We start from the raw sequence: 55,722 nt of genomic DNA on the forward strand, positions 1-55,722 counted from the left end.
ATTAAGATTGATAAAAATGGCGTTCAAGATCTTGATTGGTATGGCTATATTCATTCAGCTAAACGAATGAAATCTCCACCAGCTTTTGACGCACTGGATCTTAGTTCTGGTGAGAATAATTTATTTGGTACAGAAACCATTAATAACCAACATTTTACTGAATATTCTCAGCAACATTCTAAAGTGCAAGGTAGCTTAGCAAATAAAGAAACCATCAAATTAATGAATGTGATGAACTACATTAATAACCCTAAATCAGCACAACATTGGCGTATTCGTGTCGGCACCGCAGATAGAGATACCTCACATGCAATTAGTGCAATTTTAGCCATTAAATTAAGCATGTCAGGTAAAAATGTAGATTATGCAATGCCTTGGGCCGTTCCTCATTCTGGTGATTATGATCTAGATGAATTATTTGAATGGATTGATAACCTTACAAAAAATTAGGACGTGTATGCTAATTTCATTTATTCTGATCGCCCTATGCGCTGGTGTCGCCCTTGCCACGCAAGCCGCCATTAACAGCCAACTGGCAGGTTCATTAATGGGGCAGCCTGTTGTCGCTGCTTTAATTTCCTTCGCAACAGGCACATTGCTGCTCTTTTTCATCTGCTGGTGGAAAGCCGATCTCTTCACCGCCTTACAACAAGTGCCAAAACAACCCTTGTGGAAACTGATCGGCGGCCCACTGGGCGCGCTCGTGGTTTTCACCACCATTTTCCTTGCGCCGAAAATGGGCGTAACCAATATGCTCTTTTTCATTATTGTCGGCCAACTCATCGCCGCCGCCATCATCGATCATTTCGGCTTAATCGGAATGACCGCCCGCCCAATCCAAATCTGGCAACTCATCGGCTTTGTATTTATGGGATTAGGCCTCGTACTGTTTTTCTTTGGGAAAAGGTTGTTTGGGTAATCTGCGACCAGATTTTGATCGCCTTTGCGCCAAAAGTACACCAAGGCAACCAATCTGTTAAGATTTCGCCTGATTGCACACGCGCACGGCACAATCCACTTCGGCAACCACGCCATAGCGGATCAGGTTTTCAATTTTGCGGTTATTTTCTGCGGACATAGCACTATTGATAGGTGTTAAATAGGGCTATTGTTGGGGATTTGATAAGGATTGGATAGCGGTTTGCGATGTGGATTGGGGGATAACAAAAAAGCAAGTTAAATAACCTGCTCATTTTTTAAACAGAAATGATGAAATACGCTGTTTTATCGCTTTTAATTTGCTTTTGTTGTATTTTTCTTGAAAAGTGCCAAATAATTCATCGTGGTCGGCAAACATTCTTATTACGAGAGTATCGCCAGCAAAGGTTAGAATTAATAACGGGTCATTATCATCTGGCAATACACGAGAATGAAACACACCAATATAATAAGGCGAAGAACCATCAGTAGAATTTGTATCTTTTATTCTGCCATAAGCATAATCTGTATTATCTTGATAAATTTCAACGCATTTGGCTAATTTCCAAGTTCGGATAAGCTGTCCAATTTCTTGCTGATAATCAAGAATAATATCTGCGGTATAACCAATTTGTTCACTAAGCTGATAAAAGTCGTGGCTGATGATGACGTCGTTTATTTTTCTTTGGGTGATCATTATTTAACTTGCCTGCTAAGTGTTGAATGGCCAAAGACTGAAGCACTGCTTGAGCGTCATTTTCAAAAACAGAAACGCCTTCCACCCCTTGAGCATCGCTTTCTTTCAACATTTCTTCAATATGTGGGCTTATTTTCATAGGGCTGTCCTTATGACTTGTTGTTTTAAGATAGCTCGAATATTCACCTTTAATTTGGGCCGTGCAATTAATAATTTCACGAATGAAAGGTGCATTTTTATTCATTGCTAACCTCCTTTCTTGCGATCCTAACACCTTTTCTATTTATCAACAACAAAAAAGGGCTTTCGTTCTTAATATCTATCGCATAATACGTTCTTGTTGATTTCGTGGCTATAGCCTGATCCCCTGCATTTTTGAGCTATGTTATTTTTTCGAGATAAGTCTCACGGATAATAAAAATCACGCAGCCATCAACTGTAAAGGCAAGAAGGGCAACTTTTACAATGTCTTCAAGAATTTTTACTAATGCATATAAAATTTCGGTTTCTATGGAGTGCTTTAACAGATTAAATAAAACAAAGACAAAACCACCGCACTTTTATCTTTTCCAATAAAAAAGCGGTAAAAACTTGAAAAATTTTTACCGCTCTTTGTCTTTATAATACCTAAAAATTCCCATAAAAAAACAGCATCTAAAGAGATGCTGTTTTTATTTCTATGTAGTTTAAGGGGTTAGATTACCATTGGTATCCCACGCCCACGCTACCACTTAGGTCGCCACGGCTATTGCTGCTACCTGTAAGTTTCAAGATAACTTTACCGTTATCAGAGATGCGAGATGCACCCACTGCGATAGCGTTTTCGCCACGGTATGTACCACCTGCTACGGCAACCATACTCTTACCTGGAATGTAAGCTTGTGGTAAGCCAGCAGTTGCTACTGCACCTGCAACACCTGCGCGAAGTTTACGATCAACGTGGTTAATTCGGTTACCTAATTCGTTACCCATATTAGTTACCGCATTTTCCAATCTATTGATGTTTTTGTGTGTATCATACAATTGGCTACCGTTCACTGCGTCTGTACTTGTTGCAGAGATTACACCTGCTGCCACATTTTGGATTTGACGCGTTTCGTTTTCGTTACCAACTGAAACTACACCAACTACATTGTCCACGCCAGCTACATTAGCATTATTTCTGCCTTGATAGCTTACGTTACCGGTATTCACGCCAGCTGATGCTGCTTTGTTACCAAGGAACACTGAGTTTGCCACGGTTTGCTTGATGTTGCTACCTAAAGCATAAGTGTTTGCAGTATTAACTTCGTTGTTAGCACCAATTGCCACACTGTTTTCAGCATCTTTACCCACTTTAGAATTGTAACCTACCGCAGTTGAGTATTTACCCGCCGCGCTAGAATCCTTAGTTTCTGCAGTACCGCTAGCCACTTGACCATCATTGGTGTGGAAGTATTTAATACCATTTTCGTTCATATTTTTGATCGCAGAGATCACATTTTCATTCTTAGTTACTGTTTGACCTGCAGTATCATAAGTTTTTAATGCATCTTTACCTGCATCATTTAATGAACCGTCTTGATTTACAAAATCTTCACCAATGGTTTTGTTGAAGTTATTTGTAATGCTACTCATATCACCTTGAAGAGTCTCTTGAACTGCCAGTAAATCAGCAACATTTGCTACATTGTTACGCTCTGGTGCATTTGCGTCATTCTTAATATCATCAAGTGTTTTACCATTTAAACCACTTGCAACATTAGAAATTGCATTACCACCGTTATTTAATCCTGTCTCGGTTAAAGAAACCGCTTTCTTAGGATCGGTATTACTGATAGTTACACCTGCATTGTTTACTGTTGTATTGCCTGCAGTTACGCTGGTTACATTTAAAGTATCTGACATTGACACTTCATAAGTTGGCGCACCATCAGTGTCAGCAACTTTTTCCACTTTAATGTTAGTTTGATCAGCTTTTGCTTTTACTACAGTCTTTTTACCTGCAGCAGCAGTTGCTGAATCTGCAATATTTTTAACTGCAGCGATCGCATCATTAATGTTATTTGCATTAGTGCCACCAATATTTTGAGCAGAAATTGAACCATCATCATTTACAGTTGTAGAATCACCTAAAATATTTTTGATATCAAATAACTGATCACCATTGATTGCATCAGTGCTACCTTTTGCTACAGAACCCGCTTTAACATTGGTTAAAGTAACTGGAGCGTCTTCTTTACCAACTAATTTAACTGTGTTAGTTGCTGTATTTGGCTTACCATCAGTTTCAGTCTTGCCGTCAGTACCTACATACGCAAGTGGTGTATCAATACGAATATCGCTTGATGAACCATCTTCGTTAGGTGTAACGGTTACAGTTGCACCATTACCATTTACAAAGTTAACAGTATCATAAGGACGAACGAAGTCTTTTGCTTCACCATTAGCTTGTAAGTTCCAACCTGCATTTAACACATCATTGATGTTTGCTGCGTTGTTACCAATATCACCTGCATTGGCTGGTTTTGTGCCTGATGTTGCATTCGCATCCGCTGGTGCTGTTAAATTATCTTTAATGTTAGTTAACGTTGCACCATCTGTACCATTTGTTGGATCTTTTAATGCAGTTTTAACATCTTTTGGCTCTACTGCTGTTGTATTAGCTTTCGGTGTACCATCTGAATTTAAGTCTGATGGTTTATACCAGTTTCCATCTTTATCTTGAACAACTTTTTCACCTGCTGCATTTACATACTCAATCGGTGATTTATCTAATACACTTTGAGTATCTACATCAACTGTGATTGTACGAACACCATCTTCTGCTGTTGCACCTGTTACTTTCGCACCATTTGCGCCAACAAATTTCACTTCATTCGCGTTTTTCACTGCTGCGCTGTAATCATCTCCAGCACTCACTACCCAACCCATATTACGTAAATCGCCTACGGTTGCAGCGGTGTTGTCTGATACAGCTGGAGCTGCTCCATCAGTTGGTTTGCTTAAGTCTACAAGACCGTCTGCTTTCCCACCCTCTGTTGTGCCTAAACCACTGGTTACATTTGTTAATGTACCTGGGTTAGTTGTTGAACCACTTGGATCTTTTAATGCTGTTGTAACATCTGCAGCATCTACTGGACTAACACCATCTTTTGGTTGACCATTTTCTAAATCTGATTTCTTATACCAGTTATCACCAACTTTAACTACTTCATTCCCTTCAGGATCAACAGTTGTTAATGGAGATGCTGCTGCCGCTTCATTAATTACGCGAGCAACTTCTGCTGCGGTTGCAAAAGTATCTGTTGCATCAGCAGGTACACCATCTGCATTCTTAGCTGTTACACCATTTGCACCTGTTTCAAAGGTAGCAGTTTTAACGTTAAATTTGATTTCTGAACTTGTGCCATCTTCACCTGTTACAACATTCGCTGTTGTACCTGTGCCATCAGCAAAAACAATAGTGTCGTAAGGTTTAACAAAGTCTTTATCAGTTGTAGTACCAGCTGTTTTCTCTTTCAAGTTCCAACCCGCATTTAACACATCATTGATGTTTGCTGCGTTGTTACCGATATTTGATACATCTGGTTTTGTATTAGCTGTTGCATTTGGTGTTGGTAAGTTATCTGCAACGTTGGTTAATGTTGAACCACCTTTACCATCTGGATCTTTTAATGCAGTTTTAACATCTGATGGGCTAACTTCAGTTTTTACTGGCTGACCATCATCACCTGTTGTTACAGTGTAGTAGTTATCACCTTCTTTGATGACCTTATCACCATTCGCATTTACATACTCAATTGGTGATTTATCCAACGCTTCATTGGTAATAGCTTGTGTATCAACATCCACTGTGATTGTACGAACATCACCTTCAGTTTCGCCTGAAACTTTCGCTGCGCCTGTACCCACAAATTTCACTTCATTTGCGTTTTTCACTGTTGCACTGTAATCATCTCCAGCACTCACTACCCAACCCATATTACGTAAATCGCCTACGGTTGCGGCGGTGTTGTCTGATACAGCTGGAGCTGTTCCATCAGTTGGTTTGCTTAAGTCTACAAGATCATTACTATCTTTAGTTAACTTGCTTTCGATACCAGTCAAACCATCTTTGGTTAAGGTTACTGTTTTACCATCATTTGTAATGGTTACACCGTCTTTATTGATCGTTGTTGTATTAGGAGCCTCACCAAAAGTCGCAGAAGTTAACCCTGTTAATGCTTTCGCCAATTTAACTGTTACTTTACCAGTAGAAGAATCTGCAACAGTTCCAATATTATTATCAGAGAGTGTCGTCGCCCCACCAGCAATTGTTAATTTTTCTGTTGATGAACGGGTAATATTGTTAGCAGAATCAGTAGAATTATCCGCACCATATAATGATGAAGAATTGCTATTTGCTTTGGCATCTGCAACGGCTGCATTAATTGCTTTTGCTACATCACCAGCGGTAGCAATTTTGTTTTCACCACCGTTAGCTACGGTTACATTACCATCATTTAAGGTAATATTATTAGAAGCGTCTTCAGCAAATTTAGTCGTATTAAGACTATAAGTGATTGTATTGTCAGCTGAAGATTCCACTGCAAGTGGGCCATTCGCTGCAAAAGTAACATTTTTCTCTTTGTCTAATGTCCAAGTAAATGCATCTGCTGGATCAGCTGAATCTTGCTTAGTTTTAAAGTTAAATACAGTTTGTGTCGCTAAATCATTCACATATTTTGCCACGGCGAAAAGCTGTGAACCGTTTACCGCATCAGTAGAAGTGTTTGTGATTTGACCTGCTGCAATATCTTGAAGTTGACGACCATTAAAAGCAACTACTCGAGAAAACTCGCCTGCCTTCTCAGGATTTTCAATTCTTGTAGCCCCTCCATTTGCATATTGGTAAGTCTGACTAACATTATTTACTGATAACGAACCACCAAAAGCTTCTTGAAGGCTTGTATTATTAGTTGTCCCACCTAGTTTTGCTACAGAACCGCCACCTATTGCAACAGAACCATAAAGCCCAGCATTTGCGTTTTGACCAATTGCAACACCATAGTCAAAAGCATTTGCATTTTGCCCTAGCGCTATTGCTCCTTTTTGTGATACTGCTTCGTTACCAATTGCAATAGCGTTATTTGGTTTGACACCGGTTTCACCATGAGCATTTGCAGCGATACCTATTGCTACAGAGCCTCTCCCTTGAGCCTTTGTGCCATAGCCAATTGCTGTACCTCCATAACTTGCCTGACCACCGCTAATTGCAATCCCCGAATTCTCCACAGTTGTTGGATCATCGAAGTTTCCATTTACTTGGCCCGCACCTGCAGTAAGAAAAGCACTTGCCGTAGTTGGTAGGGCCGCTAACACCGCTAAGCTAACCGCTGAGTAGGCTGTTTTTAAAACAGAAGCGCGTTGGCTGCCTACTTTGCTTTCCGAGGTTTTTGTGGCTTTACCTTCACCACGGGATAATTCTGAAGTTACCACTAATTGATTTAGAGCTTTGCTCCAAATGATTTTGAAAATTTTATTCATATATTATTTATGCCTTAATAAGCTTATATTATGTTGAACATTCTTGTTAAAAACCGTCAATCCTTTGAATAATTATTGAGCAGAGGTATAACCTCTCCCCAAAAGGATAAATGGCAACGCATTATCACTCAATAGCACATAAATTGCAAAACCGTTTCACTGGAAGATGTGTAAAGTTTTGTAAAAATGAAAAGGTGTTTTGTAAATCATATACTCATTATGGAGTAGATCTACCTATTTAGGCATATACATCATCATTTCCCTTAACACAAAAAAACGCAACGAACGCCATTTAGCACAAAGAAAAAGTGTAATTTTTCTCCTTTGAATAAAAAAAAGCCAATTTAATCAACTCATTATGAAGGAAAGCAAGCCCTAAAAGAGCGGTCAAAAATTTTTGATTTTTTCGTATCGTTTGCTTTATTTTTCAACAAAGCAATCGGTTTCTTTTACAGTTTTTTCCAAATCTTTCCTATCTTCTCGTTGATAAAGGAGATTTCTTGGAACATTATTCACAAATTTCTTTCTTAACGATATTGTTTGCATTTTTATGTGCATAGGTAGGGTGCGGCTTCAGCCCACCGTTCAACGCAATTTCCCTTTGATGGGCTAAAGCCCATTCTACGTTTTTTGTGGACATATCTTTCAGGCGGACACATAGCTCCGCCACTTGTATATTAAAATTAATATAAAATAGCAACAAAACCCCGTTATCTGCATCTCGAGTCCGCCCCAGGCAACAAACCGAGTTGTAGCAATGAGAGCAGATAACATTTCACCAAAAAACCGAACAGTTGCCAGACTTAAACCCGAATGCAAGGCAGGTTAATGATGAATGAACAAACTTATTGTGGTATTGATGTTGCTAAACGTCATTTCGTTATTGGGCTTTCTAACCAAAAACGAACAAAGACCGAAACCAACAACCCGAAAGGGATTGCGCATACCATTGAGTATTTACGTCGTTTCAGTGTGGACTTAATTGTCCTTGAAAGCACCGGTGGGCTTGAACTTCCATTAGCTAAAGCACTCCACCGCGCAGGCTTTCGTGTGGTGATTGCCAACCCGCGACAAACCAATCAGTTTGCGATGTCGCAGTCACTAGCAAAAACCGACAATAAAGACGCCAAAATGTTGGCTTTTTACGCCCAGATGCTCGCAATGCGTGATAATGTAGCGCAACAGCTTTACATACCACCGACTCCCGAGCAAGAACAGCTTGAAGCCCTTGTTTCACGCCGTAATCAGCTTGTTGAAATGCGTTCCGCGGAGAAAAACCGCCTTGAACAAGTCCATTCCACACAACGACTCAGTGTTGAGCAGCATATCGACTATCTCTGTCTGCGTATTGATGAGCTGGATAGTGAAATCGAACAGCATCTCAAACATTTTGACGATACAATAAAAAAGTTTAAAGACATCAAAGGGTTAGGCACACAAACGATAGCCGTTTTGATGTCAATGTTGCCTGAGTTAGGTCAATATACACATAAACAAATTGCTTCGCTTGTTGGCGTTGCGCCACATCCGAAAGAAAGCGGTGACACCAAATGGAAAAGCCGCTGTTCAGGTGGTCGCAAAGCCGTGCGAAATGCACTGTATATGGCCACATTTGTTTGCGTGCGTTTTGAGCCTAAACTCAAACAATTTTACGAACGTTTACGCGCTAATGGTAAGGCGTTCAAAGTGGCGATTAACGCCTGTATGCGTAAGCTTCTAACCATTTTAAATGCGATTGTCCGCGATGGCTCGCAATGGGACGCTCACGCGCTTTAATTAACGAATTTGTATTTTTGCTTTTTAGCGGAATACAGTTGCTACATTTTTTCGCGATGAGAAAATTCGATGAAGTAAAAAAGTGCGGTGGTTTTTTCTAGGTTTTTGGCTTGGTTATTTTTTACGTGAGATCTTAAACACGCTTCGATCCAGTCCCCCTCTTTCGTAAAGAGGGGTTAGGGGAGATTTGAAATTAGTGTAAATTAACAACATTTGTTTTTGTGTGTATGCTTGTGTATAATCATTCCCGATTAAGACGACAAGGAGGAAGCATGCACTCACGCGACTTAATCAAGGAACTTAAAAATGCTGGTTGCACATTTGTTCGGCAGGGTAAAGGCGATCACCAAATCTGGCAGTCGCCCATTACAGGAAAAATATTTTCTGTACCACCCCCCAAGCAACACATTGCAATTGGAACATTAAGATCCATCAAAAAATCGGCAGGGCTTTTATAGCTCTGCCGAGCTAACCTACAAGGAGCGACTATGTTATTTACTATCGGCATTGAAACCCCTGATAACGAAAATGAGGCTTACGGCATTGCTGTGCCAGTGTTATTTACAGATAAATACGCTTGTATTAGCGCAGCTGATACCCTTGAAGAAATCCCTGTTCAAGCTACAGACGCCATTCATTCTATCTTAGAAATGATGTTTGAAGACGGCACAAATATCAGTGATCTTCAAGACAAAGGCTATAAACACTACCAAAGCTTGGAAGACTTTAATTATTGCGATACTTGGCTATTGCTTGATGTGGATATTTCTGCTTATCAAGGCAAACGCCATCGTATTAATATCAGCTTGCCTGAATATCTCATCAAACGCATTGATAGCCGTGTGGCAAGCAACCCAATTTATAAAGATCGTAGCCATTTTTTAGCCATTGCTTCACAAAAAGAACTACGAGAATAATGACGTAATTAAAACTAAAAGTGCGGTGGTTTTTGTATTCGTTTTTCCAAATATCCCCCTACCCTTTCTTTACTAAAGGGGATTGCTTGGGGCATCACTCACAAATTTCTTAACGATATTGTTTGCATTTTTATGTGCATAGGTAGGGTGCGGCTTCAGCCCACCGTTCAACGAAATTTCCCCTTTAATGGGCTAAAGCCCATTCTACGTTTTGTTGTTGTAGATATATCTTTCAGGCGGACACATAGCTCCGCCACTACATTTTTTCGCGATGATAAAATTCGATGGTACAAAAAAGTGCGGTGGTTTTTTCTAGTTTTTTTGGTTTTGTTATTTTTTACTTGAGATCTTTAACACGCTTCGATCCAGTCCCCCTCTTTTGTAAAGAGGGGTTAGGGGAGATTTGAAATTAGGGGAGATTTGAAAAATGGACTGAAAAATCAGTCCATTTTTATTAGCGCGAGCCATAAACCACAATGGTTTTTCCTCTGGCGGAGATGAGATGTTGTTCTTCGAGCATTTTTAGAATGCGGCCAACCGTTTCTCGTGAGCAGCCAACCATTTGGCCAATTTCTTGGCGGGTGATTTTGATCTGCATTCCTTCAGGGTGGGTCATTGCGTCTGGCATTTTGGTTAAATTAAGTAGGGTTTGGGCAATGCGTCCTGTTACGTCTAAGAAAGCAAGATTGCGAACTTGTTTGGAAGTGTTTTGTAGGCGATCTGCCAGTTGGGCGGTGAGATACATTAACACTTCAGGATTCACTTGGATAAGTTGGCGGAATTTTTTGTAGGAAATTTCAGCCACTTCGCAAGCGGTTTTGGTTTTGATCCACGCCGAGCGTAATTGCCCTTCGTGAAATAACCCTGCTTCGCCAAAAAAATCCCCTTGTCCAAGATAACTTAGGATCATTTCTTTGCCTTCATCATCTTTCACTAATACGGCAACCGAGCCTTTAATTAAATAGTAGAGCGTTTCTGCTTTTTCACCTGCGTGAATGAGCGAGCTTTTCGCTGGGTATTTATGAATATGACAATGAGAAAGAAACCATTCTACGGTTGGATCCATTGGTGGAGTGTGGGTTTGTCCTTGTTGTTCTTGCACGGTGCCCTCCTGTGTATTACTTATGCTTGAAAAAGTCCATTTTATCTTTTATATCAATGGATTCGTGTAATTCCGACCAAACAATTACAGCCTTTCCTTGACGTATGTTGGTCAGTAAATTTTCAGTTTTCTGTTGCAGGGAAAGCTCCTGTTCACCGTAATCCGTCCCTTCACGCAGAATGAAACTTTCTGCAATATTAATGAGCGTTTCTTCTTCTAAATCTTGCCAAGGAATAATCATCATCTTACCTAAAAATTGCTATTATGCAAAGTGTACCGCAATAAGTTTCCACTGTTGTTCAAAGTTTTGGTTTGAATTATGGCGAAAATTCGACCGCACATAACGCATAAACTGCCCTTCGCAGAGATTGACTAAATAAGTGGCGATAATACGTTCGTCAATGCTAAAGGCACGCCCTTCACGCAGTTTGCGCATTTGTAAAATATTCACAAATTGGAATTCTAGGCGATCGAAAAATTGCGCCACGCGTGCTTGTAATTTCGGATCTTCAAACATTAGGGCGTGGCCTGTTAGCACACGAGTTAATCCAGGATTTTTGCGCGCAAAATCTAAGATCATTTGTAAAATATCGCGCACGCGGTTCATTGTATTCGTTTCGTTTTTGATTGATTGGTTAATACGGCTAAATAATGTGCCTTCCAAATTTTCAATCAAGGCCTCGAACATTTTGGTTTTGCTTGGGAAATAGCGATATAACGCGGCTTCAGATACCCCCACTTTTTCTGCAAGACGTGCTGTGGTCATTCGTTCCATTCCTTGTTCTGAATGAAGCATATGAGTGAGTACAGTTAGCACTTGCTGACGGCGTTCTTTTACGCTGCGTTTGTCGCTTTTCGGTGCCTTTTCTGTATTTTTTTCGCTAAGCTTTTGTTCGGGCGCAGGCTCAATGCCTGCAATTTCCAGTTGTTCTTCGACCATAGTTCCTCTATTGTTTGCCTGAATGGCCAAATCCGCCTTCACCACGTTCTGTTTGTTCAAAATCGCTCACAATATTAAATTCTGCTTGCACCACAGGTACAAATACAAGCTGTGCAATGCGATCACCTATATCCACTTTGAAAGGCTGCGAGCCACGGTTCCACATTGATACCATTAAAGGCCCTTGGTAATCGGAATCAATCAAGCCCACCAAATTGCCCAATACAATCCCATTTTTATGCCCAAGCCCTGAACGTGGCAAAATCACTGCCGCAAGGTTAGGATCGGCGATATAAATAGAAAGCCCGGTGGGAATTAATTTGGTTTCCCCCGGTTGAATTTCAAAACTTTCTTCTACCAACGCGCGCAGATCTAAGCCCGCTGAACCGCTTGTGGCATAAGCTGGCAAGGGAAATTCCGTGCCAATTCGGCTATCTAAAATTTTTACGTCAATCTTTTTCATTTTTTGTTTATTCCTTCGTTCAAACTTGAGCTTGAAAGCGTTCTATAATCTGTTGGGCAAGTTGCACCGCCAGATCTTTTTTACTGCTACGCGGTAATTGCACGCTGCCATCATGCCAGAAAAGCTGGAGCTGATTATCATCACCATTAAAGCCTTGTCCGTTAGACACATCATTGGCGCAGATCAGATCTAAATTTTTACGCGCTAATTTGTCTTGTGCATATTGTGCAACATTTTGCGTTTCTGCCGCAAACCCCACCACAAATGGGCGATTTTCGTTCAGCGCCGCCACTGCTGCAATAATATCAGGGTTTTTCACCAATTCTAAGGTGAGCGTATCGCTATCAGCGGTTTTCTTCATTTTTTGCTCGGCGATTTGCGCGACACGGTAATCCGCCACCGCCGCACAACCAATAAAAATATCCACTTGCGGTGCAAGAGAAAGAGAGGCGTCTGCCATTTCTTGCGCGGAAATCACATCAATTCGTTCCACTTGAGCAGGGGTAGGCAAATTCACTGGCCCTGCAATTAATTTGACTTTCGCCCCTCGTTTAGCAAAAGCTTCAGCGATAGCAAAGCCCATTTTGCCTGAACTATGATTGCTAATATAACGCACGGGATCAATGGCTTCGCGAGTTGGGCCAGCGGTGATCGCAATGGTTAAGTGGCTAAGATCTTGTGGCGCTAACAATATTTCGCAAAGTGCGGTGTAAATTTCGGCTGGTTCTGACATTCGTCCAAAGCCCATATCCCCACAGGCCTGTTCACCACTGTTAGGCCCAATGGTTGCAATGCCACGGGCTTTTAAACTGGCCAAATTTTGTTGGGTAATGGGTTGGCGGAACATTTGCTGATTCATCGCTGGCGCAAGCAAAATCGGTGCACTGGTGGCAAGACAAATAGTCGTCAACAGATCATTGGCCATTCCTGCGTTTAAGCGTGCCATAAAATCTGCGCTGGCAGGGGCGATCACAATGAGATCTGCCCATTTCGCCAGTTCAATATGCCCCATTGCCAGTTCTGCTTGGGGATCAAGCAATGACTGAGCCACCGCATTGCCTGAAATGGCTTGCAACGTGAGTGGCGTAACAAATTCTGCCGCCGCAGGAGTGAGAACCACGCGCACTTCCGCTTGGCTTTTGCGAAGCAAGCGAATAAGCTCAATGCTTTTATAAGCCGCAATTCCCCCTGTTATGCCAACAACAATACGTTTTCCTTGAAGATCTTGCATTATTTCCAATCAATCCAAATTAAAAGTGCGGTTAATTTTACTGTAATTTTGCCCAATAAAAAATTCAATTTTTCGATCTGGATCGCAAAAGTCGTGAGCAAGTCTATTAGAATGCCATTGCCCGTGATAAAAAGATCGGTAATTTAATATTAGAGAAATAAGGTCATCACCCAAATGACTACCTTAATGCCACGAGAAAAATTGTTAAAATTTGGTGCTGAATCCCTTGATGATAGCGAATTATTAGCTATTTTTTTACGCACAGGAATCAAGAATTGTTCTGTAATGGAATTATCTCGTGTGGTTCTTGATCATTTTGGATCGTTGCGACAATTAATTAGTGCGGATCAAAAAGCCTTTTGCAACGTTAAAGGCTTAGGCATTACACAATTTATCCAGCTGCAAGCTAGCACGGAAATGACAAAGCGTTATTTATTGCAAGAATTGGAAATGGCACAGGCATTTACTCGCCCTGAGTTAGTGAGAATATATTTGCAAACGGAGCTAGAACATAAAGAGCGGGAAGTTTTTTTGGTACTTTTTTTAGATAATCAGCATCGCCTGATTAAAAAAGAAGAAATGTTTTTAGGTACTATCAACACAGCCGCGGTGTATCCCAGAGAAATTGTTAAAAGCGCACTTTTTTGTAATGCGGCGGCGATTATTTTGGCGCATAATCACCCATCAGGCATTGCAGAGCCGAGCAATTCCGATCGGATCATCACAGAAAAGATCCAAAAAGTGGCAGAATTAGTGGAAATTCGCGTGCTAGATCATTTTGTGATCGGCAAAGGCTGTTATGTTTCTTTTAGTGAAAAAGGGTGGCTATAATAGCCATTTAGCAAGAATGATGCGGTGGAATTGCTGATTTTTTTGTCATTTATTGCGTTAATTAAGTGATTTAGGCTTGAGTATAGCAAATAAAGTGAGTATAATTTGCCACCTTTAATATAGTATGCGGGTCGGTTACAGCGACCTGACGAGGTGGCTTGCAAACCTAGTTTGCAGTAATCCGAACCCTAAGCTCGAGCTTATATTTGATTTATTGGAGATTAATATGTCTAGAGTCTGTCAAGTAACAGGCAAGCGTCCAGCAGTTGGTAACAACCGCTCACACGCAATGAACGCGACTCGTCGTCGTTTTCTTCCTAACTTACACACTCACCGTTTCTGGGTTGAGTCTGAAAAACGTTTCGTAACTTTACGCTTAACGGCGAAAGGTATGCGTATTATTGATAAAAAAGGCATTGATGCAGTGTTAGCTGAAATCCGTGCTCGTGGCGAGAAAATCTAAGGAGCTAAAAAATGGCAGCTAAAGGTGCTCGTGAAAAAATCCGTTTAGTTTCAACAGCTGAAACCGGTCATTTCTACACAACAACTAAAAACAAACGTAATATGCCAGAAAAAATGGAGATCAAAAAATTTGATCCTGTTGTGCGTAAACACGTTATTTACAAAGAAGCTAAAATCAAATAATTTAGCTTTGATGAATTAGAAAAACCCGACTTGTTCGGGTTTTTTTATGTCTTTTATAGGCGCTTTTCTTGGATTTTTATTGATTGCCCCTATTTATAGCGTAACGCAGAGAGATTTTCACTAGAACTATATCATTTACACGGAGAAAAAATGCCTGAATTACCTGAAGTTGAAACCACTAAAAATGGGATTTCCCCTTATTTAACAGGATTTACCATTGAAAAAATCGTAGTGCGTAATCCTAAATTACGCTGGGAAATCAGCCCGCAATTAAGTGAGTTTAAGCAGGTTAAAGTGAGTCATCTTTCCCGCCGTGCCAAATATCTGATCATTCATACGGAAAAAGGTGCGATCATTGGGCATTTAGGTATGTCGGGATCTTTGCGTGTCGTGCCACAGGATAGCCCCATTGATAAACACGATCATTTAGATATTGTGATGAATAATGGCAAGGTGCTGCGTTATAACGATCCTCGCCGTTTTGGTGCGTGGCTTTGGACGGATAATCTGGCAGATTTTCATCTTTTTGCCAAACTTGGCCCAGAACCCCTTTCAGCAGAATTTACTGGGGAATATTTGTTCAAAAAATCTCGTAAAAAACAGACCGCACTTAAAACCTTTTTAATGGATAATGCTGTGGTGGTGGGCGTGGGCAATATTTATGCCAATGAAACGCTCTTCTTATGCGGTTTACATCCGCTAAAATTAGCCAAAAACTTAACTAAAGCTCAATGCGAATTGCTGGTGCAAACCATTAAACAAGTGCTTGCCACCGCCATTGCGCAAGGTGGTACAACCTTGAAAGACTTCTTACAACCTGACGGTCGCCCCGGCTATTTTGCTCAAGAATTAAGGGTTTACGGCAATAAAGATAAACCTTGTCCAACGTGTGGGACAAAAATTGAAAGTTTAGTCATCGGACAACGTAATAGCTTTTTCTGCCCGAAATGCCAGAAAAAAGCATAAAAATATGCTAAAAAAATACCGCTCTTTTGAGCGGTATTCTGTCTTATTTGCTTATTAGGCAATGATTAGAACTCGTAACGAAGACCTACTTTTACACCATATTGATTTACTTTGGTATCTTCCCAGTTACCTAAACGGTTATATTCAAAACCAGTATCTAAAGCAAGGTTTTGAGTAAGATCATAAGAAATACCCGCTAATGCACCATAACCAAATTTAGTGTGTTTTTTGTCTTCAAATGCGTTTGGCTGTGTATTTTCAACATCAAAAACATTCAATGATAAACGCGCACCAAGGTAAGGTTTAACTGGTAAATTAAAATTGAAATCATAGATTGCTGCTAAACCTAAGCCATAGATTTTTGCGCTGATATGCTCATTTGTATCTACATTGCCAGAAGTTTTCGCATAGAAAGTATCCACAGCAACACGCCAATCATTTACTTTATAACCGACAGTAAGACGAGGTGTCACCTTGTTTTTATTTAATGCTGAATACTCAGTGAATTTTAATTTTGAGTGTTGTACATCACCTTGAACATACCAATTTGCATTGGCTGTGGCTGAAATAGCTAACGCACCGATTGCTACCGCTAATAGTTTTTTCATTGTCTTCTCCAACAAAAGTTATAAAAATCAACCAATTGTAGCATAATTTTTGGCTACAGGTAAATAAATTAATGCTTGTTTACATTCTCGACAAAAATACACCGCACTTTGCTTTTGCACTTTGTTATGGCGGCGTACGCTAAGATCGTGAGTGCGGCAACCGCAGCGGTAAGTAAAGGTTTTTCCCTGCACACTTTTAACATCTAAATTGTGGTAAATTTCCGCAGGTTGCTGGAAGATGTTTTCCATCACCGCTTTCCATTCTTTGCCGTGCGGCGCTACTCGCCCAAACACTTGATAAACAATTAAATGGGCCAGTTCGTGCGGAACAATTTGCTGCAAAAAATAGTCAGGATTTTCCAACAATAAAGTGCGGTTAAAACGGATTTCATTTTTCTGTAAATATGCCACTCCAGCCTTTACCCCGCGCAATTGGTAACTCACTGTTGGCATTGGAAAAGTGCGTTGAAAATGTTGCTCCGCCAGTTGCAAATAATGGCGTAACTGGCGAAGGATTTGTATATTAAGTAAACGTAATGAAGAATGAGTGTCTGACATAAATAAAAAATATCACTAAATTTTTTACAATATGGGGGTAAAAAAGCTAAGATCAATTTTATTTTTACATACACAAATGAGTAAAGTATCATTTGTGTCATTGTGTAAATCAAGGGGGATAAAATGAGCAGAATAAATTTTGACACATCTGAAGAAATGAAGCATAAAATCAAGGTTTATACTTCAATTCATCAAATTACGATAAAAGAATTCTTTGAACAAATGCTAAACGATTTTTTTGCCGCAGGTGAAGATCTCACCGCAGAAGAACGAGAAATCATTGCGCGTTCAACAGCATTTTTTGATAAACCTGAAAATCAGCATTTAACTACCTCATTAACGCAAGATGAAGCCTTAAAAATTGGTGAGAAAGTGAGAAATGGCGAGAGTTTGGCAAAATTATTAGGTTATTAAAATGTTAGCGAATTTGCAGTTTCATAACCGATTTATTTCCTTTGTCTATCATCGTATTTTAAACGAAGGAAGCAAGAAAGAGCTTGAAAGGCAGCTAACAGATAATATCCGCAAAACTATTTTTCTGCGTAAACAGGCAAGGAAATTTTTTGTTAAACGAAAACCACAAAATGTAGTGATCTTTGTTTATGCGGAAAAAGGGAACTTTGTGATTAAGGCATTTCAGTTTGGTAAAACGGATTTGCTAACGGGAAACAAAAAAGCACACCTTACAACCATAGAAAAGATTTTATCTGAAAAAACCGATCTAGAAATTCGTCAGTATTATTAGCCAATCTAGGCAATAAAAAAGCCATTGCAACAGATTGAAATGGCTTTTTTCCAAACTAACTTTTATTTATTTCAACCCAGCTGCCGCTCTTAATTCTGCGGCGCGGTCGGTTTTTTCCCAAGGGAATTGTTCACGTCCGAAGTGGCCGTAAGCGGCGGTTTGGCGGTAGATTGGCTGAATCAGATCAAGCATTTTGATTAAGCCGTAAGGGCGTAAATCGAAAAATTCACGCACTAAATTCACCAACAACTCATTGCTCACTTTGCCCGTGCCAAAAGTTTCCACCATAATAGACGTTGGCTCTGCCACGCCGATGGCATAAGAAAGCTGAATTTCACAACGATCTGCTAAACCTGCAGCAACAATGTTCTTCGCTACATAGCGTGCGGCATAGGCAGCTGAGCGATCTACTTTTGATGGATCTTTACCTGAGAATGCACCACCACCGTGACGCGCTGCACCGCCGTAAGTATCCACGATAATTTTACGTCCTGTTAAACCGCAATCCCCCATCGGGCCACCAATCACAAAACGGCCTGTTGGATTAATAAAATATTTGGTGTCTTTGCCGAGCCATTCACTTGGCAACACCGGCTTGATGATTTCTTCCATTACCGCTTCGTGCAAGGCATTTTGGCTGATTTCTTCCGCGTGTTGGGTAGAAAGCACCACCGCATCAATGCCAACAATTTTGTCGTTTTCATATTTTAGCGTAACTTGGCTTTTCGCATCTGGACGTAACCAAGGCAAAGTGCCGTCTTTACGCACTTGCGCTTGGCGTTCCATTAAGCGGTGTGCATAGGTAATCGCCGCAGGCATTAACACTTCGGTTTCATTGGTGGCATAACCAAACATAATGCCTTGGTCGCCTGCCCCTTGATCTAACGGACTTTCACGATCCACGCCTTGATTAATATCGGAAGATTGTTTGCCAATGGCGTTTAACACCGCACAAGAATGGCCATCAAAGCCCATATCAGAGTGCTTATAACCAATATCACAAATTACTTGGCGGGTAAGATTTTCAATGTCCACCCAAGCTGATGTGGTGATTTCACCGCCCACAAGTGCCATACCTGTTTTGACATAGGTTTCACAGGCCACACGGGCTTTCGGATCTTGTTTTAAAATTTCGTCTAACACCGCGTCAGAAATCTGATCGGCAATTTTATCTGGGTGCCCTTCTGACACTGATTCAGAAGTAAATAAATAAGATGACATAGCTTTCCTTTAGTTTTAAATAAATTTGTTTAGATGTTTTTGCGTCTAGACGGCTATAATACGTTTTTTTGTTTAGAAAGCAAGCGCTAATTTTTGCCGTATTAATGAATAAAAGTGTTGAGTTGATAAAGAAAAATATAGCGTAATAGCTTGCCAATAAGGATTAAAAGCATTGATTTCAACCAGTTAAAGCGTAACCAGCCAGCCATTGCGCAAAAGGCATCGCCCACAATGGGCAGCCAGCTTAATAATAATGTCCAAATGCCATAGCGCTGAATGTTGTTCAATGCCCAGCTGCGTTGTGGATTTTTTTGTTCTAATTTTGGAAACCAACGGCCAATGACATAAGTGGTCATACTACCAAGGGTGTTGCCTGCGGTAGCGACCGCAATCAGGCTTAATACATCGTGAGAAAATATTGCACCAATAAAAGGTGCGGTGAGAAAAAGGAAAATAATTTCCGAATTGCCGGGCAATACCGTGGCGCTAAGAAAGGCGCTGCTAAACATTAGCCATAGGCTATTTTGCGATCCCAATAGCCCATCGGTCAGCCAATCAAGCATAGTCTGCCATATATTTGTTGATGTAATTAAGCCTATCTTGCTCGGTAATTTGGCGAATCACTTTGGCTGGATTGCCCACCACAAGGCTATTGGCAGGAATATCTTTGCTCACCACTGAACCTGCGCCAATCACCACGTTATCGCCGATGGTTACGCCACCTAAGATAATGGCATTTCCCCCAATCCACACATTATTGCCAATGGTAATCGGCAGCGCTTGTTCCCAATCTTGGCTGCGTAATTCCGCATCAAGGGGGTGGCCTACGGTATAGAGGCTCACATTTGGCGCAAGCATCACATTATCGCCAATGGTGATGCCACCGTTATCCAACATTGTGCAGTTATAGTTGGCAAAAAAGTTTTCGCCCACTTCAATAAAACAGCCGTAATCGCAAAAAAACGGCGCGTTAATATGGGGTTCATTTTTGCATTTGCCTAAAATTTGCTGAATTAGCACCGCTCTTTTTTCTGTTTCAGAAGGGCAAATTTGCGTATTGTATTGAAAAAGGCGCTTTTTATTTTCAATGCGAAGTTGCGCTAATTCGGGATCATTCGGTTTATGTGCCAGCCCTGCGAGCATTTTTTGCTTATTGGATAACATTTAATTGCCCTTAATCAGTTGATTGATACGCACATCAAACACATCCATACCCGCAGCAAGGCCTGCTTGCACACCAAGATCCGCATCTTCAAACACCACGCAACGTTGTGGATTCACTTTGATTAATTCCGCGCAACGCAAAAATGTATCGGGTTCTGGCTTGTGCTTTGCCACATCTTCTGCGGTAACCACGGCATCAAAATAGGCGTGCAAATCAAATTTATCGAGCAATAAATTGGTCACATTGCGGTGCGAGCCTGTTCCCAGCGCCAAAGGTTTTTGTCCAGCAAATTTCTTCACCACCTGCGCCGCTGGCAACAAGGTGGAATGCTGCATAATTAATTCAATTCCATATTGGCGTTTTAGCTGGATCACTTCATCAAACAATTCCATTGGCATTGCGGCTTTTTTCATCATTTGTTCAGCAATCACTTTCACTGGCGCGCCACCCAATTTATAAATAATGTTGCCATCAAGAGGATAACCTAAGGTTTCGCCCACTTTATCCCACGCTTTTTTATGACTTGGCATTGTGTCGATCACCGTGCCGTCCATATCAAAAATTAAGCCGTCATAATCGGCAAAAAACTCCAAATTCGTCATTCATTACTACCTTTTTTAAAATTTCCTGTATTTTGCTACAAATTTGTGATCCCTGCACTGTTTTATTTGATGAGATTTCGGTAAAGTTAAGCTTAAATAAAATTTATCGCAAAAAATCACCGCACTTTCTAACCTGAAAATGATGTCGAGGTGGCAATGAGGCTGCAACAACAATTAACGTTTTTATTACAACGAAAATTGATCGATGAAGAAATCGTGCAATGGATGTTGCATATCCGAGATCATTTGCACACACAGTGGCACGCTGATGTGGAAAGCCCGCAAGTTTTTATGCTGTTTAATCATTTTGCAATGGCGTTAGGGCGAATTAAACGCGGTTACGTCGCCCACCCTTTAGCCCAAGAAATTTTGGCTGAAATGCAAAGTGCGGTGGTTTTTCCGCAAGTTTTTCAGCGTCATATCGAGCTAATGCAGCTTATTCCCCTTGCTATTCCTGATAGTGAACAAACGCATTTTATGGCGAATATTTATTCGCTCTCTCTCGCTCAGCCACAAATTTTAGGCTAACTTTCTGCGCAATTATCCAGTATAATGAGCGCATTTCTTTAACTTATGAAAACAGAACACTTATGGATACAAAATTTAATGTAAAAACTTTCCAAGGAATGATCCTTGCCTTACAAGCTTACTGGGCAGAACAAGGCTGTACCATTGTGCAACCTTTTGATATGGAAGTAGGGGCAGGCACGTCCCACCCAATGACCGCATTGCGTGCCATTGGGCCAGAGCCGATGGCGTTTGCCTATGTGCAACCTTCACGCCGTCCAACTGATGGGCGTTATGGCGAAAACCCAAACCGCTTGCAACATTATTATCAATTCCAAGTGGTGATCAAGCCTTCTCCAGATAACATTCAAGAGCTTTATCTTGGCTCATTAAAAATGCTCGGCTTCGACCCAACACAACACGATATTCGTTTTGTAGAAGACAACTGGGAAAATCCAACCCTTGGTGCGTGGGGCTTAGGCTGGGAAGTGTGGCTAAATGGTATGGAAGTGACCCAATTTACCTATTTCCAACAAGTGGGTGGTTTAGAATGTAAACCGGTTACGGGCGAAGTTACCTACGGTTTAGAACGCTTGGCGATGTATATTCAAGGCGTGGATAGCGTGTATGACTTAGTTTGGTCAGACGGCCCACTCGGCAAAACTACCTACGGCGATGTGTTCCACCAAAACGAAGTAGAGCAATCTACTTACAACTTTGAATACGCCGATATTGATTTCTTATTCAAAGCCTTTGAGCAATATGAAAAAGAAGCACAAGAGTTATTAGCCCTAGAAAAACCATTACCACTGCCTGCCTATGAACGTATTTTAAAAGCCGCGCACAGCTTTAACTTGCTCGATGCACGCAAAGCCATCTCCGTGACCGAACGCCAACGTTACATTCTGCGTATCCGCGCTTTAACCAAAGGTGTCGCAGAAGCTTATTATGCGAGCCGTGAAGCATTGGGTTTCCCTGGGTGTAAAAAATAAGTGCGGTCAAAAATTTAGGAATTTTTATGATGGATAAACCCGTTTTATTTTTCGCCGAAACCTGCCCTGATACCGCGCCTTTTGTGGCGCGCTTGCAAGAATTAGGCGTGCAATATGAGCCAGTAGAAATTCAATCATCATTAAGCAATCTCAAACGCTTCCTCGCTTTGCGCGATAGCCGTGCAGAGTTTGAAGCGGTGAAAGCGCGCGGATCCATTGGGATTCCAGCCTTGCTATTGAATAATGATAGCCTTGTGTTAGATGTGGATAAATTGGCTGACGTTTTTAAATAAATAAAAAGTGCGGTAGGTTTTGCAGGAGTTTTGCATTAAATGGGAAAAGAAAAATACGTTGCAATTGATGAACACCAATTAGTTGGTGAAATTAGTCAATTAATCAAAACCAGTAAGCAACGTGTTGCTGTAACGGTGAATGCAGAACTGACCTTACTTTATTGGCATATCGGGCAGCGGATTAATCAGCATATTTTGCAAAATGAACGGGCAGAATATGGTAAGGAAATCATCAAAAATTTATCAAAAAGTTTGACGGAACAGTTTGGTAAGGGTTGGGGACGATCTCATCTGAATTACTGTGTTAAATTTGCAGAAACATTTAGTGAGCTAGAAATTGTCCACGCACTGCGTGGAAAATTAAGTTGGACGCACTTCAAAGCATTAATTTATATTGATGATCCACTAAAACGAGATTTTTATGCCACCATGGCAGCCCAAGAACGTTGGAGTACGCGGACGTTAGAATCTCGCATTGGTTCATTACTTTTTGAACGGACAGCACTTTCTAAAAAACCTGATGAAACCATTACGCAAGAATTAACTATTTTGCGAGAAAAAGGCGAATATAACCAATCAATGGTATTAAAAGATCCCTATGTTTTGGATTTTTTAGAACTCAATGATCGTTATTTAGAAAAAGATTTAGAAGATGCCATATTAAGAGAAATTGAACAATTTCTTTTAGAGTTAGGGGCCGGATTTACTTTTATTGCCCGCCAAAAACGTATTCAAATTGATAATGATGATTTTTATATTGATTTGCTCTTCTATAACCGGAAATTAAAACGTTTAATTGCTGTCGAGCTGAAAACGGAGGCCTTTAAACATTCGCATAAAAGCCAAATGGAACTTTATCTTGCGTGGTTAGCAAAATATGAACAAGAAGAAGGAGAAAATCCACCTTTAGGCATTATTTTGTGTACATCTAAAAAGCAAGAGCAAGTTGAATTATTAGATTTAAAACATTCTGATATTCATATTGCAGAATATTTAACGGTATTACCGAGTAAAGAAGTCCTAGAGCATCGATTACATTTGGCAGTAAAAAACGCCAAAGATAAATTTGCTAAATAAATTATATTCAATGTAATAAGAGAGTTTAAAAATGAAAAAATTAATTAAATTTGTTATGCCTGCACTTTGTGTCGTACCAATGTTAGCTCAAGCAGAAGGAAACAACGCCCCTTCAGCAAAAGACATCGTACTTTCTGTTGGTGCAACTTATCAACCTATTGAAAAAGCGACAAAGTTGAAAAAAGGCTCAAGTGAACAATACGCCATCAAACTTTTAGGTCGTCCAATTCATTCGCAAACCAAAGGCCAAGGCAAGGCTTTACAATGGTGTAAAACAGGTGCAGAAAACACGCTTAGCCCTTATGATGAATTTTTGATTGGCTTTTTCTATAAAGGTAAACTTGTTGGCACTGGTGGCTATTTAAATAAAACAAAACCAGGCGATTGCGCAAAATTATATCAACAAGTTGAATGGAAACCTGCGAATAAATTGACTGAATATAAAGTGAAATAACAAGCTATATTCAAATAAAATGCAACCTTACTCTAAAAGCTTAAAAGAGCTTTCACAGAAATTGCGTTCAGATCAGACGGATGCTGAACGTAAATTATGGCAAAGGATTAATCGAGATCAATTATTGGGGTTTCGATTTAATCGCCAAAAGCCTTTGTTAAATTATATTGTTGATTTTTATTGTGCAAAGGCAAAACTGGTTATTGAACTAGATGGTAGTCATCATTATGAGCCAGAATACCAAGAAAAAGATCAGCTACGAGATGATGAATTGGGATCTTTAGGTTTTACCGTAATGCGGTTTAGTAATGATGAGATTTATTATGAGATTGAGGATGTTGTAGAACAAATTTATTTATTTTTGGAGCAGGTACAAATCGCTCTTAGTGGCTCTGAGGATTGACAAATCTCCCCTAACCCCTCTTTGCTAAAGAGGGGGACTGATTAGTTAGAATAATGAGAATGGAGCTTGGAATATACAGTACCCTAAATGCAGAATAGTTCATAAAGCATTTTTTGCTAAAGAACAATTCCCCTCTTTAGCAAAGAGGGGCTAGGGGAGATTTGAAAATATTGACTAATACATATAGCAAAATTTATCTTGCTATAATTATTAAAGGAATAGTAAAAACGCTCTTAATCTTTTTTACTAAAGAAAAATCCCCCCTCTTTAGCAAAGAGGGGTTAGAGGAAATTTGACAATATTGATTAACGTACATAGCAAAATTTATCTTGCTATAATTATTAAAGGAATAGTGAAAACTCACTTAATCTTTTTTACTAAAGAAAAATCCCCCTCTTTAGTAAAGAGGGGTTAGGGGAGATTTGTCCCATACCAGATATATTTAAAAAGAGAAAACCAAAATGACAAAAAACTTCCTCGCCGAGATCGGCACAGAAGAGTTGCCACCAAAGGCACTCAAGAAATTAGCAACCGCGTTTGCGGAGAATGTAGAAAATGAATTAAATCAAGCGGGCTTGGCATTTGATAAAGTAGAATGGTTTGCCACCCCACGCCGTTTAGCGGTGAAAGTGTTGGGGCTGGCGGAGGCGCAGCCAAGCAAAGAAGTGGAAAAACGTGGGCCTGCGGTTGCGGCGGCGTTTGATGCGGAAGGTAAGCCAACCAAAGCAGCGGAAGGCTGGGCGCGTGGTTGTGGCATTAGCGTGGATCAGGCGGAGCGTTTAGTTACCGATAAAGGCGAATGGCTGGTTCATCGTGCGGTGATTGAGGGGCAGCCGACCAAAAATCTTCTACTTGGTATTATCAGCAATGCCCTGGCGAAATTGCCAATTCCAAAAACAATGCGTTGGGGTGATAAAAGCGAGCAATTTGTGCGCCCTGTACATACCGTAACCCTATTATTTGGTGATGAGCTGATCGAAGGTGAAATTCTTGGCGTAGCCAGTGGTAAAACCATTCGTGGACACCGTTTCTTAGGCGAGCAAGAATTTAGCATTGATAATGCGGATCAATATCCTGAGATTTTGGAGAAAAAAGGTAGCGTGATCGCGGATTTTGAACGCCGTAAAGCGATTATTTTGGAAAATTCTCAACAAAAAGCCACCGCACTTGGTGGTGTGGCGGATATTGAAGAAAGTCTGCTTGATGAAGTTACCGCATTGGTGGAGTTTCCAAATGTGCTAACCGCGAAATTTGAAGAGCGTTTCCTTGCTGTGCCTGCGGAAGCCTTGGTTTACACAATGAAAGGCGATCAAAAATATTTCCCGATTTACGATAAAAACGGAAAATTATTACCGCACTTTATTTTCGTATCCAATATTAATCCGCAAGATCCCACGGCGATTATTGAAGGAAACGAAAAAGTGGTACGCCCACGCTTAACGGACGCGGAGTTCTTCTTCAAAACCGATTTAAAACAGCGTTTGGAAGACAATCTTCCACGCTTAAAAACCGTCTTGTTCCAACAACAACTTGGTACCTTGTTTGATAAAACAGAGCGTATTGAAAAACTCAGTGGTGAAATTGCGGCACAAATTGGGGCGGATGTGGCGAAAGCAGAGCGCGCAGGCTTGTTATCAAAATGTGATTTAATGACCAATATGGTGTTTGAATTTACTGACACGCAAGGCGTGATGGGTATGCACTATGCACGCCACGATGGTGAAGATGAAGAAGTGGCGGTGGCGTTAAATGAGCAATATATGCCGCGTTTTGCCGGTGATGAGCTTCCACATTCTCTTGTGGCTTGTGCAGTGGCATTGGCGGATAAATTAGACACCTTGACTGGGATTTTTGGCATTGGTCAGCACCCGAAAGGGGATAAAGATCCGTTTGCCTTACGCCGTGCCGCATTAGGTGTGTTGCGTATTATCGTAGAGAAAAAATTACCGCTTGATTTAACGGATTTAGTGAAAAAATCCACCGCACTTTTTGGCGATAAATTAACGAACAGCAATGTGGTTGATGATGTAGTGGACTTTATGCTTGGCCGCTTCCGTGCGTGGTATCAAGAAGAAGGCATTGCGGTAGATGTTATTCAAGCGGTGCTGGCTCGCCGCCCTACTCGCCCAGCTGATTTTGATGCACGAGTGCGTGCAGTGGCACATTTCCGTACCCTTGACGCAGCAGAAGCCTTAGCCGCTGCGAATAAGCGTGTAAGCAATATTTTAGCCAAAGCAGAAGGTGAGATTGGCGAGATCCATTTAGATCGTTGTGTCGAGCCTGAAGAAAAAGCCTTGGCGGAAAGTGTGCTAGCGTTACAAAGTGAAGTGCAGCCTCTGATTGCTAAAGGGGACTATGTGGCAGTGTTGGATAAGCTCGCCAACTTACGTCAACCGGTGGATAATTTCTTTGAGAAAGTGATGGTGAACGCCGAAGATCCACAACTTCGTCAAAATCGTTTAGCCATTCTGAAAACGCTGCAAGGATTATTCTTACAAGTGGCGGATATTTCCTTATTGCAATAGTTTTTCTTTTTAAACCTTAGCCCTGTTCTGCAAAGTGCGGGGCTTTTTTTTGTAAATTTTTCTAAAAAATACCGCACTTTTTCCCCTTTATCTTTCGATAAAAAAATATCTACTAACAAATGGAGTGTTATTTCATTTGTATATTTTTATTCACTTGCAAAAAGCCTAGTATTTTCAATAGAAAAAGATTATTGATGATTTTTTGTTATCTTTTTTCAAATTTGTGATATAGCTCTCAGTAATGAAATTTTACTTCATTTATGATATGGGCATTGATAAGGGTAATCCAACGTCAATACATTATTTTATTGTGCTAATAAAGAATAGGAGAATTGCAATGAAATTAACAAAACTTGCTCTTGCGACATTATGCGTGGGTTTATCTACTTCCGTTTTTGCCGCAGATTATGATTTAAAATTCGGTATGGTTGCGGGAACAAGCTCAAACGAATATAAAGCGGTTGAGTTTTTCGCGAAAGAAGTGAAAGATAAATCTCAGGGTAAAATTGAAATTGCCATTTTCCCGAGCGCTCAGCTTGGTGATGACCGCGTAATGTTAAAACAGCTTAAAGATGGTGCATTAGACTTCACCCTTGCAGAATCTGCCCGTTTCCAAATTTTCTATCCAGAAGCGGAAGTATTTGCCCTGCCTTATATGTTAAAAGATTTTGATGTGGCGAAAAAAGCTGTGTTAGAAACCAACTTTGGTAAAAACTTATTCGCTAAAATCAATAAAGAGTTAGGTGTGAGCGTGCTTTCTATCGGTTATAACGGGACTCGTCAAACCACGTCAAACCGTCCAATTAACAGCATTGCAGATATGAAAGGCTTGAAACTTCGTGTGCCAAATGCGGCGACTAACCTTGCTTTCGCTAAATATGTAGGCGCAACCCCAACACCAATGGCGTTCTCTGAAGTGTATCTTGCGTTACAAACCAATGCGGTAGATGGCCAAGAAAACCCATTACCAACCATTCAAGCGCAAAAATTCTATGAAGTACAAAAATACTTAGCGTTAACCAACCACATTTTAAATGACCAACTTTATTTGATCAGTAATGAAACCCTTGATGAATTGCCAGATGATTTAAAAACGGTGGTAAAAGAAGCCGCACTTAAAGCAGCAGATTATCACACTAAATTATTCGTTGATGGTGAAAGCGAGTTGATTGCCTTCTTCCAAGAAAAAGGCGTAACGGTAACAAAACCTGATCTTGCACCGTTCAAAGCAGCGTTACAACCATACTACGATGAATACTTGAAAAAGAATGGTGAAGTTGGAAAACAAGCTGTAGAAGAAATCTCTGAGTTAGCTAAATAAGCGGTTTGCTTGCTCAATCTATTAAGCAATAACCTTAACGACAAGAGGTCAATATGAAAAAAACAGCATTACACAGTGCATTATTTGCTGCCATTGCAATGACAGCCTTTGCTGCACAAGCAAGCCAATACCCTGATTTGCCTGTAGGGATTAAAAGCGGAACAGGGGCATTAATTGGCGATACCGTTTATGTAGGTTTAGGAACGGGTGGAGATAAATTCTATTCTCTTAACTTAAAAGAGAAAGATGCTAAATGGCAAGAATTGCCTGCTTTCCCTGGTGGAAAACGTAATCAGCCTGTTTCTGCTGGCGTAGATGGTAAACTCTATGTGTTTGGCGGTTTCCAAGATACTGATGTAGCGAAAAATCAAGTCATCAATGATGCTTATCGCTATGATCCAGAAACAAACACTTGGACAAAATTGCAAACTCGTTCACCACGTTCAGCTGTGGGGGCAAGTGTGGCAGAAACGAATGGTAAAATTTATTTTGTAGGCGGAATTAACCAAGAAATTTGGAACGGACTTTTCCAAGACATCGCAGCCGCTGGAGGCGATAAAGACAAAGAAAAAGCCATTTTTGATCCTTATTTCAATTTACGCGTACAGGATTTCTTCTTCTCACCAGAAATTGTCAGCTATGAGCCTGCCACCAATACTTGGCGTAACGAAGGCATCTTCCCATACTCAGGACGAGCAGGGGCAGCTGTAGCAATTAAGGATAACAAACTTCTTGTTGTAAATGGTGAAGTAAAAGCAGGATTGCGTACCCAAACCACGGAACTTGGTACAATCGGTAAAAATGGTATCACTTGGAAAAAATTAGGTGATTTACCTGCACCGAAAGGTCAAAAACTACAAGAAGGTATTGCGGGTGCAATGGGTGGTTATACCAATGGTAACTATATTGTAACTGGTGGTGCAAACTTCCCTGGTGCAAGAACCAACTATAAAAATGGTATTAACGATGCACACCGCACTGGTGGGTTGAAAAAAACTTGGCATAGTGATGTTTATGCACTAAATGCCAAAAAAGGCACTTGGAAAATTATCGGTAACTTACCTGAACCTATCGGTTATGGTGTGGGTGTAAGCTACGATAATAAAGTGTTACTAATCGGCGGTGAAGGCCAAGGAGGAAAAGCCCTTACCTCGGTTCAAACAATGAGTTATGATGGCAAAAAATTAGTTATTGAATAACTAAGTAACGCTTCATAACACTTGATACAAAGGTTGATTTCAATATGATATTGGGATCAGCCTTTTTTGTTTATGAAAATCAACGCTATATCTCATTATGCGTGATAATAGACAAAAACTTATAGATTAAAATTATTTGAATTTGAATAAAGTGATAAGAAAAAAGTGGTGGGCGATACCGGTCTCGAACCAGTGACCCCCTCCTTGTAAGGGAGGTGCTCTCCCAACTGAGCTAATCGCCCGACAGAATGCTATTTCTAGCTATCGGATTTAACTTTGTAAAAAGTTAAACTGGGAACTTAAACTAGCGTGGTGGGCGATACCGGTCTCGAACCAGTGACCCCCTCCTTGTAAGGGAGGTGCTCTCCCAACTGAGCTAATCGCCCACGTTAGTTTAAGCGTTACAACACAAGTCCTTAAAAAAGTGGTGGGCGATACCGGTCTCGAACCAGTGACCCCCTCCTTGTAAGGGAGGTGCTCTCCCAACTGAGCTAATCGCCCTTGTGTTGTGGGTTGGCATTATAAGTGTTCTCAAAACACAGTCAATAAGTTTTTGCATATTTTTGTTTAAGTGTTGTAAAAATAAACATAAACTTGCTTTTTTTATCGTGAATTAGACGAACTCATAGTACAATACCGCCGATTTAATTTTACTGTAAACAAAGGTTATAAATAAAATGAAAGCAGAACCGCTATTTAATTTAGATCCGTCCGTGAAAGTTCGTACTCGCTTTGCGCCTAGCCCAACAGGCTATTTACACGTTGGCGGTGCAAGAACCGCATTATATTCTTGGCTATTTGCAAAACATAACCAAGGTGAATTTGTATTACGCATTGAAGATACTGATTTAGAACGTTCTACACCAGAAGCCACGCAAGCGATTTTGGAAGGAATGGAATGGCTTAACTTAGCTTGGGATCACGGCCCTTATTACCAAACGAAACGTTTTGACCGTTATAATGAAGTGATCGATCAAATGCTCGAGCAGGGCTTGGCTTATCGTTGTTATTGTTCCAAAGAGCGTTTAGAAAATTTACGCAACGAGCAAGAAAAAAATAAAGAAAAACCACGTTATGATGGCTATTGCTTACATCATGCGCCTGAAAATCCGGACGCTCCTCACGTTGTACGTTTCAAAAACCCACAAGAAGGTTCGGTAGTATTTGATGATGCCGTGCGTGGACGCATTGAGATCAGCAACAGTGAGCTTGATGATTTAATTATCCGCCGCACTGATGGTTCACCAACATATAACTTCTGCGTAGTGATTGACGACTGGGATATGGGCATTACACACGTTGTACGCGGCGAAGATCATATCAATAATACCCCACGTCAAATTAATATTTTGAAAGCGTTAAATGCGCCAATTCCGATTTATGCACACGTTTCAATGATCCTAGGTGATGACGGACAGAAATTGTCTAAACGCCACGGTGCAGTGAGCGTAATGCAATATCGCGATGATGGCTTTCTTCCTGAAGCGTTGCTCAACTATTTAGTACGTTTAGGCTGGGGGCACGGCGACCAAGAGATTTTCTCCGTAGAAGAAATGATCAAGCTCTTTGAATTAACTCAGGTAAGCAAATCTGCCAGCGCATTTAACACAGAAAAATTGTTATGGTTAAACCATCATTATATTCGCGAATTACCGCCTGAATATGTGGCTAAACACCTTGCCTGGCATTATCAGCACCAAGGCATTGATACCAGCAATGGGCCAGCATTAAGTGAGATTGTTGTAATGCTTGGTGAGCGCTGTAAGACTTTAAAAGAAATGGCAGCTGCAAGCCGTTACTTCTTTGAAGATTTTGATCATTTTGACGAAAGTGCGGTGAAAAAACACTTTAAATCTGGCGCGGTTGCAGCACTTGAAAAAGTTAAAGAAAAATTGACCGCACTTTCTCAGTGGACAGCTGAGCCAATTCACCAAGCTATTGAACAAACGGCGGAAGAACTCGGTGTAGGAATGGGTAAAATAGGAATGCCATTGCGTGTTGCCGTAACAGGCGCAGGGCAATCTCCATCAATGGACGTAACCCTAGTTGGCATCGGACGCGATCGCTCCCTCGCCCGCATTCAAAAAGCCATTGATTTCATCAAGGCACAAAACGCCTAATATAAAGCGCTTAATATTTAAGCTAGCGAATGAATGCAGTGAATTTAATATTGACAGCGTTCATTCCGCTAATTATTATAAGCGACATATTTACGGGGATATAGCTCAGTTGGGAGAGCGCTTGAATGGCATTCAAGAGGTCGTCGGTTCGATCCCGATTATCTCCACCAGATTTACTAATCTCATCAGTTACTTAATAATTGATGAGATTTTTTATATCTAGTGTTGTGCGAATTTTGTGCCATAAAGTTTAACATTGTCAGCATGACTAAATGCTGAGCAGATTGTTCCGCTCCATCAATCCAAGTAATCTCATTCCAAATTCCGTGTAACGGCCTATTTGGGCTATAACTTTGGAATGAAAGTAAAACCTTGGTTTTTATCCTGCAAAACCCCACTCTATTTCTCTTAAACAAAATCTTTCAAATCAAACTTTATATTCGCTTGTAGCCTCTGCAAATCTTATTATCAGCTATACGAGCCTTCTATAACAAAAAAGCCAATGGCATACACCATTGGCTATTGTTTTATTTAAAGCGATAACTAATAAATTAGATTACTGCTTTTTCTACAACGCGAACTAAAGTCCAAGACTTAGTTTTTGAAATTGGGCGACATTCGCGAACTTCTACTACATCACCTAATTTCGCTTCGTTGTTTTCATCGTGCACGTGTAATTTTGTTGTGCGGCGGATAAATTTACCATAAAGTGGGTGTTTCACTTTGCGTTCGATAGCAACTGTGAATGATTTATCCATTTTGTCGCTAATTACACGACCTTGCACGGTACGAATATTATCAGTCATTACTCACCCGCCTTCTCGGTTAATACAGTTTTCACTTGTGCAATACTGCGACGCACTTGTTTTAACTGATGGGTTTGTTGAAGCTGACCGGTGGCTGCTTGCATACGCAATTTGAATTGCTCACCTAACAAGTTAACCAATTCAGCATTCAGCTCTTCAACAGTTTTTGTACGTAGTTCTTGAGCTTTCATTACATCACCGTTTTAGTTACGAATGTGGTCTTGATTGGCAATTTCGCTGCTGCAAGTGCAAATGCGTTTCTTGCTAATTCTTCAGACACACCATCCATTTCATAAAGTACTTTACCCGGCTGGATTAAAGCTACCCAGTATTCAACGTTACCTTTACCTTTACCCATACGGACTTCTAATGGTTTTTCAGTAATTGGTTTATCTGGAAAAACACGGATCCAGATTTTACCTTGACGTTTAATCGCACGAGTCATCGCACGACGTGCTGCCTCAATTTGGCGAGCTGTTAAACGACCACGGCCAACTGCTTTCAAACCGAAGGTACCGAAGCTAACTTCTGTACCACCTGCAATTCCACGGTTACGACCTTTTTGGACTTTACGGAATTTTGTACGTTTTGGTTGCAACATTTAGCAATTCTCCTTACTTACGACCTTTACCACGTGGCTTTTTAGGCGTGGTAGGTTGTTGTTCTGGTTGTTGTGCAATTGCAGCCATTCCACCAAGAATTTCACCTTTGAAGATCCACACTTTAACGCCGATTACGCCGTATGTAGTGTGTGCTTCAGCAGTGTTATAATCGATGTCCGCACGTAGTGTATGTAATGGCACACGACCTTCACGATACCACTCTGAACGAGCAATCTCTGCACCACCTAAACGACCGCTTACTTCAACTTTGATACCTTTAGCACCTAAACGCATTGCGTTTTGTACTGCACGTTTCATTGCACGGCGGAACATTACACGGCGTTCAAGTTGTGAAGCGATGCTATCAGCAACTAATTTTGCATCTAATTCAGGTTTTTTCACTTCAGCGATGTTGATTTGTGCTGGAACACCTGCGATTGCCGCAACAGCGTTACGTAATTTTTCAACATCTTCGCCTTTTTTACCGATTACGATACCTGGACGAGCTGTGTGAATTGTTACACGAATACTTTTCGCTGGACGCTCAATAGTGATGCGTGAAACGGAAGCATTCGCTAATTCTTTATTTAAGAATTGACGCACTTTGAAATCGCCATCTAAGTTAGATGCGAAATCTTGTGTATTCGCAAACCAAGTAGAGCTCCAAGGCTTAACAATACCTAGGCGAATACCATTTGGATGGACTTTTTGACCCATTGCTATTCCTCTACTAAATTAACGATCTGACACAACCACTGTGATGTGGCTTGTACGTTTTAAAATACGATCTGCACGACCTTTAGCACGTGGCATAACACGTTTCATACTAGGACCTTCATCTACGAAAATCTTAGTCACTTTAAGATCATCGATATCTGCACCATCATTATGCTCAGCATTAGCGATTGCAGACTCAAGCACTTTCTTAACTAGCGATGCCGCTTTTTTGTTAGTGAAAGTTAAAATTTCTAACGCTTGATCTACTTTTTTGCCACGGATTAAATCCGCAACTAAGCGAGCTTTTTGCGCTGAAGTGCGAGCGTAACGATGTTTAGCTATAGTTTCCATCTTTTACCCCTTACTTCTTAGCTTTCTTATCCGCAGCGTGTCCGCGGTAAGTACGAGTCGGTGCAAATTCACCGAGTTTATGACCAATCATTTCGTCCGATACATAAACTGGAACGTGCTGACGACCATTATGGACTGCGATGGTCAATCCGATCATTGAAGGAATGATCATTGAACGACGGGACCAAGTTTTAATTGGTTTTTTATCCCCGCTTTCCACCGCCTTCTCTACCTTCTTCAACAAGTGTAGGTCAAGGAAAGGACCTTTCTTGAGAGAACGTGGCATGGCTTATCCTCTTTAATTGATTAAAAAATTATTTACCACGACGACGTACGATGTATTTATCAGTACGTTTGTTATGGCGAGTTTTCTTACCTTTGGTTTGAACGCCCCAAGGAGTAACTGGGTGTTTACCGAAGTTACGACCTTCACCACCACCGTGAGGGTGATCAACAGGGTTCATTGCGGTACCACGAACTGTTGGGCGAACGCCTCTCCAGCGGTTAGCACCAGCTTTACCAAGAACGCGAAGCATATGCTCTGAATTGCCCACTTCACCAATGGTTGCAGAACATTCAGCTAATACTTTACGCATTTCACCTGAGCGAAGACGTAAAGTAACATAGTTACCTTCACGCGCAATAATTTGTACATAAGCACCAGCAGAACGTGCAAGTTGTCCACCTTTACCTGGTTTTAATTCAACGTTATGTACAGTTGAACCAACAGGGATATTACGCATTGGTAATGAGTTACCAACTTTAATTGGAGCGTTTACACCTGCTTGGATTTGATCGCCTGCGCTTAAACCTTTAGGTGCTAAGATATAACGGCGTTCACCATCTTTATAAAGCACTAAAGCAATATTTGCAGAACGATTTGGATCATATTCAAGACGCTCAACAACCGCTGGGATATCTAACTTGTTACGTTTGAAATCGATTAAACGGTAATGTTGTTTATGACCACCACCGATATGGCGAGTAGTAATACGTCCTAAATTATTACGACCACCTGTTTTAGATTTGCTATCTAATAATGGTGCGTAAGGTTTCCCTTTATGTAATTCAGGGTTTACGATTTTAACAACGTGACGACGACCAGCGGAGGTCGGCTTACATTTTACGATAGCCATTTATTTCTTTCTCCTCCGTAATTACTCTGCACCTTCAACGAAGTCAAGTGATTGACCTTCTTGAAGAGTTACATAAGCTTTTTTCCAGTCACTGCGATGTCCCATCTTAGTACCTCGACGTTTAGTTTTACCTTTAACGACAACAGTACGAACAGAATCTACTTTCACTTCAAATAATTCAGCAACAGCTTTTGCAATTTCTGCTTTGTTGGCATCTAAAGCGACTTTGAAAACGATGGTGTTTGACTTCTCAGCGTTATTTGTTGCTTTCTCAGAGACGTGAGGTGCTTTTAACACTTTTAGCAAACGTTCTTGTTGAATCATGCTAACATCTCCTCAATTTGTTTCACTGCATCAACAGTTACAACCACTTTATCAAAAGCGATTAAACTGACTGGATCAATACCTTGCACATCACGTACATCAATTTTATATAAGTTACGTGCAGCTAAGAATAAATTCTCATCTAAACTTGCAGTGATGATAAGCGCGTCAGTTAACGCCATATCTTTTAATTTTTGAACTAAGGCTTTTGTTTTTGGCGCATCAATTTCGAATTTTTCAACTACAACTAAACGATCTTGACGAACAAGCTCAGATAGAATGCTTTTGATTGCACCACGGTACATTTTTTTGTTCACTTTTTGGCTGTGATCTTGTGGCTTCGCTGCAAAAGTTACACCACCAGAACGCCAAATTGGCGATTTAATATCACCAGCACGAGCGCGACCAGTACCTTTTTGACGCCAAGGTTTTTTACCTGAACCAGACACTTCAGCACGAGTTTTTTGTGCACGTGAACCTTGACGAGCACCTGCTGCATAAGCAACAACTACTTGGTGGATCAATGCTTCATTAAACTCACGTCCGAAGGTAGTTTCAGAAACAGTTAGTGCGTTTGCACCTACAACTTGTAATTCCATCTCTATCTCCTAGACTTATGCTTTAACTGCTGGTTTTACGATAACATCACTATTAGTTGCACCAGGTACAGAACCTTTAACTAATAATAAATTACGCTCAGCATCAACACGAACAACTTCAAGTGATTGAACGGTTACACGCTCAGCACCTAAGTGTCCAGCCATTTTTTTGCCTTTAAACACACGACCTGGAGTTTGGTTTTGACCAATAGAACCAAGCACACGATGTGATAAAGAGTTACCATGACTTGCATCTTGAGTACGGAAATTCCAACGTTTAACACCACCTTGGAAACCTTTACCTTTAGATGTACCAGTAACATCAACTTTCTTAACATCTGCGAAGATGTCAACATTAATTTCTTGACCTAAAGTGAATTCTTCACCTTCAGTTGTACGAAATTCCCATAAACCGCGACCAGCTTCAACACCTGCTTTCACGAAATGGCCTGCTTCAGGCTTAGTTACACGGCTCGCTTTTTTAGAACCAGTAGTAACTTGAATTGCAGTATAGCCATCGTTTTCAAGAGTTTTAACTTGAGTTACACGGTTTACTTGGATTTCGATAACAGTAACAGGTACAGAAACGCCATCTTCATTGAAGATACGAGTCATACCAACTTTACGACCGACTAAACCAATCATTGTCATAACCTCTTAATTAACCTAGGCTGATCTGCACGTCAACGCCGGCAGCCAAATCTAAACGCATTAATGCATCAACAGTTTTTTCTGTTGGTTCTACGATATCTACTAAACGTTTGTGAGTACGAATTTCGTATTGGTCACGTGCGTCTTTATTAACGTGTGGAGAAATCAACACGGTAAAACGTTCTTTACGCGTTGGTAAAGGAATTGGACCACGAACTTGTGCGCCAGTACGTTTAGCTGTTTCTACGATCTCCGCTGTAGATTGATCGATCAAACGATGATCAAAAGCTTTTAAGCGGATACGGATTCTTTGGTTCTGCATTAGACCAGAGCTCCAATAATTTTTAGCTAAAATAAAACTGACACCATCACCTTTCATAAACTTCATTGAAAGGGAAGTGCAGTAACCTAATATTATAGTCCCCCAATCGGGAACATTTTATGTATTACAAAATCTGTAACACGCCTTTAATAAATGATTACATCAAAGGGCTTTCTAAGAAAGCTTGTGGATTATACTTAGCCCAACTAGGAATTGCAACCTATTTCTCAGCAAAATCTGAAATTTAGTATTCCCACTTCTCAGGATTAATCCCTAGTTCACGCATAATTTCTTTTGCCTGCTCAGGAATTTCATCGTGGCGTTCTTTTAGTAAATCCTCATCGGTCGGTAATGGCTGCCCTGTAAATGCGTGCAAAAATGCCTCACACAACAACTCACTATTTGTTGCGTGGCGTAAATTTTTGAGCTGACGTCTTGTCCGCTCATTGGTTAAAATTTCCAGCACCTTAATTGGAATAGATACAGTAATCTTCTTTACTTGCTCACTCTTCTTACCGTGCTCTGCATAAGGGCTAATATATTTACCGTCCCAATTTGCCATAATGCCACCTTAAATCTCCACAAAAATTGTGCTTATTCTAAAGAAAAATCGCCGAAATAACAATCTAGACATTAAGACTGCTAGACAGCTAAAAATTTTACAAAATTACACCGCACTTTATCTCATATATTTTCTTTATTTTTACTTGCCGAACCGCATTTTTCAGCTTAATCTAAAATTCCATTCTTCATTTATATATAAGGAGCATTTATGGCACACATCTCAACCATTCGTTACACAGGTAATTTGCACAACGATCTCACTCATTTACAAAGTGGCAATACCATCTCAACCGATGCTCCCGTTGATAACAACGGCAAAGGTGAAGCCTTCTCCCCCACTGATCTACTTGCCGCTTCACTTGGCGCTTGCGCAATGACCATAATGGGAATCCAAGCCAATAAACTGGGATTAGATTTAACTGGCACTCGCATTGAGGTACAAAAAGAAATGGCGCTCAATCCACGCCGTGTTGCACGCATTATCTTAGATTTTTACTTAAGCAAAGCATTAGATGACAACGCACGCTCAATCTTGGAAAATGCAGCCCACACCTGCCCTGTCGCCAAAAGCCTGAGCGCCGACTTAGTGCAAGAATTTCGTTTTCATTATGAATAATGAAATAGGCATATAAATCATCTGCAGCCAAAACGAAACTTTAATCTCACTGATTAAGCTGCAGATGTTTTACGATGAATAAACTAAAGGCTGAATCCTATATCGCATTCAGCCTTTAAATTAGTTTAATTTTCGAAATGTCTTATAATTCATCTTATACAATTTAAGATAAATACTTCGCCTTCAACTCTTTCGCCACGGCAATTTGCTGTGCGGTGGCTTTGGCGGTCATTGGTTCGCGGCAGTAGCCTGCGTCCACGCCTTCGAGTTTAAGCAATTCTTTAATGGTGAGATACAAGCCATTTGCCAAAATGCCTTCGATGAGATCATTAGTAACGTGTTGAATTTCGCGGGCTTCGGCGAGTTTGCCTGCTTGGGTAAGTTCAAAAATTTGTCTTGCGCGGATACCATTAACATTGAACGTACTGCCGATTGCACCGTCCACGCCAAGGGCAGCGGCAGGTAGCATCATTTCATCAAAGCCTGCCCACACAAGGTGATCTGGGTAAGCTCTTTTCAAGCGTTCTAACAAATAGAAATCGCCTGCGGTGAATTTTACACCTAACACTTTCGGATTTTTGTAAAGTTCGCCAAATTGCTCTACGCCAATATTCACACCGGTTAAGAATGGAATGGAATAGACGATCATATTATTGCCTGTTTCAGCAATAATGGTGTCGTAATAATGTTTGATTTCTGCAAAGCTAAATTTGTAGTAGAACGGGGTTACCGCTGAAAGGCTGTCGTAACCAAGTTCGGTGGCGTATTTACCTAATTCCACGGCTTCGTGTAAATTTACGCTACCTACTTGTGCAATCAATGCTACTTGGTCTTTTGCTTCGTCTTTGGCAATGCGGAAAATTTCTTTTTTCTCCGTAGTGGAAATCATAAAGTTTTCCCCTGTGCTGCCGCCCACATACAAGCCGTCCACTTTCATTTTATCAATGTTGTAGCGAATAATTTCACGCAAGCCTTTTTCATTGATTGAGCCATCTTCGTTGTAAGACACTAAAAGTGCGCTGAAGATCCCTTTTAAGTTTTTCATTTGTTTCTCCTAAGCTAGTAAGCTAATTTTATTTGATCCGTTGTTCTAAAATCACGTTTACGGTTTTTTGTTTCATTTCCGTTGCATTATTTTCTTCCGCTTGCACAATCAAGGCATAGATTAAATCCAATACAAAAAGTTGTGCAATTTTCGTTCCGATAGAATCGCCTTGTAGCTGCCCTTGTCTATGCCCGTTAATCAGCACATAGTCAGCAACCTGTGTAATGGGTGAACGTAAATTATGGGTTAATGCCACCGTTGTTGCGCCATTTTTCTTCGCAACATTTAATGCCTGAATGGTTTCTTTGGAATAGCCTGAATGGCTAATGCCAATTACCACATCGCCCTCATTCATTAATGACGCTTGCATATACATAAAATGATTGTTGCTACTTGCATCTACCTGCAAACCAATTCGCATTAATTTATGCTTTGAATCTTCCGCCGTAATGCCTGATGCCCCCACGCCAAACAGGAAAACACGTTTTGCCTGACGCATTGCTACCACCACTTGTTCAAGCTGTTTTACATCAAGTAAATTAATGGTTTCTTTAATCACATTATTAATGGAATTATGCAATTTTTCTGCGATACTTTGCGGATCGTCCGATTTACTAATATCGCTATCTAACAAAGAATTTAGCTGTTTTTCTTTGGTGGCAAGCTCAATGGAAAGCTGTAGTTTGAAATCCGTAAAACCTTTGAAACCAAGGGTTCGGCAAAAACGAATAAAGGTCGCCTCCCCTACATCGAATTGCTGCGCAATCTCCGCCAAAGAAAATTGGCCCAGTAAATGGGGCGAAGACAAAATTGTGGTGGCAATTTTTTTCTCCGTTTTTGTTAAGCTGTTATACAACGCCCCAATGGTATCTAAAATATTGCCTGTTGTTGCTACCATAAGACCCTCCTTGTTATAACTTAACTAACTAATTCCACTGGCACTTTTACCACTAATTTTTTGATAAATTCTGGCGCGTCCCCTGCCACACAACCTGGTTTATGCGGCTCATAAGGGAAAAACACGGCAAACATTTTCGGCGTTACAAACACCGCACTTTTGTTTGGAATATCTGGCGTAAGTTGATAATCATCTGCTTCGTTGTATTCATTATAAGTGCTGAGATCAGGCTCATTTACGCCATATTCAATCACCTCATTGCCGCTAATAAGCAGTTGAACATCAATGTATTTATGGTGAAGTTCTGCTTGTTTTCTGTCGCTTGGTGCGGTGTCAAACTCCATCACATTCATATAAATTTGATCGGTGAGATCGTGGCGGCCAACAGTTAATTTGGTGAGATCCATTCGTCTTAATTGATGACAAATTTCTGCCAGCACCATTGGCAAACCTCGGGCAAAATCATCACGGGTTAAATCGCCTAAAATCATTTTGTACTCCTTTGATTTTTATTGTTTTGCTACTTGTTGTTCTAGCCAATAAGCCGCACCTAATAAGCCTGCATCAGCACCAGATTGAGCGGCTTCAATGGGGCATTGATAAAACTTGGGCATTGTCTGTAAATATTGTTGTACTAAAGGCAAATAGCCTTGCGCCAAGCCCACGCTACCGCCTAGCACCACTTTTTGAATATCTAGGCTAATCACCATATTGGCAATTAAATTGGCAATGGCTTGCGCGGAACGTTGCACAAGTGCGGTGGCTTTTTCGTCATTTTTTCTAAAGCGTTCAAATACCTCTTTTGGCGAACAAGGTTCTGCCCATTGTGAAGATACCGCCTCAATGGCACGTCCAGAAGCAATGGCTTCCACACAGCCTTTACGCCCACAACCACACATTGGCCCATTGGGATCAGCAAGGGTATGGCCAATATGCCCAGCAATGCCGTTCTCGCCTGTGGTTAATTCGCCATTTAAAATGATCCCACCGCCCACACCTGTGGATACGGTAATAAATAAGAAATTTTGCACCGCACTTTGATCTTGTGCTTGATATTCCGCACAGACCGCAGCTTGCACATCATTGAGTAAGCCAATGGGCTTATCGGTGTAACGCGCAATACACGCTTTCAGTGGAAAATTGGCAAGGCCACCCAAATTTTTCGGATTTAATGCGGTTAGCACGCCACGATTAATAATCCCTGTGGACGCCACAGCCACCGCATCAAACTGCCCTGCATAGCCTGTAACTAAGGTTTTTAACGCCTGCTCCATTCCTTGTGCAGACTGATCTTGCGGGGTGCTAATTTGCTGGCGTTGTGAAATCACGCCATTTTCCACCAATGCGGCGGCAATTTTTGTGCCACCAATATCTAATGCTAAACAACGCATACGCCGTCCTTGTGTTAGTTATGATTTTGCTGATTTCACCGCACTGGCAAACCAGCTCACAATATGTTCTAAGCGAGTGAGCGCCGATCCCACGGTAACCACATCTGCGCCAATTTCAATGGCTTTTTTCGCCAGTTCAGGGGTGTTGTAACGCCCTTCCGCCATCACATAACAGCCTGCAGCTTTGAGATCTTTTACTAGCTGATAATCAGGTTCATCTGGCACTTCACCGCCGGTGTAGCCCGACATTGTGCTACCCACAATATCAAAGCCGAGTTTTTGGCAATACAGCCCCTCTTCCAAGTTCGAGCAATCGGCCATTGCCAAACAGCCTAATTCTTTGATTTTTTTCACCGCACTTTCAAGGGATACAGGGCGTGTACGCAGCGTGCCGTCCACGGCAATAATGTCTGCGCCAGCCGCTGCTAAATCTTCAATATCCTGCAAAAACGGGGTAATACGCACAGGGCTATCTGGCAAATCACGTTTTACAATCCCAATAATGGGCTTATCCACCACAGGGCGCGTGGCTTTTAAGTTTTCGACTCCTTCAATTCGCAATCCAGCTGCGCCTCCTTGCACTGAAGCTTGTGCCATTGCCGCCACAATTTCAGGCTTATCCATAGGGCCGTCATCAACTGGTTGGCAAGAGGCAATAAGCCCATAGCGAATCTGGTTTAGCACATCTTGATGTGATAATTTTGACATATGAACTCCAAGATATTTTTTAGAAAAGAAGTTGATTTTCGCTGGTGCTAGAATAGACCTCTGAAAATAAAAAACAAGAAAAATAGTTTAAAAGTGAGATCTAGATCATAAATTGGAGTAAAATTTCATAAAATAAATTGATAAGCCCATTCCAACACGGTATTTTAAAAGGGAAAAAGCTGAATGTCCTTTCTTAAGCTTTTTCTATACAAGAAAACTTTCCCTTTGCCTTTTTGAAATATTACTTCAGAAAGCAAAAAGAACAATAATACAAATTTCCTCTTTCTTTTCTTCAAAAACAGAAAGAAAACACACCGCACTTTATGTGCTAACGATCTGGAGTTCGTATGAAATATTTTAATAAATTAGAGGAATTGGTCGGTGGAGTATTGTTTTTACTCATCTTTATGATTCTGCTCGCCCAAATTATCGCACGCCAAATCTTTGATTCACCGTTTATCTGGAGTGAAGATCTGGCAAAACTCTTATTTATTTATGTTGCAATGTTCGGGATCAGTATGGCAACCCGCACGCAACAACACGTTTACATTGATTTCCTCACCAATCTGATGCCTGAAAAGGTGCGTAAGGTGATCAATTCTTTTGTGCAACTCATTATTTTTATTTGTATTTTCTTGTTTATCTATTTGGGCTTTAAAGTTTTTCTTGATTCTACCTTTGAAATTGTTTCCTTGCAGATTTCAGAAAAATGGCTCTATGCGCCACTGCCTTTTATCTCAATGCTGGTGATGATTCGCTTTCTTCAAGCGCAAACAGAAAACTACAAAAACCAACTTAGCTTTCTACCCGCGACCTTTTACATCATTGTCGGTATTGTGCTGTTTAGTATTTTGATGACGCACCCAGAATGGTTCAAAGCCTTGCGTATCAGCAACTATATAAAACTAGGTAGCAATGCGGTTTATGTCTGTTTGGCTGTATGGTTATTGATTATGTTTTTGGGTACGCCAGTGGGTTGGTCGCTGTTTATTGTTACCATTTTGTACTTTGCAATGACACGCTGGAATATTGTAAATTCCGCCTCTTCTAAGCTAGTAGATAGCCTAAACAGTTTCCCATTGCTTTCTGTGCCGTTCTTTATTTTAACGGGAATATTAATGAATACAGGGGGCATAACTGAGCGGATTTTCAACTTCGCCAAAGCCTTGTTAGGGCATTATTCTGGCGGTATGGGACACGTTAATATCGGCGCAAGTTTGATTTTCTCTGGAATGTCAGGCTCAGCACTGGCTGATGCAGGGGGCTTAGGTCAGCTTGAAATTAAAGCAATGCGTGATGCGGGCTATGATGATGATATTTGTGGCGGGATCACGGCAGCATCTTGTATCATCGGGCCACTTGTGCCACCAAGTATTGCAATGATTATTTACGGTGTAATCGCCAATGAATCTATCGCCAAACTCTTTGTGGCAGGCTTTATCCCAGGGGTGCTAATCACCATTGCGTTGATGACAATGAACTATTTCGTTGCTAAAAAACGCCATTATCCAAAAACGCAGAAAGCCACCTTACAACAACGCTGCGCCGCATTCAAAAGTGCTATTTGGGCAATTCTAACCCCAATTCTGATTATTGGTGGGATTTTCTCTGGCTTGTTTACCCCAACAGAAGCCGCCATTATCGCCGCCTCTTATTCCATTATTATCGGAATGTTTGTGTACCGCGAACTCACGCTCAAAATGGTATTCAAAAGCTGTGTGGAAGCAATGGCAATCACAGGGGTAACCGCCCTAATGGTGATGACAGTAACCTTCTTCGGCGATATGATCGCGCGTGAGCAAGTGGCAATGCGCATTGCCGATCTCTTTATGGCAGTAGCAGATACACCAACAATGGTGCTTATTATGATCAACTTGCTACTCTTATTCTTAGGAATGTTTATTGATGCCCTTGCGCTACAATTCTTAGTGCTACCAATGCTCATTCCAATCGCGGTGCATTTCGGCATTGATCTGGTATTCTTTGGCGTGATGACCACGTTAAATATGATGGTGGGCATTTTAACACCGCCAATGGGAATGGCATTGTTCGTGGTAGCCCGTGTGGGAAATATGCCAGTGAGTACCGTAACCAAAGGGGTGCTACCGTTCTTAATCCCAGTGTTTACTACCTTGGTACTTATCACTATCTTCCCACAAATTATTACCTTTATTCCAAATCTCTTAATGCCATAAGAGAAAACAAAAACCAAAGTGCGGGTGAAAATTCACCCGCTTTTTTTATGGCTAAAAATACGGAAAAAAGCACCGCACTTTAAAATAAAAAAGGATTGAACATCAAGCTCAATCCTTTTCTTTGGGATAAATTATTTTACTTTGCTTTCTTGAATAATCGACAAAATACCTTGTCGCTTACGCCAGCGCAGTAAATAGCCTGCCACCAAGCCCACCAAGGCGAAAGGCAACCATTCGATAGAATAAGGCTTAAGCGGAAGCTGTTCGAGAAAATCAATTTTGCCTGAACCTAGCACGGATAAAATCGACACCAATGTCACCAAACCAATCGCTAAGCGGTGAGCCAAGATCGGCATTGGCAAAAATAAATTCAGTAGCAACAGCAAAATCACCGTAATGGTAATAGGGTATAAAATCATCAACACAGGCAAAGAAAGCCCAATCACTTCTTTCAACCCAAGATTGGCGATCACAAAGCTAATCAGACAAAATAAGATGGCATAAGTGCGGTAAGAAAATTGCGGAAATTGTTGGTGAAAATAACTACTAACCGAAGCACACAGCCCTACCGCGGTAGTCAAACAAGCCAACGATACAATGATATTCAGTACCATTCGCCCTAGCTCACCAAAAGCCATTGTCGTAACCTGATTTAAAATATAAGTACCAAGATCCTGCTTATTTTGCTGTAACTGTGCCAGCACGTCAGGGCTAATCATTAAGTGATTGCCTACCCAGCCAAGGGAAATATAAATCAATGCCAAGGCAATACCGGCAATTATTGCGGCAAAAATGGTTTGTTTTTGTAATGAAACGGTTTTTACCGCACTGGATTTGATCGCCCCTAACACCATCGTAGAAAATGCGATGGAAGCCAATGCGTCCATCGTTAAATAGCCATTAATTGCCCCATTGAAGAAATCCGTATGGCTTGCGACAGTCGGCATTGGCAAAGGTGTTTTCCCAACCAGCATTATCCCCGCTTTTACCACTAAAGCAATTATCGCAAGCAACAATACTGGCGTGAGAATAGAGCCAATACGTTCCACCATTTTAGATGGATTTAGGCTCAACCATAAGCTGAGCATAAAATATACAAAAGTAAATAACAATTGAGAAAGGCTATCGGCTTCTTTAAGAAAGGGAATCATCACCATTTCATAAGACATTGCGCCGGTTCTTGGTCCGGCAAAAAAAGGCCCAACTGCAAGGGAAATGGAAACCAAAAACAGCACAGAAAACCACGGATGAATTTGCCTTAATGCCACAATATATCCACCACGGTAAAAAGCACTCACAATAATACCAAGCAATGGCAAGCCCACGCCAGTTAGCACAAAGCCTGAAATAGAGGGCAAAAATGCCGTTCCTGTTTCAAAGCCTAATTTAGGCGGGAAAATCAGATTTCCCGCACCAAAAAAAATCGCAAAAAGCATAAACCCAATAATAAAGGTATTTTTTGTCATTCAACTTTTCCTTTATTTTTTCCAGTTTTTCAACGCATCGGCAAAGGCATTACCCATTGCACTATTATTTTGTGGTTTACGCTGTTGCTGTGGACTACGAGGATTTTTTGCTACTAAAGTGCGGTGATTTTTTTCATTATTTTCTGCTTTATCCCCTGCTTGTTCATCTAAACGCATCGTTAAGGCGATACGCTTGCGGGCCACATCCACTTCCAAGACTTTCACTTTTACAATATCACCGGTTTTCACCACATCGTGCGGATCTTCAACAAATTTATTGGAAAGCGAAGAAATATGCACAAGCCCATCTTGATGAACACCAATATCCACAAACGCCCCAAAATTGGTTACATTAGTTACCGTGCCTTCAAGGATCATTCCTGCTTTCAAATCACTGATTTCTTCCACACCGTCCATAAAGGTGGCCGTTTTAAACTCGCCACGCGGATCACGTCCCGGCTTTTCTAATTCTTTGAAAATATCTTGCACCGTTGGTAAACCAAATTGTTCATCAATAAATTGTTTTGCATCTAACTGACGAATTGCACTGGCGTTGCCCATTAAATCTTGAATGGATTGCTGAGTTGCTTGCAAGATTTTTTCCACCACAGGATAGGTTTCTGGGTGAACACCTGACGCATCAAGAGGATTTTGCCCAGCTGAAATACGCATAAAGCCTGCACATTGTTCAAAGGCTTTTGGCCCTAAACGGGATACTTTTTTCAGTTCTTCACGGTTTTCAAAACGGCCATTTTCATCGCGAAATTGCACGATATTTTGCGCGAGTGTTTTGGTCATTCCTGCCACGCGAGCAAGTAAGGGTACAGAAGCTGTATTAAGATCCACGCCCACCGCGTTTACACAATCTTCCACCACGGCATCTAATTTGCGCGCTAATTGAGTTTGGTTCACATCGTGCTGATACTGCCCCACGCCAATGGCTTTTGGCTCAATTTTCACTAATTCCGCGAGCGGATCTTGCAAACGGCGCGCAATGGACACCGCACCACGCAAAGACACATCAAGATGTGGAAATTCTTGTGCGGCTAATTCAGAAGCAGAATAAACAGAAGCGCCCGCTTCGCTCACCACCACGGTTTGTGGTTTTTGCCCTGAAATTTGCTTTAATACGTCTTTGGCAAAGCGTTCTGTTTCTCTTGATGCGGTGCCATTTCCAATAGCGATCAATTCCACATTATGGCGTTCGATTAATTGATAAAGGCTCGCCATTGCCGCTGCTGCTTGTCCTGTATGTGGATAAATCGTATCCGTAGCCAACAATTTTCCTGTATTATCCACAACAGCAACTTTCACGCCTGTTCGCAACCCCGGATCTAACCCCATTGTGGTTTTTGCGCCAGCTGGGGCAGCCATTAAAAGTGCGGTAAGATTTCGCGCAAAAACATTGATGGCTTCTTCTTCCGCTTTTTCACGCAGCTGGCTCATTAATTCTGTTTCTAAATGCAATGAAACCTTAATCCGCCACGTCCAGCTGATTACCTGCTCGCGCCATTTGTCCGCGGGCTGTTGGTTAAAATGCACGCCCAAATGTTGGCGAATAATTTCTTCACAATAACTCTGACGTGCCCCTTCTTCCTGTTCTGGATCAGCATTTAAGCTCAACTGCAAAATGCCCTCATTACGTCCACGGAACATTGCTAAAGCACGGTGCGAAGGCACATTATGCCAAAGCTCTTGGTGATCAAAATAATCTTGGAATTTTTCCCCTTCCTGCTCTTTACCGTCTAAAACTTTAGAAATTAACACCGCACTTTGTTGTAAGTACTGACGCACTTTCGCCAATAATTGCGCATCTTCCGCGAAGCGTTCCATTAAAATATAACGCGCGCCGTCTAGCACCGCTTTGCTATCAGCAAAACCTTTTTCTGCATCAATATAAGCGTTTGCTGCACTTTCAGGATCTTGGCTTGGATCATTCCAAAGGCTTTCCGCCAACGGATCAAGCCCTGCTTCAATGGCGATTTGCCCTTTAGTACGGCGTTTCGGTTTGTACGGCAAATACAAATCTTCCAGCTCAGTTTTGCTTTGGGTTTGTTGGATCTGGTCGCGTAATTCCTCCGTCAATTTGCCCTGTTCTTCAATGGATTTCAAAATGGTTTGACGGCGATCTTCTAACTCGCGCAAATAAATCAAGCGGGTTTCAAAATGACGTAATTGGGTGTCATCTAAGCCGCCCGTTACTTCTTTACGATAACGTGCAATAAAAGGGATGGTGTTACCTTCGTCCAATAATTGAATGGCAGCTAAAATCTGCTGCGGACGCACCGCAAGCTCTGCGGCAATAATTTGGGAAATTTGTTGATTTAACATCGGCTCTTATTTTGATTAGTAAAAATTGCCATAGGATACTGGTTTTACGGGCTTTGCTCAAATGTTTATTATGGGCTTGTGCTATCTTTGCTAATGCCTTTACTTTATGATAAAAATGATTTGAGAAAAAACTTGAGAGATAAAGATGAATTTACCGCACCGAGAACCCCATTTTTGCCGCTTTGCGTTGCAACAATTAATGCCCTTTGTGGATCAATTTCCTATCCAATATTTAACGGGTAAGCAGGGTTGCCAAATTGCCTATCGCTATTTTTTGCACGCAGAAACCTCGCCAAGTGCGGTGCGAAAATTGATGATTTTAGTCAATGGACGGGCGGAGAATATGCTGAAATGGTCGGAATTGGCTTATGATTTTTACCAATGGGGTTATGATGTGCTGCTTTTCGATCACCGTGGGCAGGGTTATTCACAGCGTTTATTGGCGGATAAAGACAAAGGCTACATTGATGAATTCCGTTTTTACTGCGAGGATATGGACGCGGTCATCAAGCAGATCACTCAGCATTCTGATTATTCGCAACAATATCTGCTTGCTCATTCTTTAGGCTCGCTGATTTCGGCTTATTATTTAGCGAACTATGATCATCATATTCAAAGTGCGGTACTTTCTTCACCATTTTTTGGCTTGCCAACCAAGCATTTATTGCGCGATGAGCTGATTATTAATTTGATGATGTTATTCGGCCAAGGGCAACGCTATGTGTTTGGCAAGAGCGCCTATAAACCCGCCAATCTGGATCAAAATGAACTCAGTTTTTGCAAAACCAGAATGAAATGGATGAACCGCATTAATCGTTACTTTCCTGAATTAAGCCTTGGTGGGCCAACATTCCGCTGGGTGCATTTGTGTTTAACAGCAATTAAAGGGCTGGAAAAAATTTTGTCGCGCATTGAAATTCCCGTTTTAGTTTTGCAAGCTGGCAAAGAAAAGATCGTAGAAAATACACAGTTGGAAAAATTGGTTGCCTGCTTGCCAAAAGGGCAACTCATCACGGTAGAAAATGCCAAACACGAGATTTTGTTTGAACGGGATAAAATTCGCGCCGAAGCCTTAAGTGCGGTGCAAGCCTTTATTTCCAATAACGGTACAACAGCACGCCAAACAGCGTAAACAGCAGACTGCCACCAAGATGCAAAATGATAATTGCCAGCGCAGACAGCCATTTTTCCGTTAAAAAATCATTCACTACTTCAGCGGAAAAGGAAGAAAAGGTGGTGAGGCTGCCTAAAAATCCAGTAATCAAAAATAATCGCCACTCGCTAGAAACTTGCGGATATTGCCAAAGTAAGGCAATCAAAATACCGATTAAAAAACAGCCAAGATAATTGGCGATAAGCGTGCCAAAGGCAAGAAAAGAAAACAGCGGATTTAGCAATTCGCTCAAGCCCCAACGGGTGCAAGCGCCGATTGCCGCACCGCTGCTTATGATGAGTAAAGATTGCCAAATCGCCATTTTTACCTGCTTTCTGACCTAATACACACCAAAGGTGGCACGCAAATAGCTTGCTACTGCTTCGTGGCGGTTCAAGCCAATTTGCTCTAACTGCGGACAAGCCTGCACCAAGCGCGGATCAGCATTGCCCATAATGCAACCTTTACCCACTTCGCTGAGCATTTCTATATCATTCATACCATCACCAAAGGCAATGCACGCGCTCAAACCATATTCACGCCCTTGTACCACTTGGGCAAGTGCGGTGGCTTTTGACACGTTTTTATTCATAATCTCTAAACATTGCGGCGTGGAATAGGTGATATAAATCGCATCGCCAAAACGCGCTTTCAAATGCGCTTCAATCGGGGCGAGATCAGCGGGTGTGCGTCCAATAAAAAACACTTTTTCCGTGCCACGTCCGTGGTGATGTTTGAAATCCACCACTTGATACATAAAGCCTGAATCTTGATGATATTTGGCTAATTCAGGCATATTAATGCTGATAAACCAGCCATCATCTTGATAACTATTGGCGAACACATTTTTTTCATCATAAGGGGTTTGCATTATTTCCATTGCCATTTCATCAGGCAAACTGTTGCTAAGCAGCAATTTACCTTGCAGATTATGCGCCCTTGCACCATTTGACGTGATAAGCACCGCATTATCCAGCTTCACCTTGCCGACAATATGCGCCACATCTTCATACTTTCGCCCCGTGGCGAGAATAATATCAATCTTTTCTTGCGCTAATTTTTCAAGGGTTTCAATAGTAAAATCACCGATAACGTGATCCCCATTGAGCAATGTGCCGTCTAAATCTGAAACCACAGCACGAAATGGTCGATTTTGCATAGTCAAACTCCTTCAACAAAACGGGAGTATGATAGCAAATTATGGCTTAGCTGGGTATGATTGAATGGAATCCCGCCAAATTAATTTAGGTTCTAGCAAAATAGATTGTTCGCTTTTATGGGGATTTTTAATGCGTTCTAGCAGGGTTTCCACCGCAAGTTTGCCTAATTCGGCTTTAGGTTGATGAATGGTGGTGAGCGGTGGGGCGAGATATTGAGCCAAGGTAATATCATCATAGCCAATCACAGAAAGATCTTGCGGAATACGCAAACCATTTTGCCACGCCACTTGATAAACGCCCACTGCAATCGTGTCGCTACACGCAAACACAGCCGTAGGCCGTTTGCCAGCTTGTAATAGTTTTTTCATTCCTTCCACGCCACCTTCAAAATCAAAATGGCTTTCGATAATCCATTCATCACGAATGGCTAACTGATGTTCGTTTAAGGCTTTTTTATAGCCTTGCAAGCGATTTTGTGCGAGGGATTTATTCAGATTTCCTGTGATAATCGCAATCTCTTTATGCCCTTGCTCAATTAAGCATTTTGTCGCAAGATATGCACCAAGTTCAGAATTTTCATAAATTTTATCCGCACTTAATGCTGTTGGCCACCAGTCCATAATCACCATTGGCAAGGCAACATCAAGCTGTTTAAGAAAAGAATGGCGGCTATCAGAATACATTAACAACAAGCCGTCCACCTGTTTTTGAATCAGCGTTTGAATATTTTGCTCTAAGCGTTCTTCATTGCCATCTAGGCTTGAAATAATCAGATTATAATCGTGCTGATTACAATATTGCTCAACGCCACTCACCACTTCCGCAAAAAAAGGGTTGTTGGTTGCGGTAACCAACATTCCTAAGGTTTTGGTTTGCTTGATTTTCAAACTTCTCGCCAAGGCGGAAGGGCGATAATTAAGCTCTTTGACAACTTTCATTATGCGTTCTCGCATTGCTTCGCTCACATAGCCCGTATTATTAATCACGTGCGACACGGTGGAGGTGGAAACCTGCGCAATGCGTGCAATGTCTTTCATTGTTGCCATAATGACTTCTCAAGTGGTTATTTACTAAATAGTTGTCATTCTAATGAGCCTGAGCCAAAAAATCGAGCGTTTCTTGCCGAGTAGGAATGGAGGTTTGTGCGCCTAAACGGGTAACACTTATTGCTGCGGCGGCTTGGGCAAAATGAATGGCTTGATTTAACGATTTGCCCTCTAATAATGCCGTCATCAACGCGCCATTAAAGGTATCCCCAGCGGCGGTGGTATCCGTTGCCTGCACCACAAAGCCCTGCACGATTTCTTGTTGATTTTGATGGCTAACAAAAACCCCTTTCGCACCTAAGGTAATCAATACCATTTCCACCCCTTTTTGATGAAAAACTTGCGCAGATTGCACCGCACTTTGGTAATCCACCACTTTCACGCCTGTAAGAATTTCGGCTTCTGTTTCATTTGGCGTAATCATTGTTAGCTGAGCCAACAATTCATCAGGCAGAGGCTGTGCAGGCGCGGGATTTAGCACCACTTGTTTACCTGCTTGTTTCGCTAACTTCGCCGCACACAGCACACCGTCCAAGGGGGTTTCCAATTGCATCAGCAAGGCATCGCTCTGCTCAATCATATGAGCAAAAGACTGCACCCTATCAGCATTCAGATAAGCATTCGCCCCCGCGGAAATCACAATGCTATTTTCGCCGCTGTCTGCCACTTGAATCATTGCGATCCCTGTGCGAGCCTGTGTAACTTCAGAAATGGCCGCCGTATTCATTCCCGCTTGCGCGAAAGATTTTTTCATCTCCCGCCCAATATCGTCATTCCCTACACAAGCGATAAAATTCACCTTCGCCCCCAAGCGTGCTGCTGCCACCGCTTGATTTGCCCCCTTTCCGCCATACACCACTTGATAATTACGTCCCGACAAAGTTTCCCCCGGCTTCGGGAAATGCGACACTTGGATAAGATGATCTGCGTTAATACTGCCGAGAATGGTTAGGGTTGAATTGTGCATAGTTATTCCTTAATAAAAATCACGAAAAAAAGCACCGCACTTATATTTTGTGCATATTGCGAAATACATTGATTAAAACGTGATGAAACGCAAAAAATATTTCGCAATATACCCAATATACGAAAGTGAAATTCAAGGCGAATAGAAAATCCGCCTTGAATCATTAAAGGATTATTGACTGACCACTTTTAATGGCACAGGGATTTGTGCTTCAACAGCTTCGCCTTTAATCACCTTGTCAGCCGTCTGCACACCTAATGCGCCGATTAACTCTGGTTGTTGGGCAATAGTCGCGGCTAATTTACCGCTTTTTACAGCTTTTACGCCATCATCTGTACCATCAAATCCAACAATTAACACGGATTTATTCGCTGCTTGAACAGCTCGAATTGCACCGAGTGCCATTTCATCATTTTGAGCAAATACCGCTTGCACATTTGGTTGCGCAGTGAGTAAGTTTTCCATTACATTTAAGCCTTTGGTGCGATCAAAATCTGCAGGCTGACTGGCTAATACGTCAAATTTATGTGCTTCTACCGCTTGTTTAAAACCTTCACCACGCTCACGCGCAGCAGACGTTCCAGCAATACCTTCTAATTGAATGACTTTCGCATTATTTCCTAATTTTTCTGCGATGAAATCCCCTGCCATTTTTCCGCCAGCCACATTATCAGAAGCAATATGGCTCACCACTTTACCTTGCGCTGCGCCGCGGTCTAAGGTAATCACAGGAATATTTTTTTGATTTGCCATTCGCACAGCACTCGCTACTGCGGTAGAATCCGTTGGGTTAATCAGTAATACTTTTGCACCACGTACGGTAACATCTTCAACATTCGCCAGCTCTTTCGCTGGATCGTTTTGTGAATCTAAGACTACAAGGTTATAGCCCAATTTATCCGCTTCTTTTTCCGCCCCTTCTTTTAGGGTAACGAAAAACGGATTATCTAAAGTTGAAACGGCTAATGCAATGGTCTCTTTTGCCACCACCGCTTGGCTAACAACCGAACCAAGAATCACTGCGGACGCCAGTAACGTTAATTTTTTCATACACATCTCCTTTCATTAGGTGAGTTTAAGTTAAGCATTTTTTCGACTGAAAAAATGATCGGTAAGTACAGCTGCCAAAATAACGATTGATTTTGCAATCATTTGATAGTAAGAAGAAATATCTAATAAATTCAAGGCATTATTTAAGAACCCAATAATCAGCGCACCAATTAATGTGCCAAAGATACGCCCTTTTCCGCCCATTAAACTTGTACCACCGACAACAACTGCGGCAATCGCATCAAGCTCATAGGAGACACCCGCGGTTGGCTGTGCAGAAGATAATCTTGAAGTCACAATCAATCCTGCAACGGTGGCTAAAAATCCGCTTACTGCATACACGAATATTTTTACTTTATCCACATTAATGCCTGATAAACGGGTTGCCGATTCATTGCCACCTAGGGCATAAATATAACGTCCCATTGGGGTATGTTTTAAGATATACCAAGCAACAAGGAAAATAATTGCCATTAACCAAATTGGGAAAGGAATATTGAATAAATACCCTGTTCCAAGGAAAGAAAATTGATCTGCCACATCAGAAAAACCCAGACTGATTGGTCGCCCATCGGTATAAACCATTGTTACGCCACGCAATAAGGTCATTGTTACCAAGGTAGCAATGAAAGCCTGAACTTTACCTTTCGCGATAATCACTCCGCTGATGCCACCTAATAATGTGCCACAGAGCAAAACAAGGGGAATCACAATGAAAATAGATAAATCAAGGTTCACCAGTGAGGCAGCAATCGCGCCAGTTAATGCCAATACCGATCCTACTGAAAGATCGATCCCAGCAGTTAAAATCACAAAGGTCATTCCCACTGCGATAATGGCATTGACTGAGGTTTGACGCAAAATATTCAGCAAATTATCCATTGTGAAAAAATTCGGATTAATGCTAGAAACAATTACAATCAAGGCAATTAAAGCCAAAATTGAACGTTGCTCAATCAGGAAATTTTTTAATTTTGTTGTTGTCATAATTTATCCTTTTAATGCTGTTGCGTGATAGCGGCGGTTAAGAGCTTTTCTTGGCTCACTTCTTCACGCAAGAATTCACCGCGAATTTCGCCATTATTCATCACCAAAACGCGATCACTCATACCAATAATTTCTGGCATATCGGAAGAAACCACGATAATGCTCATTCCTTCTTCTTTAAACTTATTGATTAACTGATAAATTTCCTTTTTTGCTCCCACATCAATACCACGAGTTGGCTCATCTAAGATTAAGACATCAGGCCGTGTCATCAACCCTTTGGCAATCGCCACTTTTTGCTGATTACCGCCTGATAACAAACCGATCGTTTGATCCATTGAAGGCGTTTTCACATTAAACAGTAGAATAAAATCATTGACGGTCATTTTTTCAGCTCGGTGATCGATCGCCCCATTCTTAGTGAGCTGCTTTAATGCGGTGAGTGTCATATTTTCTTTAATTGACATTCCCAACACTAAACCATCACCTTTACGATCTTCAGAAATATACACAATGCCATTATTTAAGCCATCTTGCGGGGAGCGAATCGTCAAAGCACGATTATGTAGAAAAATCTCACCGCTCTTTTTCGGTAACGCGCCATAAATGAGTTTCATCAATTCTGTTCTGCCTGCCCCCATTAAACCTGACACGCCAAGAATTTCGCCGCGATTTAACTGAAAAGACACGTTATTAACGCCCTGCCCGGTCAAATTTTGCACGCGTAATACTGGCTCACCAATAGGGCTATCAAGATGGGGATATTGTTCTTCCAGCTTTCTGCCCACCATTAGTTCAATAAGCTGTTCTTCATTAATGGCGGAAAGCTCACTTTCTGCTATAAACTCGCCAT

64 protein-coding genes and 4 tRNA genes (2 of these 68 only partly in view) are annotated in these 55,722 nt (G+C 41.2%); 25 read left to right on the forward strand and 43 right to left on the reverse strand.

Features of this window, described 5'->3' with window-relative positions; translation table 11 throughout:
* Together L5B76_RS09340 and L5B76_RS09345 are read left to right on the forward strand one after the other, a co-directional pair.
* On the forward strand, positions 1-450 hold the 3' end of the coding sequence (locus L5B76_RS09340) for a subtype B tannase (RefSeq protein ID WP_265755195.1). It extends 1,086 nt beyond the left edge of the window; 450 of the gene's 1,536 nt are visible here — the last part of the coding sequence; its start codon lies beyond the left edge, outside the window; the stop codon is at positions 448-450.
* Between the two features lie 7 nt (positions 451-457).
* On the forward strand, positions 458-919 hold the full coding sequence (locus L5B76_RS09345) for a DMT family transporter (RefSeq protein WP_265755196.1): 462 nt from the start codon (positions 458-460) through the stop codon (positions 917-919).
* A gap of 270 nt (positions 920-1,189) precedes the next feature.
* Here the strand turns inward: L5B76_RS09345 and L5B76_RS09355 are convergent, their stop codons facing one another.
* The 3 genes from L5B76_RS09355 to L5B76_RS09365 form a co-directional block, all read right to left on the reverse strand.
* On the reverse strand, positions 1,190-1,615 hold the full coding sequence (locus L5B76_RS09355) for a hypothetical protein (protein WP_265755197.1): 426 nt from the start codon (positions 1,613-1,615) through the stop codon (positions 1,190-1,192).
* Entirely contained in the window at positions 1,557-1,859 is a 303-nt protein-coding gene (locus tag L5B76_RS09360) for a hypothetical protein (RefSeq protein ID WP_265755198.1), read from the reverse strand. Before L5B76_RS09360 ends, L5B76_RS09355 begins: the two co-directional genes overlap by 59 nt.
* 455 nt (positions 1,860-2,314) lie before the next feature.
* Complete coding sequence (locus L5B76_RS09365) at positions 2,315-7,123, reverse strand: YadA-like family protein (protein WP_265755199.1); 4,809 nt, start codon at positions 7,121-7,123, stop codon at positions 2,315-2,317.
* 828 nt (positions 7,124-7,951) lie between these two features.
* On the opposite strand from L5B76_RS09365, the gene L5B76_RS09370 reads away from it, so the two are divergent.
* The 3 genes from L5B76_RS09370 (at position 7,952) to L5B76_RS09380 (ending at position 9,816) form a co-directional block, all read left to right on the forward strand.
* The gene (locus L5B76_RS09370; protein ID WP_265753833.1) at positions 7,952-8,899 is read left to right on the forward strand and encodes a transposase; all 948 of its coding nucleotides are present in this window, start codon (positions 7,952-7,954) and stop codon (positions 8,897-8,899) included.
* Positions 8,900-9,171: 272 nt separating this feature from the next.
* The gene (locus L5B76_RS09375; RefSeq protein WP_265755200.1) at positions 9,172-9,357 is read left to right on the forward strand and encodes a type II toxin-antitoxin system HicA family toxin; all 186 of its coding nucleotides are present in this window, start codon (positions 9,172-9,174) and stop codon (positions 9,355-9,357) included.
* Positions 9,358-9,387: 30 nt separating this feature from the next.
* The gene (locus L5B76_RS09380) at positions 9,388-9,816 is read left to right on the forward strand and encodes a type II toxin-antitoxin system HicB family antitoxin (protein WP_265755201.1); all 429 of its coding nucleotides are present in this window, start codon (positions 9,388-9,390) and stop codon (positions 9,814-9,816) included.
* A gap of 454 nt (positions 9,817-10,270) precedes the next feature.
* Here L5B76_RS09380 and crp read toward each other — a convergent pair whose 3' ends face one another.
* The 5 genes from crp to coaBC are packed head-to-tail and all read right to left on the reverse strand — an operon-like array spanning position 10,271 to position 13,552.
* Positions 10,271-10,918, reverse strand: coding sequence for a cAMP-activated global transcriptional regulator CRP (gene crp, locus L5B76_RS09385; RefSeq protein WP_194750425.1), 648 nt, complete (start codon positions 10,916-10,918; stop codon positions 10,271-10,273).
* 16 nt (positions 10,919-10,934) lie between these two features.
* Entirely contained in the window at positions 10,935-11,159 is a 225-nt protein-coding gene (locus tag L5B76_RS09390; protein WP_265755552.1) for a YheU family protein, read from the reverse strand.
* A 21-nt stretch (positions 11,160-11,180) separates the two neighbouring features.
* Positions 11,181-11,858 carry a nucleoid occlusion factor SlmA gene (gene slmA, locus L5B76_RS09395; RefSeq protein WP_265755203.1) on the reverse strand — a complete coding sequence of 226 codons (678 nt, stop codon included), beginning with the start codon at positions 11,856-11,858 and terminating at the stop codon, positions 11,181-11,183.
* A 7-nt stretch (positions 11,859-11,865) separates the two neighbouring features.
* On the reverse strand, positions 11,866-12,321 hold the full coding sequence (gene dut / locus L5B76_RS09400; RefSeq protein WP_265755204.1) for a dUTP diphosphatase: 456 nt from the start codon (positions 12,319-12,321) through the stop codon (positions 11,866-11,868).
* 19 nt (positions 12,322-12,340) lie between these two features.
* Positions 12,341-13,552, reverse strand: coding sequence for a bifunctional phosphopantothenoylcysteine decarboxylase/phosphopantothenate--cysteine ligase CoaBC (gene coaBC / locus L5B76_RS09405; protein ID WP_265755205.1), 1,212 nt, complete (start codon positions 13,550-13,552; stop codon positions 12,341-12,343).
* Between the two features lie 174 nt (positions 13,553-13,726).
* On the opposite strand from coaBC, the gene radC reads away from it, so the two are divergent.
* The 4 genes from radC to mutM all read left to right on the forward strand — a co-directional run bounded on the left by radC (position 13,727) and on the right by mutM (position 15,994).
* The gene (gene radC / locus L5B76_RS09410) at positions 13,727-14,383 is read left to right on the forward strand and encodes a RadC family protein (RefSeq protein ID WP_265755206.1); all 657 of its coding nucleotides are present in this window, start codon (positions 13,727-13,729) and stop codon (positions 14,381-14,383) included.
* A gap of 226 nt (positions 14,384-14,609) precedes the next feature.
* Positions 14,610-14,846: a 50S ribosomal protein L28 gene (gene rpmB, locus L5B76_RS09415; protein ID WP_011608297.1), complete on the forward strand. Its 237-nt coding sequence runs from the start codon at positions 14,610-14,612 to the stop codon at positions 14,844-14,846.
* An 11-nt stretch (positions 14,847-14,857) separates the two neighbouring features.
* Positions 14,858-15,028, forward strand: a complete 171-nt coding sequence (gene rpmG / locus L5B76_RS09420; protein WP_005542835.1) for a 50S ribosomal protein L33 — start codon at positions 14,858-14,860, stop codon at positions 15,026-15,028.
* A gap of 150 nt (positions 15,029-15,178) precedes the next feature.
* Positions 15,179-15,994, forward strand: a complete 816-nt coding sequence (mutM, locus tag L5B76_RS09425; RefSeq protein WP_126371495.1) for a bifunctional DNA-formamidopyrimidine glycosylase/DNA-(apurinic or apyrimidinic site) lyase — start codon at positions 15,179-15,181, stop codon at positions 15,992-15,994.
* A 65-nt stretch (positions 15,995-16,059) separates the two neighbouring features.
* Here the strand turns inward: mutM and L5B76_RS09430 are convergent, their stop codons facing one another.
* Both L5B76_RS09430 and L5B76_RS09435 read right to left on the reverse strand, forming a co-directional pair.
* Positions 16,060-16,602, reverse strand: coding sequence for an opacity family porin (locus tag L5B76_RS09430; protein ID WP_265755207.1), 543 nt, complete (start codon positions 16,600-16,602; stop codon positions 16,060-16,062).
* Positions 16,603-16,629: 27 nt separating this feature from the next.
* A complete protein-coding gene (locus L5B76_RS09435) occupies positions 16,630-17,160 on the reverse strand; it encodes a SprT family zinc-dependent metalloprotease (protein ID WP_265755209.1) in 531 nt (176 codons plus the stop codon).
* A 123-nt stretch (positions 17,161-17,283) separates the two neighbouring features.
* Between L5B76_RS09435 and L5B76_RS09440 the strand changes: the two genes are divergently transcribed.
* Entirely contained in the window at positions 17,284-17,574 is a 291-nt protein-coding gene (locus L5B76_RS09440; protein WP_115248586.1) for a hypothetical protein, read from the forward strand.
* 1 nt (position 17,575) lies between these two features.
* Entirely contained in the window at positions 17,576-17,905 is a 330-nt protein-coding gene (locus L5B76_RS09445) for a hypothetical protein (RefSeq protein WP_265755210.1), read from the forward strand.
* Between the two features lie 66 nt (positions 17,906-17,971).
* On the opposite strand, the gene metK is transcribed toward L5B76_RS09445, so the two are convergent.
* The 4 genes from metK to L5B76_RS09465 all read right to left on the reverse strand — a co-directional run bounded on the left by metK (position 17,972) and on the right by L5B76_RS09465 (position 20,893).
* On the reverse strand, positions 17,972-19,126 hold the full coding sequence (gene metK, locus L5B76_RS09450; RefSeq protein ID WP_115248588.1) for a methionine adenosyltransferase: 1,155 nt from the start codon (positions 19,124-19,126) through the stop codon (positions 17,972-17,974).
* A gap of 101 nt (positions 19,127-19,227) precedes the next feature.
* Positions 19,228-19,689, reverse strand: coding sequence for a YqaA family protein (locus tag L5B76_RS09455; RefSeq protein WP_265755211.1), 462 nt, complete (start codon positions 19,687-19,689; stop codon positions 19,228-19,230).
* A complete protein-coding gene (locus L5B76_RS09460) occupies positions 19,682-20,290 on the reverse strand; it encodes a sugar O-acetyltransferase (protein WP_265755212.1) in 609 nt (202 codons plus the stop codon). Before L5B76_RS09460 ends, L5B76_RS09455 begins: the two co-directional genes overlap by 8 nt.
* Positions 20,291-20,893, reverse strand: coding sequence for a beta-phosphoglucomutase family hydrolase (locus tag L5B76_RS09465; RefSeq protein ID WP_265755213.1), 603 nt, complete (start codon positions 20,891-20,893; stop codon positions 20,291-20,293).
* A 156-nt stretch (positions 20,894-21,049) separates the two neighbouring features.
* Between L5B76_RS09465 and L5B76_RS09470 the strand changes: the two genes are divergently transcribed.
* From L5B76_RS09470 to L5B76_RS09510, 9 genes are all read left to right on the forward strand, one after another.
* The gene (locus L5B76_RS09470) at positions 21,050-21,421 is read left to right on the forward strand and encodes a hypothetical protein (protein WP_265755553.1); all 372 of its coding nucleotides are present in this window, start codon (positions 21,050-21,052) and stop codon (positions 21,419-21,421) included.
* A 62-nt stretch (positions 21,422-21,483) separates the two neighbouring features.
* On the forward strand, positions 21,484-22,392 hold the full coding sequence (gene glyQ / locus L5B76_RS09475; RefSeq protein WP_103853915.1) for a glycine--tRNA ligase subunit alpha: 909 nt from the start codon (positions 21,484-21,486) through the stop codon (positions 22,390-22,392).
* A 29-nt stretch (positions 22,393-22,421) separates the two neighbouring features.
* Positions 22,422-22,685 carry a hypothetical protein gene (locus L5B76_RS09480; protein ID WP_265755554.1) on the forward strand — a complete coding sequence of 88 codons (264 nt, stop codon included), beginning with the start codon at positions 22,422-22,424 and terminating at the stop codon, positions 22,683-22,685.
* A gap of 39 nt (positions 22,686-22,724) precedes the next feature.
* Positions 22,725-23,762, forward strand: coding sequence for a PDDEXK nuclease domain-containing protein (locus L5B76_RS09485; protein ID WP_265755214.1), 1,038 nt, complete (start codon positions 22,725-22,727; stop codon positions 23,760-23,762).
* A 31-nt stretch (positions 23,763-23,793) separates the two neighbouring features.
* Positions 23,794-24,216 carry a hypothetical protein gene (locus L5B76_RS09490; protein ID WP_265755215.1) on the forward strand — a complete coding sequence of 141 codons (423 nt, stop codon included), beginning with the start codon at positions 23,794-23,796 and terminating at the stop codon, positions 24,214-24,216.
* Positions 24,217-24,235: 19 nt separating this feature from the next.
* Positions 24,236-24,619 (forward strand): endonuclease domain-containing protein, encoded by a 384-nt coding sequence (locus L5B76_RS09495; protein ID WP_265755216.1) that lies wholly within the window; start codon positions 24,236-24,238, stop codon positions 24,617-24,619.
* 461 nt (positions 24,620-25,080) lie between these two features.
* Entirely contained in the window at positions 25,081-27,144 is a 2,064-nt protein-coding gene (gene glyS, locus L5B76_RS09500) for a glycine--tRNA ligase subunit beta (RefSeq protein ID WP_265755217.1), read from the forward strand.
* Between the two features lie 337 nt (positions 27,145-27,481).
* Complete coding sequence (locus L5B76_RS09505; protein ID WP_265755219.1) at positions 27,482-28,465, forward strand: sialic acid TRAP transporter substrate-binding protein SiaP; 984 nt, start codon at positions 27,482-27,484, stop codon at positions 28,463-28,465.
* A gap of 53 nt (positions 28,466-28,518) precedes the next feature.
* Entirely contained in the window at positions 28,519-29,664 is a 1,146-nt protein-coding gene (locus L5B76_RS09510; protein ID WP_194750454.1) for an N-acetylneuraminate epimerase, read from the forward strand.
* 166 nt (positions 29,665-29,830) lie between these two features.
* On the opposite strand, the gene L5B76_RS09515 is transcribed toward L5B76_RS09510, so the two are convergent.
* From L5B76_RS09515 to L5B76_RS09525, 3 genes are all read right to left on the reverse strand, one after another.
* Positions 29,831-29,906: transfer RNA gene (locus tag L5B76_RS09515), tRNA-Val, on the reverse strand.
* Positions 29,907-29,974: 68 nt separating this feature from the next.
* A tRNA-Val gene (locus tag L5B76_RS09520) sits at positions 29,975-30,050 on the reverse strand.
* Positions 30,051-30,089: 39 nt separating this feature from the next.
* Positions 30,090-30,165, reverse strand: a tRNA-Val gene (locus tag L5B76_RS09525).
* 176 nt (positions 30,166-30,341) lie between these two features.
* Here L5B76_RS09525 and gltX point away from each other — a divergent pair.
* Both gltX and L5B76_RS09535 read left to right on the forward strand, forming a co-directional pair.
* Positions 30,342-31,784 (forward strand): glutamate--tRNA ligase, encoded by a 1,443-nt coding sequence (gltX, locus tag L5B76_RS09530; protein ID WP_265755220.1) that lies wholly within the window; start codon positions 30,342-30,344, stop codon positions 31,782-31,784.
* Between the two features lie 94 nt (positions 31,785-31,878).
* Positions 31,879-31,954, forward strand: a tRNA-Ala gene (locus tag L5B76_RS09535).
* 381 nt (positions 31,955-32,335) lie between these two features.
* On the opposite strand, the gene rpsQ is transcribed toward L5B76_RS09535, so the two are convergent.
* The 12 genes from rpsQ to metJ all read right to left on the reverse strand — a co-directional run bounded on the left by rpsQ (position 32,336) and on the right by metJ (position 37,854).
* Positions 32,336-32,590 carry a 30S ribosomal protein S17 gene (gene rpsQ, locus L5B76_RS09540; protein WP_103853559.1) on the reverse strand — a complete coding sequence of 85 codons (255 nt, stop codon included), beginning with the start codon at positions 32,588-32,590 and terminating at the stop codon, positions 32,336-32,338.
* Complete coding sequence (rpmC, locus tag L5B76_RS09545) at positions 32,590-32,781, reverse strand: 50S ribosomal protein L29 (RefSeq protein ID WP_017805230.1); 192 nt, start codon at positions 32,779-32,781, stop codon at positions 32,590-32,592. Before rpmC ends, rpsQ begins: the two co-directional genes overlap by 1 nt.
* The gene (gene rplP / locus L5B76_RS09550) at positions 32,781-33,191 is read right to left on the reverse strand and encodes a 50S ribosomal protein L16 (RefSeq protein ID WP_103853558.1); all 411 of its coding nucleotides are present in this window, start codon (positions 33,189-33,191) and stop codon (positions 32,781-32,783) included. Before rplP ends, rpmC begins: the two co-directional genes overlap by 1 nt.
* Before the next feature lie 13 nt (positions 33,192-33,204).
* Complete coding sequence (gene rpsC / locus L5B76_RS09555; protein WP_250351401.1) at positions 33,205-33,909, reverse strand: 30S ribosomal protein S3; 705 nt, start codon at positions 33,907-33,909, stop codon at positions 33,205-33,207.
* Positions 33,910-33,927: 18 nt separating this feature from the next.
* Positions 33,928-34,260, reverse strand: coding sequence for a 50S ribosomal protein L22 (rplV, locus tag L5B76_RS09560; protein WP_017805227.1), 333 nt, complete (start codon positions 34,258-34,260; stop codon positions 33,928-33,930).
* A 10-nt stretch (positions 34,261-34,270) separates the two neighbouring features.
* The gene (rpsS, locus tag L5B76_RS09565) at positions 34,271-34,546 is read right to left on the reverse strand and encodes a 30S ribosomal protein S19 (RefSeq protein WP_005539416.1); all 276 of its coding nucleotides are present in this window, start codon (positions 34,544-34,546) and stop codon (positions 34,271-34,273) included.
* Positions 34,547-34,574: 28 nt separating this feature from the next.
* Positions 34,575-35,396, reverse strand: coding sequence for a 50S ribosomal protein L2 (gene rplB, locus L5B76_RS09570; RefSeq protein WP_103853556.1), 822 nt, complete (start codon positions 35,394-35,396; stop codon positions 34,575-34,577).
* Between the two features lie 21 nt (positions 35,397-35,417).
* Positions 35,418-35,720, reverse strand: a complete 303-nt coding sequence (gene rplW, locus L5B76_RS09575) for a 50S ribosomal protein L23 (RefSeq protein WP_035687397.1) — start codon at positions 35,718-35,720, stop codon at positions 35,418-35,420.
* The gene (gene rplD, locus L5B76_RS09580) at positions 35,717-36,319 is read right to left on the reverse strand and encodes a 50S ribosomal protein L4 (RefSeq protein WP_265755221.1); all 603 of its coding nucleotides are present in this window, start codon (positions 36,317-36,319) and stop codon (positions 35,717-35,719) included. Before rplD ends, rplW begins: the two co-directional genes overlap by 4 nt.
* A 15-nt stretch (positions 36,320-36,334) precedes the next feature.
* Entirely contained in the window at positions 36,335-36,964 is a 630-nt protein-coding gene (gene rplC, locus L5B76_RS09585; protein WP_265755555.1) for a 50S ribosomal protein L3, read from the reverse strand.
* A gap of 16 nt (positions 36,965-36,980) precedes the next feature.
* On the reverse strand, positions 36,981-37,292 hold the full coding sequence (gene rpsJ, locus L5B76_RS09590; RefSeq protein WP_001181005.1) for a 30S ribosomal protein S10: 312 nt from the start codon (positions 37,290-37,292) through the stop codon (positions 36,981-36,983).
* Between the two features lie 244 nt (positions 37,293-37,536).
* Positions 37,537-37,854, reverse strand: coding sequence for a met regulon transcriptional regulator MetJ (metJ, locus tag L5B76_RS09595; RefSeq protein ID WP_115248600.1), 318 nt, complete (start codon positions 37,852-37,854; stop codon positions 37,537-37,539).
* A 210-nt stretch (positions 37,855-38,064) separates the two neighbouring features.
* On the opposite strand from metJ, the gene L5B76_RS09600 reads away from it, so the two are divergent.
* The gene (locus L5B76_RS09600) at positions 38,065-38,472 is read left to right on the forward strand and encodes an OsmC family protein (RefSeq protein ID WP_265755223.1); all 408 of its coding nucleotides are present in this window, start codon (positions 38,065-38,067) and stop codon (positions 38,470-38,472) included.
* Between the two features lie 163 nt (positions 38,473-38,635).
* On the opposite strand, the gene nanA is transcribed toward L5B76_RS09600, so the two are convergent.
* From nanA to L5B76_RS09625, 5 genes are read right to left on the reverse strand one after another with little or no spacing between them, the layout of a single operon-like run.
* On the reverse strand, positions 38,636-39,517 hold the full coding sequence (gene nanA / locus L5B76_RS09605; protein ID WP_265755224.1) for an N-acetylneuraminate lyase: 882 nt from the start codon (positions 39,515-39,517) through the stop codon (positions 38,636-38,638).
* 28 nt (positions 39,518-39,545) lie between these two features.
* Entirely contained in the window at positions 39,546-40,415 is an 870-nt protein-coding gene (locus L5B76_RS09610; protein WP_265755226.1) for a MurR/RpiR family transcriptional regulator, read from the reverse strand.
* A 20-nt stretch (positions 40,416-40,435) separates the two neighbouring features.
* Positions 40,436-40,906: an N-acetylneuraminate anomerase gene (gene nanQ, locus L5B76_RS09615; protein ID WP_265755228.1), complete on the reverse strand. Its 471-nt coding sequence runs from the start codon at positions 40,904-40,906 to the stop codon at positions 40,436-40,438.
* 18 nt (positions 40,907-40,924) lie between these two features.
* Positions 40,925-41,806, reverse strand: coding sequence for an N-acetylmannosamine kinase (locus tag L5B76_RS09620; protein WP_265755230.1), 882 nt, complete (start codon positions 41,804-41,806; stop codon positions 40,925-40,927).
* A gap of 18 nt (positions 41,807-41,824) precedes the next feature.
* Positions 41,825-42,514: an N-acetylmannosamine-6-phosphate 2-epimerase gene (locus L5B76_RS09625; protein ID WP_103853352.1), complete on the reverse strand. Its 690-nt coding sequence runs from the start codon at positions 42,512-42,514 to the stop codon at positions 41,825-41,827.
* A gap of 347 nt (positions 42,515-42,861) precedes the next feature.
* Here L5B76_RS09625 and L5B76_RS09630 point away from each other — a divergent pair, with 347 nt between their 5' ends.
* On the forward strand, positions 42,862-44,709 hold the full coding sequence (locus L5B76_RS09630; protein WP_265755232.1) for a TRAP transporter large permease subunit: 1,848 nt from the start codon (positions 42,862-42,864) through the stop codon (positions 44,707-44,709).
* Between the two features lie 131 nt (positions 44,710-44,840).
* On the opposite strand, the gene brnQ is transcribed toward L5B76_RS09630, so the two are convergent.
* Entirely contained in the window at positions 44,841-46,175 is a 1,335-nt protein-coding gene (gene brnQ, locus L5B76_RS09635) for a branched-chain amino acid transport system II carrier protein (RefSeq protein WP_265755233.1), read from the reverse strand.
* A 12-nt stretch (positions 46,176-46,187) separates the two neighbouring features.
* Positions 46,188-48,506 carry a Tex family protein gene (locus tag L5B76_RS09640; RefSeq protein WP_265755234.1) on the reverse strand — a complete coding sequence of 773 codons (2,319 nt, stop codon included), beginning with the start codon at positions 48,504-48,506 and terminating at the stop codon, positions 46,188-46,190.
* Positions 48,507-48,651: 145 nt separating this feature from the next.
* On the opposite strand from L5B76_RS09640, the gene L5B76_RS09645 reads away from it, so the two are divergent.
* On the forward strand, positions 48,652-49,638 hold the full coding sequence (locus L5B76_RS09645) for an alpha/beta fold hydrolase (protein WP_265755235.1): 987 nt from the start codon (positions 48,652-48,654) through the stop codon (positions 49,636-49,638).
* Here L5B76_RS09645 and crcB read toward each other — a convergent pair.
* From crcB to rbsA, 7 genes are all read right to left on the reverse strand, one after another.
* Positions 49,598-49,981, reverse strand: coding sequence for a fluoride efflux transporter CrcB (gene crcB / locus L5B76_RS09650; RefSeq protein ID WP_265755236.1), 384 nt, complete (start codon positions 49,979-49,981; stop codon positions 49,598-49,600). The two genes, L5B76_RS09645 and crcB, sit on opposite strands and share 41 nt — an antisense overlap.
* 18 nt (positions 49,982-49,999) lie before the next feature.
* Positions 50,000-50,818 (reverse strand): Cof-type HAD-IIB family hydrolase, encoded by an 819-nt coding sequence (locus tag L5B76_RS09655; protein WP_265755237.1) that lies wholly within the window; start codon positions 50,816-50,818, stop codon positions 50,000-50,002.
* A gap of 39 nt (positions 50,819-50,857) precedes the next feature.
* A complete protein-coding gene (locus tag L5B76_RS09660; protein WP_265755238.1) occupies positions 50,858-51,865 on the reverse strand; it encodes a substrate-binding domain-containing protein in 1,008 nt (335 codons plus the stop codon).
* A 40-nt stretch (positions 51,866-51,905) separates the two neighbouring features.
* Entirely contained in the window at positions 51,906-52,832 is a 927-nt protein-coding gene (gene rbsK, locus L5B76_RS09665; RefSeq protein WP_265755239.1) for a ribokinase, read from the reverse strand.
* A gap of 171 nt (positions 52,833-53,003) precedes the next feature.
* On the reverse strand, positions 53,004-53,882 hold the full coding sequence (gene rbsB, locus L5B76_RS09670) for a ribose ABC transporter substrate-binding protein RbsB (protein ID WP_265755240.1): 879 nt from the start codon (positions 53,880-53,882) through the stop codon (positions 53,004-53,006).
* A gap of 30 nt (positions 53,883-53,912) precedes the next feature.
* A complete protein-coding gene (rbsC, locus tag L5B76_RS09675) occupies positions 53,913-54,869 on the reverse strand; it encodes a ribose ABC transporter permease (RefSeq protein WP_265755241.1) in 957 nt (318 codons plus the stop codon).
* A gap of 11 nt (positions 54,870-54,880) precedes the next feature.
* Positions 54,881-55,722, reverse strand: the 3' portion of a protein-coding gene (gene rbsA, locus L5B76_RS09680) for a ribose ABC transporter ATP-binding protein RbsA (protein ID WP_265755242.1). It continues 646 nt past the right edge of the window; only the last 842 of its 1,488 coding nucleotides appear in the window; the start codon falls outside the window, past its right edge — the gene reads right to left on this strand; the stop codon is at positions 54,881-54,883.

The sequence above is a fragment of the Avibacterium sp. 21-594 genome (genome assembly GCF_026226815.1).
In the GTDB taxonomy this organism is placed as follows: domain Bacteria; phylum Pseudomonadota; class Gammaproteobacteria; order Enterobacterales; family Pasteurellaceae; genus Avibacterium; species Avibacterium avium.

Bases quoted from the DNA above. Each gene is read 5' to 3' on its own strand.
- L5B76_RS09345 (WP_265755196.1), top strand. From the start codon at position 458: ATGCTAATTTCATTTATTCTGATCGCCCTATGCGCTGGTGTCGCCCTT.
- gltX (WP_265755220.1), top strand. From the start codon at position 30,342: ATGAAAGCAGAACCGCTATTTAATTTAGATCCGTCCGTGAAAGTTCGT.
- L5B76_RS09435 (WP_265755209.1), bottom strand. From the start codon at position 17,160: ATGTCAGACACTCATTCTTCATTACGTTTACTTAATATACAAATCCTT.
- rplP (WP_103853558.1), bottom strand. From the start codon at position 33,191: ATGTTGCAACCAAAACGTACAAAATTCCGTAAAGTCCAAAAAGGTCGT.
- glyQ (WP_103853915.1), top strand. From the start codon at position 21,484: ATGGATACAAAATTTAATGTAAAAACTTTCCAAGGAATGATCCTTGCC.
- L5B76_RS09645 (WP_265755235.1), top strand. From the start codon at position 48,652: ATGAATTTACCGCACCGAGAACCCCATTTTTGCCGCTTTGCGTTGCAA.
- rpsC (WP_250351401.1), bottom strand. From the start codon at position 33,909: ATGGGTCAAAAAGTCCATCCAAATGGTATTCGCCTAGGTATTGTTAAG.
- metK (WP_115248588.1), bottom strand. From the start codon at position 19,126: ATGTCATCTTATTTATTTACTTCTGAATCAGTGTCAGAAGGGCACCCA.
- rpsS (WP_005539416.1), bottom strand. From the start codon at position 34,546: ATGCCACGTTCTCTCAAGAAAGGTCCTTTCCTTGACCTACACTTGTTG.
- rplD (WP_265755221.1), bottom strand. From the start codon at position 36,319: ATGGAATTACAAGTTGTAGGTGCAAACGCACTAACTGTTTCTGAAACT.
- L5B76_RS09380 (WP_265755201.1), top strand. From the start codon at position 9,388: ATGTTATTTACTATCGGCATTGAAACCCCTGATAACGAAAATGAGGCT.
- rbsK (WP_265755239.1), bottom strand. From the start codon at position 52,832: ATGCACAATTCAACCCTAACCATTCTCGGCAGTATTAACGCAGATCAT.
- metJ (WP_115248600.1), bottom strand. From the start codon at position 37,854: ATGGCAAATTGGGACGGTAAATATATTAGCCCTTATGCAGAGCACGGT.
- L5B76_RS09360 (WP_265755198.1), bottom strand. From the start codon at position 1,859: ATGAATAAAAATGCACCTTTCATTCGTGAAATTATTAATTGCACGGCC.
- L5B76_RS09455 (WP_265755211.1), bottom strand. From the start codon at position 19,689: ATGCTTGATTGGCTGACCGATGGGCTATTGGGATCGCAAAATAGCCTA.
- rbsB (WP_265755240.1), bottom strand. From the start codon at position 53,882: ATGAAAAAATTAACGTTACTGGCGTCCGCAGTGATTCTTGGTTCGGTT.
- rplC (WP_265755555.1), bottom strand. From the start codon at position 36,964: ATGATTGGTTTAGTCGGTCGTAAAGTTGGTATGACTCGTATCTTCAAT.
- L5B76_RS09480 (WP_265755554.1), top strand. From the start codon at position 22,422: ATGGATAAACCCGTTTTATTTTTCGCCGAAACCTGCCCTGATACCGCG.
- L5B76_RS09620 (WP_265755230.1), bottom strand. From the start codon at position 41,806: ATGCGTTGTTTAGCATTAGATATTGGTGGCACAAAAATTGCCGCCGCA.
- dut (WP_265755204.1), bottom strand. From the start codon at position 12,321: ATGAAAAAGATTGACGTAAAAATTTTAGATAGCCGAATTGGCACGGAA.
- coaBC (WP_265755205.1), bottom strand. From the start codon at position 13,552: ATGCAAGATCTTCAAGGAAAACGTATTGTTGTTGGCATAACAGGGGGA.
- L5B76_RS09485 (WP_265755214.1), top strand. From the start codon at position 22,725: ATGGGAAAAGAAAAATACGTTGCAATTGATGAACACCAATTAGTTGGT.
- rpmB (WP_011608297.1), top strand. From the start codon at position 14,610: ATGTCTAGAGTCTGTCAAGTAACAGGCAAGCGTCCAGCAGTTGGTAAC.
- L5B76_RS09390 (WP_265755552.1), bottom strand. From the start codon at position 11,159: ATGATTATTCCTTGGCAAGATTTAGAAGAAGAAACGCTCATTAATATT.
- radC (WP_265755206.1), top strand. From the start codon at position 13,727: ATGACTACCTTAATGCCACGAGAAAAATTGTTAAAATTTGGTGCTGAA.
- rplW (WP_035687397.1), bottom strand. From the start codon at position 35,720: ATGATTCAACAAGAACGTTTGCTAAAAGTGTTAAAAGCACCTCACGTC.
- nanA (WP_265755224.1), bottom strand. From the start codon at position 39,517: ATGAAAAACTTAAAAGGGATCTTCAGCGCACTTTTAGTGTCTTACAAC.
- L5B76_RS09370 (WP_265753833.1), top strand. From the start codon at position 7,952: ATGATGAATGAACAAACTTATTGTGGTATTGATGTTGCTAAACGTCAT.
- L5B76_RS09640 (WP_265755234.1), bottom strand. From the start codon at position 48,506: ATGTTAAATCAACAAATTTCCCAAATTATTGCCGCAGAGCTTGCGGTG.
- rpmC (WP_017805230.1), bottom strand. From the start codon at position 32,781: ATGAAAGCTCAAGAACTACGTACAAAAACTGTTGAAGAGCTGAATGCT.
- rpsQ (WP_103853559.1), bottom strand. From the start codon at position 32,590: ATGACTGATAATATTCGTACCGTGCAAGGTCGTGTAATTAGCGACAAA.
- rbsC (WP_265755241.1), bottom strand. From the start codon at position 54,869: ATGACAACAACAAAATTAAAAAATTTCCTGATTGAGCAACGTTCAATT.
- L5B76_RS09445 (WP_265755210.1), top strand. From the start codon at position 17,576: ATGTTAGCGAATTTGCAGTTTCATAACCGATTTATTTCCTTTGTCTAT.
- rplV (WP_017805227.1), bottom strand. From the start codon at position 34,260: ATGGAAACTATAGCTAAACATCGTTACGCTCGCACTTCAGCGCAAAAA.
- L5B76_RS09465 (WP_265755213.1), bottom strand. From the start codon at position 20,893: ATGACGAATTTGGAGTTTTTTGCCGATTATGACGGCTTAATTTTTGAT.
- L5B76_RS09440 (WP_115248586.1), top strand. From the start codon at position 17,284: ATGAGCAGAATAAATTTTGACACATCTGAAGAAATGAAGCATAAAATC.
- crcB (WP_265755236.1), bottom strand. From the start codon at position 49,981: ATGGCGATTTGGCAATCTTTACTCATCATAAGCAGCGGTGCGGCAATC.
- L5B76_RS09625 (WP_103853352.1), bottom strand. From the start codon at position 42,514: ATGTCAAAATTATCACATCAAGATGTGCTAAACCAGATTCGCTATGGG.
- brnQ (WP_265755233.1), bottom strand. From the start codon at position 46,175: ATGACAAAAAATACCTTTATTATTGGGTTTATGCTTTTTGCGATTTTT.
- L5B76_RS09510 (WP_194750454.1), top strand. From the start codon at position 28,519: ATGAAAAAAACAGCATTACACAGTGCATTATTTGCTGCCATTGCAATG.
- L5B76_RS09355 (WP_265755197.1), bottom strand. From the start codon at position 1,615: ATGATCACCCAAAGAAAAATAAACGACGTCATCATCAGCCACGACTTT.
- L5B76_RS09470 (WP_265755553.1), top strand. From the start codon at position 21,050: ATGAGGCTGCAACAACAATTAACGTTTTTATTACAACGAAAATTGATC.
- mutM (WP_126371495.1), top strand. From the start codon at position 15,179: ATGCCTGAATTACCTGAAGTTGAAACCACTAAAAATGGGATTTCCCCT.
- L5B76_RS09610 (WP_265755226.1), bottom strand. From the start codon at position 40,415: ATGGTAGCAACAACAGGCAATATTTTAGATACCATTGGGGCGTTGTAT.
- L5B76_RS09375 (WP_265755200.1), top strand. From the start codon at position 9,172: ATGCACTCACGCGACTTAATCAAGGAACTTAAAAATGCTGGTTGCACA.
- slmA (WP_265755203.1), bottom strand. From the start codon at position 11,858: ATGGTCGAAGAACAACTGGAAATTGCAGGCATTGAGCCTGCGCCCGAA.
- L5B76_RS09505 (WP_265755219.1), top strand. From the start codon at position 27,482: ATGAAATTAACAAAACTTGCTCTTGCGACATTATGCGTGGGTTTATCT.
- rpsJ (WP_001181005.1), bottom strand. From the start codon at position 37,292: ATGCAGAACCAAAGAATCCGTATCCGCTTAAAAGCTTTTGATCATCGT.
- L5B76_RS09655 (WP_265755237.1), bottom strand. From the start codon at position 50,818: ATGCAAAATCGACCATTTCGTGCTGTGGTTTCAGATTTAGACGGCACA.
- L5B76_RS09460 (WP_265755212.1), bottom strand. From the start codon at position 20,290: ATGTTATCCAATAAGCAAAAAATGCTCGCAGGGCTGGCACATAAACCG.
- rpmG (WP_005542835.1), top strand. From the start codon at position 14,858: ATGGCAGCTAAAGGTGCTCGTGAAAAAATCCGTTTAGTTTCAACAGCT.
- L5B76_RS09660 (WP_265755238.1), bottom strand. From the start codon at position 51,865: ATGGCAACAATGAAAGACATTGCACGCATTGCGCAGGTTTCCACCTCC.
- L5B76_RS09430 (WP_265755207.1), bottom strand. From the start codon at position 16,602: ATGAAAAAACTATTAGCGGTAGCAATCGGTGCGTTAGCTATTTCAGCC.
- glyS (WP_265755217.1), top strand. From the start codon at position 25,081: ATGACAAAAAACTTCCTCGCCGAGATCGGCACAGAAGAGTTGCCACCA.
- L5B76_RS09600 (WP_265755223.1), top strand. From the start codon at position 38,065: ATGGCACACATCTCAACCATTCGTTACACAGGTAATTTGCACAACGAT.
- L5B76_RS09365 (WP_265755199.1), bottom strand. From the start codon at position 7,123: ATGAATAAAATTTTCAAAATCATTTGGAGCAAAGCTCTAAATCAATTA.
- L5B76_RS09490 (WP_265755215.1), top strand. From the start codon at position 23,794: ATGAAAAAATTAATTAAATTTGTTATGCCTGCACTTTGTGTCGTACCA.
- L5B76_RS09630 (WP_265755232.1), top strand. From the start codon at position 42,862: ATGAAATATTTTAATAAATTAGAGGAATTGGTCGGTGGAGTATTGTTT.
- L5B76_RS09495 (WP_265755216.1), top strand. From the start codon at position 24,236: ATGCAACCTTACTCTAAAAGCTTAAAAGAGCTTTCACAGAAATTGCGT.
- rplB (WP_103853556.1), bottom strand. From the start codon at position 35,396: ATGGCTATCGTAAAATGTAAGCCGACCTCCGCTGGTCGTCGTCACGTT.
- nanQ (WP_265755228.1), bottom strand. From the start codon at position 40,906: ATGATTTTAGGCGATTTAACCCGTGATGATTTTGCCCGAGGTTTGCCA.